We start from the raw sequence: 57671 nt of genomic DNA, 5'->3' as shown, positions 1-57671 counted from the left end.
ACCTATTCCCTGGATAGTGAAGGAAACAAAGTTCCCTTTAGCGATGGTGAGAAGGATGCTGCTTACAGAAGATGCAGAGAGGTTTTCAAGAACCTGTTAAACGGCGGAAGCTTTGAGGAACTAATGGCCCAGTACAACGAAGCGGATGAAGGCACGATCTCTTTTGGCAAAGGCGAAAAAGATACTGAATTTGAGACAGCGGCCTTTAATCTCGGAACCGATCAGACGAGCGAAATTATAGAGACAGCAGACGGCTATGTGATACTTAAGTGTATCAGCACCTTTAACCGCGAGGAGACCGAAGCAAACAAGGTCAAGATTGTGGCCGAGAGAAAACGTGAGGTTTTCGGAGCCTAGTATGATGCCTTTGTGGCGACTCTTACCAAGCAGCTCAATGAAAAGCTCTGGGACAGCGTTGAACTCATCGAGGATGAAAACGTTACTGCCACCGGATTCATGGAAGTCTACGAGAAATATTTCAACTCATAAGCATATTTTTTACTTTTATCCGTCATAATTTACAATGGTTTAGCACTTGTGTAAAAACAAGTGCTTTTCTTTTTGTCTAAAATGCATAAAATTTGCAAACAAAGAATTAACTTTCTGTTAAAGAAGTAAAAAATGTGCTTGTTGAGGTAAAAGAAATCCATTCTATCAGATAACTTGATTGGATATAGTTAAGTTGTAGTAAGTTTTACTGAAACGGGGAATAAGAGTATGAAAAAATTAAGAGTATATAGTTTAGCAATTACAATGCTGTTTGTTCTTACCGTACTTGGAGGATGTGGAAGTAAAACTGAAAAATGGGCTTATGATTATGAGCCCACGGAAGCTGTGATTGCTCTCTCAGAAGATGGTAAGGCTACTTATAAGGGGAATGAGTACACTTACACCAAGGACGATACCTACATAACTCTCAAGGATGAGAACGGAGAGCAGCAGAAGATCCGTTATGAGATGAACGGAGATAAGATGACCCTGTATGAAGAGTCGACCTACACCAGAAGTGGTGAGGGAGAGGGTGTTGTTGGGAACTGGCTCCAGGGAAATGGTTGGTCCTATGTTTTTACAGACAGTGGGGAATTCAGTGAGGAGAACATTTTCTTTGGACATTACACAGTGGATGAGGAGAAATCCAGGATCAAGCTTATGTACGACGAACCGATGGAGGATGCATATCTTTATTACACTTTAAACGGTGACAAACTTACGGTTGCTTACCCATGGCCAATGGTCAGGGTTCAATAAAATAATACTTTCAACAAAGGAGAGGTGTGTTATGAAAATGAAGCGAATTGTTTCAACCTTGTTGGCGGGAGTTATGGCTATGTCTCTCGTCGCATGTGGCGGATCTTCTGCACCTGCAGAAACCGCACCTGCAGAGCCTGCAGCAACAACCGCAGAGCCCGCAGCTGAGCCGGCAGCAGAGCCTGCTGCAGTAGAGAATACCGACTCTTCAGAGCCTATTTCTCTTACAATGTGGTGTATCGCAACTGAGAGTGATTCAAACCGTCACGCTTATGAAGCAGCTATAGCTGATATGCAGGCTAAGTATCCCAATGTTAACTTCACATGGGAAGCTTTTGAGAACCAGTCTTACAAGACAAAGATCAAAGCTGCTGTATCTGCTAACGAGATGCCTGATATCTTCTTCACATGGTCATGCGCATTCCTTGGTGACTTCGTTGATGCAGGTAAGGTTTACTGCCTCGATGATGCTTATCAGAACTGGAAGAGCGAACTTCCTGAGAACATGCTTGGCAACACAACTTATGATGGCAAGCACTACGGCGTTCCTACAACAATGAACATTGTTGGTCTGTTTGCTAACATGGAGCTCCTTGAGAAGGTTGGCTACACAGAGATTCCCGGAACATATGATGAGTTTATCGCATGCTGCGACAAGCTTAAAGAAGCAGGAATCATTCCTTTCGGATGTGCAGGAAAAGAGACATGGTGTGTAACTGAGTATCTTGAGTCTGTTATCGAGAAGAGCGCAGGCGCTGACACTCTTAATGACATCTTCCTTGGAAGAGCAACATGGGATAATCAGGACGTTACAGACGCTGTTGATACATTCCAGAAGCTTGTAACAGATGGTTACTTCGATCCTTCAGGAATCGGCCTTACAAACGACGAAGTTAAGAACAACTTCATGGCTGGCAAGTATGCATTCTACATGAACGGAACATGGAACTGTGCAGACTTCGCAGCAAACGAAGAGTTCTTCCCTAAGGTAAAGGTTGGTGAGTTCCCTGTAATCAACGCTGACAAGGCTAAACTTGGACAGCTCATCGGTGGACCTTCAGATACACTTGCAGTAGCAGCTTCTTCACCTAACGCTGCAGCAGCTGCTGACTATGCTTTCGAGCTTGGTAAGCTTATCTGCCACTATGGCTACCTTGATGGATGTGGACTTCCTGCATGGACACCTTACGGTGACACAAGCAGCGTAAACGGACTTACACAGACTGTATCTGAGATCTGCAGCAAGGCTGACAGCTTCGTACTCTTCGGTGATACAGCTATGTCTGCTGACGATGCAAATACATATCTTTCATATGTTGATCAGGTTTATGGATGCCAGGTTGACGGAAAAGCATTTACTGACGGTCTTGCAAAAGACATTAGGTAATATTTAACATTACATCGGTCCTTCCTGCGTTTCTTTGGGAATACAGAAAGGACCGATTTTTTTGGAAGGTTGCTTGTATGAATAAAAAAACTGCGGATATACAAAAAGGGATTACCATATTTTTGTTTCTTCTCCCTGCATTACTGCTATTTGTGAGCATTCTGATCGCGCCTATCGCTGTATCTGTTTACAGAAGTATGTATGACTGGAATGGCTTCTCGGAAGGAACTTTTATCGGGTTTAACAACTATATCGAATTATTTACAAACGGATCTATCAAGTTCATGACAGGTCTTAAGAACTCACTTATACTGGCTTTCTTTTCAGTGTTTGTTCAGCTGCCGTTTTCTCTTTTCCTGGCACTTCTTCTTGGAAGACGCCCAAAGAAAGAGAGATTCTTTCTGTCAGTATTCTTTATGCCTGTACTGATTTCAACTGTGGTAATTGGCCAACTTTGGCTTAAGATATATAACCCTGATTACGGTCTTTTAAACAGATTCCTCGATGCTGTTAATCTTGGAAGCTGGAAGCACGTATGGGTTGGTGAAGTAAAAACTGCTCTTGGAGCGATCATAGTTCCTACTGTATGGCAGTATATCGGATACCATATGCTCCTTATGTACGCCGGAGTAAAAGGCGTATCCACCGACCTCAGGGAAGCAGCAATGCTTGACGGCGCAACACCTACGCAGGTTGACAGGTACATTGTTATACCTATCATCAAGCCTATCATCAGAGTAAGCGTTATCTTTGCGGTTACCGGTTCACTTAAGACCTACGACCTTGTAAGGATCCTGACAGAGGGCGGACCATTCCAGACCACTGAAGTTCCGAGTACTCTTCTTGAGAACATGCTGTTCCTTAGGAATAGATACGGAATGGGAAGTACCATTTCTGTAATGCTTATTTTACTCTGCTTTGCATTTGCGCTGGCGATAACAGCAATATTTAGGGAGAGGGACTAAACAATGGGGAACACTAATTCAGATATAATCAAAAAAACTAATCCGGCCGCCAAAGTCCTGATGTACATTTTCCTTGGGATCTGGGCGCTGATAAATCTCTTCCCTATTTACTTCATGTTCACTTTCTCACTTAAGTCAAACGAAGAGATTTTCGGAGCAAACATTGTCGGACTTCCGAGGGAATGGCTCTGGACCAACTACACCAGAGCACTTGGCACCGGCAACATGCTGCTTTACTTCTTTAACAGCTTACTTGTAACAACACTTGCCATCGCGATTTCTCTTTTCGCAGCCATGATGGCAACCTATGCGATAACAAGAATCAGCTGGAAGCTCAATAAGCTCACCAATGCATTCTTTATGCTGGGTCTTACCATTCCGATCCAGGCTTCGATCGTTCCTGTTTATGTAGTGCTTTCAAAGCTTCACTGGCTCAATAAGTATTCAACACTTATTGTTCCTTACTCTGCATTTGCTCTGTCAATGTCAATCCTTATCTGTACTGGATTCATGGTAGAGATACCCTATGCTTTGGACGAAGCTGCAAGGATAGACGGATGTTCTCTTACGGGAACGTTCTTCAGGATCATTCTTCCTCTTATGAAGCCTGCAGTATCAACGGTTGGTGTCTACTCATACCTTCAGTGCTGGAACGAGTTCATGTTTGCGAATGTATTCATTTCGGATTCTCAGCACAGAACACTTCCTGTTGGTATCAAAGCTCTTTCCGGAGCCTACACCACAGACTGGGGCCCAATTGGTGCGGCGCTTTGTATAGCTACATTCCCTACACTGATCTTTTACTTATTCTTAAGTGGCAAGATTCAGGAGAGTTTCATTGCCGGAGCGGTAAAGGGATAAAGGATAAGATTATTAGCAGACCTGTCACCCGGGCTCGTGGGCCCGGACGGCAGGTTTCTTTAATGTTGAAAACATGGTATCTTATATTTTATGAAGGAAAAAAATCAGGAAAAAATGAATACTTCCTTATCTAACAAGCTAAAACAGCTGATCCTCGGGATCGGTCTGGTTGTGACGGTTGTCTTTTTGGTGTCCATCTATTTCATCACTGAAAGTGAAAAAAAGAATTACGGAATGAGAGAGTCCGAGAAAGTCCTGCGTACTCTGTCAAGCAATATATCCAGTGATATAGCAAGGTATTCTGAACTCTCGAGACTTATTATGACTGAGGACAGGGTGGTTAAGTTCCTCAGGGCGGATTCGGATATAGTGGATATCAGTATGATAAATGATGCCAGATACGGCGTCATGGATATCCTCAATGTCACTGAAGGTGTGGACACGGTCATGGTCTTCAGGGAAGATATGATCATGTTTGCCACCAACAGATTTACCTACGAATATGACTACGAGCGTATGACTTCAGATACGTGGAGAAAAGACATATATGAGGGCAAAGGAAAGGCTGTTGTTTCCCTTAATTCAAACAATGTTGCCAAAAAGCTTGGAAACAAGCCGATGGTAACCATCGCCAGAGCTATTTATGACCTGGATTCCCAGCAAAGAACAGGTCTTATGATGATGAATATTTCTTCGGCTATCTTTAACAGGATGCTGGTAGATCTTAGGTATACCGATATTTGTATCATGGGAAGTGATGGCTCATTTCTTGCAGGCAACAGAAATCTTGCGCCTTATTTCGACAGCTCTTTTATCTCAAAAGACATTGTCCATAAGGATATAACAATAGAAGGCGAAAAGGGACTTGCTTCCGGCTGCAGAGTTGGAAATATGCCCATAGTTTTGCTTAAGGTCTCTACTTACGGCAACGAGGTAGTGCCTTTTACCGCGATAAACGTCCTGATATTTATGCTTGCCATATTTGTTGTACTGGCGCTCTTTACAGGCTCTTTTATCAGCAGAAACATAACCGATCCGGTGTTCAAGCTCTCCTCTGCCATGGAGAAAAACAGAGCTTCGGGCGAACTTAAGAAGATCGATGTTGAGGTCAGCAGCAGTGAGTTTGACATGCTTGAGGGCGACTACAACAACATGATCGACCACGTTAACGAGCTGATCGACAGACTCATGGAGAAGGAAAAGACCCTTCAGAGGGCCGAGATGCGTGTGCTCCAGGAGCAGATAAAACCGCACTTCCTCTATAACTCCATCGAGACCATAGGCTACATGGCGCTGGATGCGGGAGCTGACAAGGTTCATGACGCGCTGGAGACCATGGGAAGCTTCTACCGCAACTTCCTTAGCAAGGGCGGCAGAGATATACCGTTCTCAAGGGAGATTAAGATTGTACAGGACTATCTGTCCCTGCAAAAACTCAGATATGGGGATATAATAGAAGATGAATATGATATACCCGAAGAGACAGAGAACTTTATCATCCCTAAACTTATCCTTCAGCCGCTGGTTGAAAACAGTATCTACCACGGCATCAGATTAAAAGGTGAGAAGGGTCTTATCAGTATTTCGGCCTACATCGATGAAATCGAGGGCGAGGAGTATCCCGAGAGGGAGCTTCACATCATAGTCAAAGATACCGGTGTTGGAATGGATCAGGATAAGATCGACAAGATCCTCTCTGCTGATGAGAAGGACAGGCCGGAGGAGGCGGATGAGAGCTTCGGACTTTGGGGAACAATTCAGAGAATCAGAATGTACACGGGCAAAAAAGACTGCGTTAAAATAGAAAGTGAACCCGGTGAGTACACCAGAATTGAAATAACCATTGGAGCAAAATGATGAACAGAGCACTGAGAGTAATGATAATAGATGATGAGGAATCCGCAAGAAAACTGATGCGAGCAGCCATTGACTGGGACAGCCTCGGAATGGAGGTTGTTGGAGAAGCAGCCAGCGGAATTGAGGCCATCAATATCATTGACGACCTTCGCCCGGATATTGCCTTTGTTGACATCTCCATGCCCTTTATGGATGGAATCGAGTTCACGGAAGTTGCCACTGCACGTTACCCCAAGCTCATTATCATCATCATGACTGCCATCGATAAGTTTGAGTATGCCAGAAAGTGCGTAAGCCTCCCGGTATTCGACTATATGCTAAAGCCCATGGTAAGGGCTGAGATCACGCCGGTTTTGGAGAGAGCGGCGGACAAGCTCAAGAAGGAAAAAGACTACTGGGAAGAGCAGAAGTCAGATGAAGAGGGCGGAGCTTCCGAAGAGAGCTCCACGGATATGATAACCAGGTATCTTGAGGAGAACTTCACGGACAAGGAATTAAACCTTGCGTTTATAGCCCAGCACTTCGGCTTCTCAGCAAGTTATTTATCAAGAAAATTCAAGGCAGATACGGGGAAAAAGTTTGTTGAATATCTTACGGACCTTCGAATGAAAAAGGCCATGGAGATAGCAAAAGGAAATGTAAAGATGTATCAGGCTGCTGCAGAAGTGGGAATTCCCGATCCCAACTATTTCAGCCGCTGCTTTAAGAAATATACCGGAATGAGCTATTCCGACTATGTTGCAGAACACGTAAAATGATAAGAAATGCATTTGTTAGCACTCACCCTTGGTGAGTGCTAAATTTTTGTTGACTTTTGGTTGTGGGGGTCTTAAACTATTTTCTGTACGATGATAGATGTACATTTTTTGCCCGATGGGCGAATGCAATATATAGAAAAAGGGAGTGAGAATTATGGCTTCAAAAAAAGGTAATTTATCAATCAACAGCGAGAATATGTTTCCGATCATCAAGAAATGGCTCTATTCAGACCACGATATCTTTTACAGAGAAGTGATCTCTAACGCCTGCGATGCCATCACCAAGATCAAGAAGATGGATATGATGGGCGAGTACCAGCTTCCCGATGATTTCAAGCCTCGCGTGGACATTATATTAAACGACAAGGACAAGACCATCAAGATCGTGGATAACGGTATCGGTATGACAGCTGAGGAGGTTGAGGAGTACATCAACCAGGTGGCATTTTCAGGTGCTACAGATTTCCTTAACAAGTACAAGGACAAGGCCAATGCCGATCAGATCATCGGTCACTTCGGACTTGGTTTTTACTCAACCTTCATGGTTTCTGATTCTGTAGATATCGATACTCTTTCATACAAGGGTGGCACACCTGTACACTGGACCTGCGATGGCGGTTCAGACTTTGAGATGGAAGACGGTACCAAGGCAGAAGTCGGTACAACAGTAACACTTCACCTCTCAGAGGACTGTCTTGAGTTCTGCAACGAGTATAAGGCAAGAGAAGTTATCCAGAAATACTGCTCATTCATGCCTTACGAGATCTATCTGTCAAAAGAGAATGAAGAGGGAACAGAGACTATCAAGGCTTCAGAGAAGCTTGAGTCAGATACAGTGATCGAAGAGGTTCATCCTGAGAAGAAGGAAGGCGAGACAGAGGAGCCTGAGCTTCAGTACAAGATAAAGAGAAGACCTGAGCTTCTTAATGATATCCATCCTCTTTGGGCTAAGACCCCCAAGGACTGTACAGACGAGGAGTACAAGGAGTTTTACAGAAAGGTCTTCAGAGACTACAAGGAGCCACTTTTCTGGATCCACCTCAACATGGATTATCCTTTCAATTTAAAGGGTATCCTGTACTTCCCTAAGATCAACATGGAGTTTGAATCCATCGAGGGAACAATCAAGCTCTACAACAACCAGGTATTTATCGCAGATAACATCAAGGAAGTAATTCCTGAGTATCTGATGCTCCTTAAGGGTGTTATCGATTGTCCTGACCTTCCTCTTAACGTATCAAGATCAGCTCTTCAGAACGATGGTTTTGTCAAGAAGATCTCTGAGTACATTTCAAAGAAGGTTGCTGAGAAGCTTGCAGGTCTTTGCAAGACTGATAAAGAGAACTATGACAAGTACTGGGACGACATCAGCCCATTCATCAAGTATGGTTGCCTTCGCGATGACAAGTTCTGCGAGAAGATGACAGACTACATCCTCTTTAAGAACCTGGATGGCAAGTACCTTACAACTCCTGAGGCTCTTCAGATCAACAAAGAGGCTGAGGAAGAAGCTAAGAAGGCTGAGGCTGTTGATGAGAATGGCGAGAAGGTTGAGGCTGAAGTGGTTGACGAGGGCAAGAAAGCCGAGACTGCTGAGGATGCTGCCAAGGCAGATGATGCCAAGGAAGAGGACAAGGAGCCTCGCACCATCTACTACGTAACAGACGAGCAGCAGCAGAGCCAGTACATCAACATGTTCAAGGCTCAGAAGATGGAAGCATTCGTTATGAAGCACAACATCGACGTTCCTTTCATGGAGCAGCTTGAGCGCAAGAACGAGGGCATCCGCTTTAAGAGAATCGACGCTGACCTTACAGATACCTTTAAGTCCAGAACTTCCAAGAAAGCAGCAGCTGAGCTTGAAGAGAAGGAGAAAGAGCTCTCAGAGAAGATCAAGAAAGCTCTTAAGAACGACAAGCTCACTGTTAAGCTTGAGAAGCTTAAGGATAAGAAAGTTTCATCAATGCTTACTGTATCCGAGGAGTCCCGTCGTATGGCAGAGATGATGAAGATGTATGCCATGAACGGAATGGGAATGGGCGACTTCGGAGCAGAGGGACAGACCCTTATCTTAAATGCTAATCATCCTCTTGTTCAGTATGTGATGGAGCATGAAGATGGCGAGAACACCAAGACCATCTGCGAACAGCTCTATGATCTTGCACGCATCCAGAATGCACCTCTTGAGGGCGAAGCAATGACCAAGTTTGTACAGAGAAGCAACGAGATCATGATGATCCTTGCTAAATAAGATGTAGATATTTAGGGAAACGCTCTCTAAAGCGTTTCCCTTATTTGTTGGATTGGATTTTTTATGTGGAATTATATTAAAGGTCTTTTAACCATTTTGTTATCCTTTAGAATTAAATCGCCGGTTCCTTACTGGGGAAAGCTCTTTGGCCTGGATGCGATTTTTAAGCTTCTTGCTGAGGATAAGTTTTCGCCTTATATAACGAAAGACGGCTATAAGTGCAATGATGTTCTGGTAAGTGAAAGCGGAAGATGGGTCATGATCGTAGGAGAAATTTATCCGATACCCCTTATTAAGGGACTTTCCGGACTTGAAAATGAGTTTGAAATGATAGACGGCGAATCGGTTATGATAAATGTCAAGACGCACAGGCCGGGACTTGTCAAAATGGCTCTCAGAGAGCTCTTTCCACCACTGGCACTTAGAATTGATGATACTACCTATGATGATCTTCCGAGTAATCGCGCCAAAGCTTTTAAGAAAGTATGGTCCGGAGATTACAAAGAACTGGCCTATGCTGACTGGTTTGAAGTAAGATACCTTTGGGAGAGGGAGTATTCAAAGCTTCTTAGTGGAAAGGCCACTGATGAGGAAATAGAAGAATCTCTTAAAGAGATTACCGAGGAACACATCGTCTACAAGCAGATGTTTCGAAGAGTCCTTCTTGATGATGAGCTCAAGACCATTGCAAAGGCTATTAAAAATGGTGAGATAGAAAGGCCGTATGCTCTTTTTGACATAACAAACTATTCCGATGAGTACTGTGTATGTAATGGAATAAATGTCCTCAAAAGGATCGGATATCCTGCAAATAAAGAATGGATGGGCTTTCTTTTTGATTGCCTTAAGGATATTAAGAAGTCATACTTTAATGATGCGATTGCTGTTCTTAAGAATATGTTTCCTAAGGATGAACTTATCGCTCGTATTGATGCGGATATAGTAAAGGCCCATGATGCCGACGATCTTGTCTGGGCAGCAGGACTCATAAGCTTGTCAAAAGAGATCAAGTATGAGATAACTCTTAAAGAAACAGATAAAGAAAAGGAAAAAGCAGTAAGCACATGTGGAACTATTTAAAAGGGTATTTCAGGAGCGGAGAATTATTCAAAAAGATTTACTGGGTATTTATAACCCTTCTTTGTTCCTTTATTGCATTGGCATCAATGCCGATTGGACTTCTGGTATTCGGCGCTCCGGCAGTTCTTTTAATAAAACATACAGCAGAGAGATTTGCTCACGACCAGGTCGTACCTTACTGGGGAGATAAGTTCCTTAAGAGTGAGATATACAGACTTCTCGCGGGAGAGAAATTCCGCCCCTACGTGACAAGTAAAGGCAAGAAAGTTAAGGATGTACAAGTAAGCAGCAGCGGAAGGTGGGTATACATCAAAGGAAAGTACTATCCACTTGCACTGGTCAAGAGATTTGATTTTAGAAGCCATGACGACAAATGTTTTGTTTACATGATTGATGGAGTATATGGCGGTGAGCAGGAGTGGTCCGGAAACAAGAAGATAACAGAAGCGCTGAAGGAACTTATGGGCACTGTATCAGACTATCCGGAAGAAATATGCAAAGAGGCTTTTGACGCGGTCAAGGCAGACATGCACCTTTCGACTTCCAGATTTGCTACCGCGGACTGGAATGAATTCAGATATCAGTGGGAACAGAAGTGCCGTGCGAAATTTAATGGCATTGAAAAAGGTAACCTTGGGAAGAAACGAATAAAAACGCTGATATCCCCGGATAATATCAAACCGGTCTTTTTTAAGAAGACTCTGACCGATCTTGAAATTGCATCAATATGTGAAGGAATAAAAAACGGCAGTGTCAAAAATGGTGATGCTTTTGCAGATTTAGGCAGGTATACGAAGGATATCTATGTCCTCAACGGAGTAAAGCTCTATGAAAAACTAGGGTTTCCTGACAACTTAAAGGCGGAAGATTTCCTCTTTGACTGCATTAGGGACATTGAGAAGCCCTACTTTGATGATGCTATCAGGGTGCTTTCGGAATTTCCGAGAGAACACCTTATTGCAAGTATAGAAAGATATGTGAAAAAAGCCCATGATGACGGGGACTACGTTTTCGGCGCAGGACTTATCGCCCTCGCCAGAACAATAAACTATGAGATCAGCCTGGAAAAAGAGGCTGCAGAAGGATTTTCGGCAGAAGACGTAAAAGAGTTTGAGACTACTGCGCAAGGCGAGCAGCAACAAGGCGCCGTGGCCGTGAAATTTCAGGCGTGAGTCAGTGGGGAGTCAGTGGGGACGGTTCTCTGGGGGAGTCAGTGGGGACGGTTCTCTTTGACTCCCTTTTGCTTAGGTATTCTATACCTTTTGATCATCAAAAAAGGGAGTCAAAGAGAACCGTCCCCACTGACTCCCCCAGAGAACCGTCCCCACTGACTCCCCATTGATTTTATTTAAATTGGTTTACCTCTTCGTCATATTTATACCCAACACCTTCAAGTTTTCCCACCATCTCTTTTACCTCTTCCTCACTCATATCAAGGCCCTCAGCGAGCTTATCAAGGCTTGAGTAGTTGTCCCTTAGCTGCGTATTTACATAGCTTAAAAGTATAATCGGATCCTGCGGAAGCATATAATTTTTCTCCTTTTTCTAACATGGTTTTGATGATATTTAAATCATACCATATCTTGATAAAATTTCTATAAATCACCACAGAATGTTGAAACCACGCGTTTTGCTGTAGTATAATTATTATGATATATTGTATTATTTTATATCAATTTATGGTGAGGAATTTCTTTTCATCAATTTATGAGTAAACTTGAGCCGACTATTGATATACATTGTCACATCCTGCCGGGGGTCGATGACGGGTCACCCGACATGGCTACGAGCCTGGAAATGCTGAGGATTGCTGACAAAAACGGGATCACACATCTGATACTGACTCCGCATCACAAGCCCATGCATCACAATGTGAGCCCTGAGCATAACGTGGTCTACAGGAAAAAGCTCCAGGAGGCTGCCAAGGAAGCAGGTATAAAGGCAAAGCTCTTTTCCGGAAACGAGATCTACTACAGCGATGAGACCATGGAGGAGCTTATAGAGGGCAAGATATGTTCTCTTGCCGGGAGCGACTATGTGCTTGTGGAGTTTCATCCGACAAACCCTTACAAGGCGATACAAAATGCCGTGAGCAGGGTCCAGGCAGCGGGCTTTATTCCCATAATTGCTCATGTGGAGAGGTACAGTGACATCGTATCGCATCCGGCAAGGGTAAAAGACCTTATAGAAATGGGAAGCTTTATTCAGGTTAACGCCTCAAGCATCATGGGTAAGTATGGATTTGGCATAAGCCATTTTACAAAGAAGCTCCTAAAGGAAGAGCTGGTGCACTTTATTGCATCCGACGCTCACGATACCGGGCGCAGAGCACCCAATCTTCTTGATTGCAGGAACTATATAGAGAGAAAATATGGCGAAGATTACGGGAAGAAGCTCTTTTTCACCAATCCCGCCAATGTGATAAGAAATGAACTAATCTAAGAGGAGTGTCCATGGGGAATAGGGACGACATAATTGAAATCAATCTGGGGGAACTATTTTCGGTACTTCTGGGCAGGGCCTTTCTGATAATCAGCGCAGGTATCTTTTTTGGTCTTGCGGGGCTTTTTGTCAGTAAGTTTGTACTGCACCCTGTCTACGATTCTACCACCAAGATCTACATCCTTAACAAAGAAGAAAACCAGACCGTGACATATTCCGACGTGCAGATATCCACACAGCTCACCCAGGACTATGCGGAGCTGATAAAGAGCAGATATGTTATCGAGGAGGTCATCCAGAGGCTCAACCTTGTGGATGTGGACTACGAGGATCTTTCAAAGGTTCTCAAGGTCGATACACCTTCCGATACCCGAATAGTTGCGATAACTGCCAGGGACGAGGATCCTTTGATGGCTATGCAGATAGCCAACTGCATCAGAGAAGTGGCCAGTGAGCACATCACCAACGTTATGGATATCGACGCCATCAACGTTGCTGAGACAGCCAATGTTCCGACTCAGAAGTCCGGACCAAGCGTCATGAGATGGGGCATAATTGCAGGATTTTTGGGAGCTGTAATAATTGCTTTCTTCGCAATCCTTGAATACCTTTTGGATGACACCATTAAGAGCAACGACGATGTTGAGAGATACCTTGGGCTCAGCACCCTTGCTCTTGTTCCGCTGACAACAGAAGAGACGGATAAAAAGAAATCCAAGAAGTCCGACAAGAAAAAGAAGAAGTAGGGGGAGGGTGTATGCAGAGCGCGAAGCTTCATTTTAGTCAGTCAGAAAACAACTATCAGATAAAAGAAGCATATAAGACCCTCCGAAGCAACGTGGAATTCAGCGGACAGAACGTCAGAGTTATCTCTGTCACCAGCTGTACTCCGGGAGAGGGCAAGACCACCGTGGCTATGGCACTGGCAAGAGCCTTTGCGGAAGCAGGTAAAAAGACTGTTCTGGTGGATGCCGACATGCGTAAGTCAGTGCTGGTGGGCAGATACCGTACAGGTTCGGTAAGACTCGGCCTTACCCACTGCCTGGTTGGAAGAGAGAGGCTCTCGAGTGTTATCTGTGAGACCGATACTCCAAATCTCTACGTTGTCTTTGCAGGACCTGTTCCGCCAAACCCCAGTGAGCTTCTGGGTGGAAGGATTTTTGGAAAAGTCCTTGAGAACATGAAGCAGGTATTTGATTACGTTATCATAGATACTCCGCCGCTGGGAAGCGTTATCGACGCGGCGGTTGTAGCCAAGCAGTGCGATGGAACCATCATGGTGATTGAGAGTAATTCCATCAGCTACAGATTTGCTCAGAGAGTTAAGGACCAGCTTGATAAGGCCGGTGCCAAGATGCTGGGCGTTGTACTCAATAAGGTTGATATCTCCGGCAAGGGATATTACGGACATTACGGCAGCTACTATGGCAAGTACTACGGCAAGTATTACGGCAAGTACTATGGAAAGTACGGAGAGGATAATCCCGAGACTTCGGGAAGACCAAGACCCGCTCCGGTAGCGGATATCGAGCCTGATGACGATGATCTTAATGAGCTTAATTATTTATCGGGAGTAACGAGGAAAGATTGAGGGGATTGTAAGTGAGAGGAAATATTCTTGGAATATTCTTTTCCATATTGAGTGGGGTACTGATTTTTCTCATTGTGGTGGCCTACACAAGGAGCGATCGCACAGCTCCGGAGTTTCGGTTTTCTGCGACTGACATCATCTATGATTCGCAGACCACGGACAACAACCTAAAGGTCGGAATAAACGCCTACGATTCCAAGGACGGAGACCTTACCAGCAGGATTGTTGTAGAGAAGGTAGTACTTAACAGGGAAAAAGAGACTGCGGTTGTATATTATGCAGTCGCAGATTACAGCGGAAACGTCACCAAGCAGTCCAGAGTTTTTCCTGCAGACATTGCAGACATAGACAGCTTCGGAGATTCCTCAGAGACCATGGAGGATCCGATGTTTCCAAACATAGCTGCGTCTGATACAGACATCTTATCAGGCGAAGAAGAGACATCTACAGGAGAACAGGAAGCCGGCGAAGAGGCATCATCTGCTGAGAATTCTGCCGGCAATCAGGAGCCGTAAACATGCGAGGAAAAGGCAGAGTCTTTCTCATTATCTGGGCCAGTGTCATGACACTTATCGTGCTTGTCATGGCAGGGTTTGAGGCAGTGAGATTCTTTGGAAAATCAAATCTTAGTTCCAAATCTGCAACCAGCACACCTATGCTTGTGCAGGGAGAAGAACCTGTGAGCGAAAGTGCGGGCGTAGCATGGCAGTCGGACTGGGTAAGATATGACGGCTCTGTTTATGATTACAACGAGAACATTACAACTTTCCTGATCATGGGAATAGATAAAAAAGACGAGGTCGTAACGCCGGTTGCCGAGGGAATGGACGGAGGACAGGCCGATGCGCTGTTCCTGCTGGTCTTAAATCCCGACGAGGAGACCATAAAGATAATCGGCATTAACCGTAACTCCATGACCAACGTTGATATCTATGACGAGTACGGAAGATATCAGAATACAATAGTGGCTCAGATCGCGATCCAGCACGGCTTTGGCGACGGAATGGAAAAGAGCTGTGAATACCAGGTGAAGGCTGTTTCAAGCATGTTTTATCAGCTTCCGATCCACGGCTATGCGGCCATCAACATGAGTGCAATCCCTGAGATCAATGATCAGATCGGCGGAGTTGATGTAGATGTAATAGAGGATCTCACCAAGTGGGATAAAGAGCTTTATGAAGGTGCGCAGGTTCATCTGACGGGGGAACAGGCCTTTACATATCTTAAGTGCAGAGATATGTCTGAGTCCGGCGGAAGTGATAAAAGGCTTGAAAGGCAGCGTCAGTATCTTAATGCCTTTATTGACGTGGCAAGAGAAAAGAGCCTTCAGGACCCGAATGCTGCTGTAGAGCTTTTTACAGCAATAAAAGATAAGATGGTTACGGATATAACGGTGGATGAGATCAGCTATCTTGCACCGGATCTGACCAAATACAAATTTGATGACACTGATTTTAAGATGATAAAAGGAAAAACACAGATAAACGACATCTATGATGAGTTTATTGTAGATGACGATGACCTGTATAAGACTATCATCGAGACTTTTTATAAAAAAATTGACTACCTGGACTAAACTAATGTCGAAAATATGCCGATACAAACATATAGATAGGTATGCCTTCGGGAAAGTGCTTGCTGTGCTCATGGCTATAGCTCTCCTGTCAGGATGTGCTAAAGACGGGACAACGCAAGCTGTGGCTGAGAGTACTGAAAGTAGTGAGGAAAGCCACGTTGATATCGCAAAGCTTAGGGAAACCAATGAAGATATCTTTGCGTGGATAAACGTTCCGAACACCTCAATCGATTATCCTGTGCTGCAGAGTTCCGATGGAGATGACTCTTTTTACATAAATCACAATGTGAATAAAGAGACAGATCCTAAGGGTGCCATATATACCGAATGCGCAAACTTAAAGGACATGTGTGATTTCAATGAAGTTCTGCACGGCTCATCGCCTGAGGACGGAACCATGTTTGCGGATGTCCAGAAGTTTCTGGACAGAAAGTATTTTGAAGAACATCCTTACATATATGTGTATATGGAAGGAAATGCACTTATATATTATGCCTTTGCAGCTTACAGCCGCAGTAATACGAGGCTGCTTGAGGAGTACGACTTTACCTGTGCATCAGGCTGCCAGGCTTTTCTTGACGAGATTTACAACTCCAGGTCCATGACCAAGAACATCCGAAGCGGATGGGAAGGAGCCGTGGCACCTGAGAATTTTATCATAACTCTGACTACTACTGACAATACTGATCCTTCAAAGCAGATTATCGTTGTTGGATGTCTTGTAGGTGATGTAATGGGAAAGATAGACAGGGAAATAGATTATTCTGAGCCTGAATGATATTACTTATCATGGGAATATAGATTCTAGAAAGAAAGTATGGAGGCGCGAAAATGAAAAAAATCATAGCACTTGCACTTGCATCGGTTCTGTTTGTCACATCATCTATCTGCGTATTTGCTGCGGATGAAGTAAGTAGTGTACAGAGTCCAACGCCAAAAGAGATCATGGAAAAGCTCGAGGAGCTCGAAAAAGAGAATGCAGAGCTCAGAAAGAGCATCTCTGATCTTACAAAGGCTGTACAGGCAAGCAACAGAGGCGGCGGTGGCGGCGGATCATCAAAACCATCTGCTCCTACAAGCGGCGGAAACTATGTTAATTTCGGCGGAACCATGACATATCAGGGCGGCAAGATTGAGATAAACGGCGGCAGAAGTAATGTTACCTTTACCATTAAGGCACCTGCAGGCGGAACAATCACCTCTGCAAACAGTCTGGCAGGAAAGGTTGGCGGAAGCCTTGTAAGCTGCATAGAGACAAGTTCTCCCGGTGTTGCATTCTCAACAGCTAAGGTTAACTTCTTCTTGGCAGGCGTTCAGCCCGGCGACAATATTGCTGTATATCAGGCACAGGGCGGCAGCTGGGTACAGCTTCCTGTTGTTGAGATTCGTAAGGATCATGTAGTTGTTAATATGACACGCCACGGAAGTCTTGCATTTATCAGAGTTCCTGTAATGGCTTCAATTACACAGTAAAAGAAAGTTCAGAAAGAGGGCGCACCCAATGTGCCCTCTTTTTTTGTACTATCTTGACAGGTTATATTCAATCCCGTAATATTAATTTTGAAATCGGTTTCAGAAAGCTTATGACGGAGTGATTATGGATAAAGACAAAGCGGGCAATGGCAAGACGATTACGATTTACGATATAGCAGAGGAGGCAGGGGTTTCTGCGTCCACTGTTTCGCGCGTACTCAACGGAAGTGCTTCTGTACGCAAGGAAAAGAAAGAAAGAATACAGAAGCTCATTGAGAAATATAACTTTAAACCCAATGCCCTGGCCAAGGGACTATCTGATACTGCCACAAAGAACATCGGTATTATAGCTGCGGATGTCAGAAACCCTTATTATTCCGCACTTTTTGTGGCCTGTGAACTGGCTGCCGAGAAGGCCGGTTACAGCGTTGTGCTCTCCAACAGCTTTGGTGAAATTGAAAGAGAAAAGGCTCAGCTGGATATCATGCTGCAGCAGAAGGTTGACGCCATCATACAGATGGGTGGAAGAGTTGACGACCTTATTACAGATGAGGACTATGCTCTTAAGGTCAGAGGGATCTGTGAGAAGACCCCCGTCATTGTTACCGGTAAGCTCGATAAGACTTCAGTACACAGCGTTGTCATAGATGAATCCGGAGCTATGGATACTGTAATGGAACATCTCATAGGTCTGGGGCATCAGAAGATTGCTCTGGTAGGCGGAGAGATGAGGGTTACTTCCACTTACAACAAGTACCTCAAATACCAGGAAGTTTTAAGAAAACATGGAATCAAGGAAAAAGGTGAATATGTAATCAACGGTACATACGATCCTGAATCAGGATATGAGTGTACCAATAAGATCCTTGAACTTGAAGACAGACCGACTGCCATTATAGCGATCAACGACTTTGCTGCCAGTGGTGCAGTAAGAAGTATCCGTGAACATGGCCTTAGAATTCCGGAAGATATATCGCTGGTCAGCTTTGATAATACTTATATTGCAGATCTTACCATTCCAAAACTCACCAGTATTGACTACGATTATGAGAACTACGGAAGAGTCCTGATTGATACAGCGATTGCAGCTGCCAGGGGAGAAGAGGTAGAAGCTGTTCAGATCATCACTCCGAAGCTTGTCATAAGAGAGAGTTCGGGAGAGGCAGGCAAATAATATAAACAAACGTTTTTTGATATTGTAAATAATTACGGCGAAGTCAACAAAATGACTTCGCTTTTTTGTTGCATATCGCCAAAATTGCAATCGGTTTCAGAAATACTGTTGACTTTTATAGTGCAAACATGATTAAATTAAATTATGAAATCGGTTGCAAAAGGTAATAATGCACAATATATACAGCAATTTGTGCCGGCGGCCGGAAACATGGCAGTGGGAGGAAGATATGAGTAACAAGAGTAAGAAGGCTTCTACGGGAGTTAAAAAGCGTGGAGTTTTAGAGACACTCTGGAGATACAGAGTCCTTGAACTTATGTGTCTGCCTGCAATTGTCTTTTTCTTTATGTTCAGCTATATGCCAATGCCCGGTATCTGGGTTGCTTTTGTTAAGTACAACTACCGCAAGGGCATATTCGGAAGTAAGTTCGTCGGACTTCAGAATTTCGAATTCCTGGCAGAGTCGGGAAAGCTCTTTTCCCTGACCAGAAATACCGTCCTTTATAATCTGGCGTTTATCATTCTTGGTAACCTTGTAGCGGTTATCATAGCAATACTGCTTAACGAGATCAGAGCCAAGATGTTCAAGAAGGTGTCACAGACACTGATGTTCCTGCCTTATTTCATTTCACAGGTTCTTGTAGGCCTTTTGGTTTACTCACTTCTGAACTATGATACGGGCTTTGTTAATGAGATACTTGTAGCTCTGGGCAAGGCTAAATGGCAGCCGTATTCAGATCCGTCGGTATGGCCGTGGCTGATAGTGCTGATCCATTTGTGGCAGCAGACCGGCTACAACTCAGTTGTTTACTTTGCTGCTATCTGCGGTATTGATGCCGAGATAATCGAAGCTGCCAAGGTTGACGGAGCCAATGCTTTTCAGCGTATCAGATACATCATTCTGCCATCGCTTCGTCCTACAATTGTAATCCTTATCCTGTTTGCTCTTGGCGGAATCGTAAGAGGTAACTTCGGATTGTTCTGGAACATCATCGGATCCAACTCAGTTCTCTATGAGACAACGGATATTATTGAGACCTTCGTTTACAGAGCTACCATGTCAGACTTCAATTTCTCAACCGCATCAGCAGTTGGCTTCTATCAGTCACTGGTTGGTTTTGCAATCGTAATGCTTGCTAACTTTGCAGTCAAGAAGATAGATCCTGACTACTCGCTATTCTGATGATAAGGAGCAATCAAAATAATGGCTAAGAATAAAGAAATTGAGTTTGAGGCTTCAAACTCCAAGATAAAACTGGGAACTTCGGATTACATAGTAAGAGGCATTGGATACGTTCTTGTAACACTCTATGCCGTAGCCTGTGTTTTTCCTTTCCTTATAATAATCGGAACTTCATTTACAAGTGAGTCGTATATAAGAACCCATGGTGTTCAGCTCTTTCCAAGGGAATTTACACTCAAGGCTTACGAGATGGTAATCGGAAGCGGAAATATCTGGAAGTCCTATCTTCTTACAATAGCACTGACTCTGATCGGTACTGTATGCGGACTTCTGATCATAGCCATGACAGGTTATGCGCTTCAGAGAAAAGACTTCCCGTTCAGAAATGCAATTTCTTTCTATATTTACTTTACGAGCCTGTTTAGTGCGGGACTTGCTCCCTACTATTTGCTCATGACACAGACCTACAAGCTTCTTGACAGCTATCTGGCGGTTTTGCTGCCGCTTATGATGTCGCCCTGGCTGATAATTCTTATGAAGAATTTCATCAAGCAGATTCCTCATGAGATTACCGAGTCCGGCAAGATTGACGGCGCGGGAGATATGACAATCTTTGTCTATCTGATCCTCCCTATGATCAAACCCGCGCTTGCAACAATAGGTCTTTTCCTGGCTCTTGGTTATTGGAATGAGTGGTATCAGTCTTCACTGTTCCTTACAGCCAAGGTTACGGTTAAGCCTCTTCAGTACACTCTTTATGAAATTGTAAATAAGCTTGATGCTCTGCGTAACTCAGTTGCCGGACAGTACGTAACTCTTACGGATATTCCTGAGCAGAGTGTTAAGATGGCTAACGCGGTTCTTGCAACCGGCCCGATCGTACTTCTTTATCCTTTCGTTCAGAAGTACTTCATCGGTGGTATTACTGTTGGAGCGGTTAAAGGTTAAGAGCACTTCCTTGGCTGAGAACACTTCCTTGTTCGGCCAAGGTTGATAAATAAAAGAAAAGTTTTAAAGGAGGAAAGAAATGAAGAAGAAGTTATTGGCAACATTACTTAGCGTAAGCATGGTAATGGGAATCGCTGCCTGCGGTTCATCAACGGCTGACAACACAACAACAGGTGCTGACACAACAGGAGCTCAAACTCAGTCAGCAGACACAGCAAAGACAGATACATCTGCAGGGGCAGATGCAGCTGCAATCGATACATCAGAGCATGTGGTTATCTCTTATATGACCACAGGAGATCCGCCGGAGTCAGGAAGCGAGAAGGAAGCTAACCTTAACGCTATGCTTGATGAGCTCAATGCTATCCTTACTGAGAAAGTTAATGCAGAGCTTGAGATCTACTATATTCCTTGGACAGATTATCTTTCAAACTACAACCTTACACTTGCTCGTATGGACGGCAGTGTAGACCTTGTCGGAACAGCTTCTGACTGGCTTGATGCATGGCCAAATGCTAAGAATGGTGCTTTCCTTGAGCTTTCAGAGGAGATGCTTCAGACCTATGCACCTCAGACATGGGCAAGCGTTCCTGCAGATCACTGGGAACTTTGCAAATATGACGGTGATATTTATCTGATGCCTGAGGACAACTATGCACAGTGGACTAACCACGGCTGGATCTATCGTCTTGACTGGGCTAAAGAGGCAGGACTTGCAAATGGTGTTCATAGCTGGGAAGATATGACAACATATGTAAAGTGGTGCAAAGAGAACAAGACAGATCTTAAATATGTATGGGATTCAGACGGAACACAGTACGCACAGATGGCTAACGGTTGGATCGCTTCACATACAGACTTCGTGCCTATCGATGGTATCTGCTCAGGTGCTCTTTGGGGCGGTTCCAAGGACGACCTTTACACAATCACAACTCCTGCTCTTACAGAGACAGAGTCACTTGTTGAGTATGCTAAGCTCATGAAGGAATGGGCTGAGGCAGGTGTATGGCCTACAGACGTACTTAACAACACATCAGGAAGTAACCGTGATGAGTTCCGTGTAGGCGATGTTGCTGTTGAGCAGCACCACACACAGACATGGACAGATCTTTGCTCAGCAACACCTGCAAACACAATTTTCCAGGATGATCCTGATGCAGAAGTTGGAATGTTCTACTTTGGCGAAGAGACAGGAAACGTAATTGCACTTTCAATCACACACGGTGCAATGGCTGTTTCTGCAGGAAGTGATAACCCTGAGCGCGCACTTATGGTTTATGACCTTATCAGAAACGATCCTGAGTGCTACAAGCTCTTTAACTATGGTATCCAGGGAGTTTCATGGGATCTTGATGCCAACGGACTTCGTATTACACCTGAAGGATACAATTCAGAGACTCAGAATATCAACGGTATGACCAACTACTGGTGGGGCAGAAACGATGATATCGAGATCAAAGATGCTACCAGAAACTGGGATGCAATCGACAAGCTCTATGCTGAATATGACAAGATCAAGATTGACTATCCTTATGGACAGTTCGTTCCTGATGTAGACAGTATTCAGGGCAAGATCGACAACTGCAACGAGCAGTATACAAACTACATGAAGCAGATTTCTTATGGTCTTTACAACGGAAGCGCTGAGGATATCGTAGCTGAGATGCAGGCAGCACTTAAGACTGCAGGTATTGAGGATGTAACAGCAGAACTTCAGACTCAGTTTGATGCTCTTTACAAGTAATTAACTGCCGAAAAAAACTATAGCAAAAATAAAAAAGGAATACTGTTTCATTATTGGAGCAGTATTCCTTTTGATTAGAGTAGAGAAATTATGGGAAAATTTGAAATCAGGGATACTTTCTATCTTAATGATAAACCTTTTAAAGTAATAGCAGGCTCTTTTCACTATTTCAGAACTGTGCCTGAATACTGGGAAGACAGATTATTGAAACTTAAGGCTCTTGGCTGCAACACAGTTGAAACCTACATTCCATGGAACCTGACAGAGCCAAAGAAGGGCGAGTTTAATTTTGAAGGACTCTGTGACGTTGAAAGCTTTATCAAGCTGGCAACTGAATTGGGACTTTACATTATACTCAGGCCATCACCATACATCTGCGCAGAGTGGGAATTTGGCGGACTACCGGCATGGCTTTTAAAGGACAGAAACATGCGCCTTAGAGTCAGCTATAAACCCTTTATGGATGCAGTGGAAGACTACTACAAAGTTCTGATGCCCAGGATAACCAAGTACCAGATTGATAATGGCGGCAATGTTATACTCATGCAGGTTGAGAATGAGTATGGGTACTATGCCAACGACCATGAGTACATGAAATTCATGGTGGACCTTATGAGAAAGCTTGGCGTTACTGTACCGCTTATCACCTCCGACGGACCATACCATGAGAGCTATCGCGGCGGCTATGCTGAGGGTGCACATCCTACCGGCAATTTTGGATCAAGAACAAAAGAGAGATTTGACGTATTGAAGGAATACACAGCTGATGGTCCTTTGATGTGCGCAGAATTCTGGGTTGGCTGGTTTGACCACTGGGGCAACGGCGGACATATGAAAGGTAACCTCGTTCAGAGCTGCGAGGACCTTGAGAAGATGCTTGAGCTTGGGAATGTTAGCATCTATATGTTCCAGGGTGGCACCAATTTCGGATTCACAAACGGATCGAATTATTACGACGAGCTTACCCCGGATGTTACGAGCTATGACTATGACGGAATCCTTACAGAGGATGGCAGGATTACCGAGAAATATACAAAGTACAAAGAGATCATTTCAAAATATGCAGAGATTCCGCAGGTTCAGCTTCCTGCAGAGGTAAAGAGAAAGAACTACGGCAAGCTGACATGCAAGGAAAAGGTAAGTCTGTTTAGCGTAGTGGATGATATCAGCAAAGCAGTGCACCTCCCATATACGGTAAATATGGAGGAGCTTGATCAGAACTACGGATATATCCTGTACAGGACGACTCTCCATTCCGAGGCGGGAATTGCCAAGCTAAGGCTCTGGGAGACAGCTGACAGAGCAAATGTATTTGTTGAGGAAAATCCTCTCATTACTCTTTACGACCATGAACTTGATGTCGAGCATGACATCCCTCTTGAGAAATATCTTGCTTGCAGCAGACCTGCTCAGTTCCTTGCCGGCAAGTTTATGATGGAGAGAGGACTGACTCCCGAACAGGCTCCTGCTGCAATTGGCGAGGCCGGACTTTCCACAGGATCTCTTGCGGGTCTTAACGAGAAATTTGATGTGCTCGTTGAAAACATGGGCAGAGTCAATTTCGGACCTCGCATGGAACTTCAGAGAAAAGGTATTGGAAGATGTGTTCAGATCAACGGCCATATTCACAGTGGCTGGGACATTCACACACTGCCCCTTGATAATGTAGATAAGATCGACTTTAGTAAGGAATACAAAGAGGGAACTCCTGCGTTCTACCGCTTTACATTTGATGTGGATGAAAAGGGCGACACATTCATTGACTTTGATGGATGGGGAAAGGGCGTCATTTTCATAAATGGATTTAACCTCGGAAGGTTCTGGGAAATCGGACCGCAAAAGAGACTGTATCTTCCCGCACCACTTCTTAAAGATGGAGAAAACGAGATCATTGTCTTTGAAACAGACGGTAAACACACGGACAGCATAGAGCTGAAGGACGAGCCAGACTTAGGCTGAAACTATGGATACTGAGAGAATAATTCTTACGGATAATTGGAAATTTCATTATGGTGAATGCGAAGAGGCCTGGTACAAGGGCTATGATGACAGCGCCTGGGAAGAAGTTACAATTCCTCATGATTTTTCTGTGGAAGCTCCTTTTTCAAAAGAGCTTTCCAGCGGAACAGGGTATCTTCGCGGCGGAATCGCATGGTATAGGACCGACATAAGTATTCCGGAAGAATACCGTGGCAAGAGGATCACCCTGATCTTTGATGGAATCTACAAGAACAGCTATGTATGGGTTAACAGCTATTTCCTTGGTAAAAGACCCAGTGGCTATGCCCAGATCAGTTATGACATCTCTGATCAGGCGAGCTTTGGAGATGAAAAGCTTCAGATCAGCGTTAAGGTGGTTCACACCGATATAGCAGATTCCAGGTGGTTTACAGGCAGTGGAATAACACGTAAAGTCAGCATTTTGGTTTCCGAGAAAACAGCTCCCGCTGTGGATGGAATATTCTTTAAGTGCGATAGCGTTGAAACTGATGGAGATGGGACACTGGCCAAAGTGTCTGTCAGAAACGAGCTTCTGACTGCCGGGGCGGATAGCATAGTAATATCCAATGCGCTGCTTGATGAAGACGGGATGACTGTTCTTACTATGGAAAGTGAGCCTGTAGTGCCGGAAGGTGATACGTTAGTAATAGACCTTTCGGGAAACATAAAAGCTCCCAAGCTATGGAGCCCGGATTCTCCATATCTGTACACCCTGGAAACCAGGATAACTGCAGGAGATACGAGCTATGTGGCGGACAGGAAAAAGGTTGGCATAAGGACATTTTCTTTTGACCCGGATGAAGGCTTTTTCTTAAACGGAGAGAGCATGAAGTTCAAAGGTGTGTGCGTTCATCACGACGGCGGATGCCTTGGTGCAGCCATGAAAAAGGAAGTGTGGAGAAGACGTCTTGAGCTTCTAAAGAAATCCGGTTGCAACGCAATAAGGTGCAGCCACAATCCTCACATGCCAGAGCTCTATGACCTGTGTGATGAACTTGGCTTTATGATGATGGATGAGGCCTTTGACGAATGGGAGAATCCGAAGAACAAGTGGTCAACAGGTCACAACGTTTATCCTCCAAAGCACCAGGGATATTACGAGGACTTTCCTGCGTGGCATGAGACTGACCTTCGGACGATGGTCAGGAGAGACAGAAACCATCCATCAGTTATTCTTTACAGCATAGGCAATGAGATAGATTATCCCAATGATCCTTATTGTCATCCCATGTTTTCTGAGATGACAGGCAACAATGACAAGAACAAACCTGCAGCTGAGAGGCAGTACGATGCTAACAAGCCAAACATGGAGAGACTTGCTGTTTTGGCAAAAGAGCTTGTGGCTATAGTCAGGGATGAGGATGATTCAAGGCCTGTGACTGTGGCAGCAGCATTTCCCGAGCTGTCAACCAGGATCGGCTTTATAGATGAAATGGATGTAGTGGGTTATAACTACAAGGAACATCTATATGCCGAGGATCACAAGCGCTTCCCCAATAAGACATTTCTTGGAAGTGAAAATGGCCACAGCACTGAAGCCTGGAAGATTGTAGAAGATAACAGCTTCGTGTGCGGACAGTTTATCTGGACCGGAATCGATTATCTGGGAGAAGCACACGGATGGCCCATCAGAGGTTCGTCAGCAGGGTTTATTACCACAGCAGGCTTTGCCAAGGAAGAGTTTAATGTAAGAAGCAAGCTCTGGGGAGGCGAAGGGCTTTTCGAAAAAGAAACTGATGAAGTAACTGTAGAACTTTGGAAGCCTGAACTGATGCATTGCGCCGATGTAGGAACAGAGTTTGTAGAAGATCAGAATGAAACCGGCTATTTATATCAGATTCTTGTGAAGCTTCCAAAGGGTCTTTTGGAAAAAGATATTATGGCAGAGGTCACCGGAGCAGGAGAACTTGCAGGAATTGACAACGGCAATCTATCTGATCTTACTCCTTATACTTCAGATTACAGGGAAACATTTGAGGGAAAACTTGTACTATATATAAGAAGATTATCAATTGGAGACATAAGTGTCTCTGTATTTGAAAGAACACATGATAAAACAAAACATATAAGAGACATGTGCATTTAATGATGCCAGGGCCAAAAGTCTCTGTCAGGCTCAGGGGCCGTACATGTTGTACAAGCCGATGAGTGGGCGTGAGTGCTCGTCGGCACTAATGCCCTGTCCTTTAGGGCATTAGTACCGCTACGAAGCACACTCGAGCGAGAGCGTACCCGAATCGACTGTACAACATGTACGGCCCCTGAGCCTGGCAGAGACTTTTGGCCCGACATCAAAAATCCCGACATTCATCTGAATGTCGGGATTTTCTTTATGTATATATGAAGTTATTGGTAATAAGGAAGTTAGCCCTTTACAGCACCCTCTATCATACCTTCCATGATCTGTTTCTGTGCGATAAGGAAGATGATGATCATAGGAATGATAGCAAGCAGTGCAGCGGGAAGAATTCTATCCCAACGCTTTACATAAGATCCAACGAACTTCTGGATGGCGATCGGGATTGTCATTACCTTACCGTTCTGTCCAAGCATCATTGAAGGAAGAAGGTAGTCGTTCCAGATCCACATACCATTAAGGATTGTAACTGTTGTGATAACAGGTGTGAGCAGAGGGAAGATGATCTGGAAGAATGTCTGCTCAGGTGTACATCCGTCGATGGAAGCTGCTTCCTCAAGGTCGAAGGGAACGCCCTTGATAAAGCCGTTTAAGATAAACACTGTCATCGCTCCGCCGAATCCCAGATAAGCAAATACAATACCGGGAACTGACTGAAGCATTGGAATTCCGATAAACTTTCCTACATCACGGAAGGTAGAAATAAGAGGAAGCATTACTACCTGGAAAGGAATGATCATTGATGCGATGAAGGTAAAGTAAATGATTGTTGACCAAACTGTCTTGTTTCTGCAGATAACCCAGGCTGCCATTGCTCCGAATAATGAGAGCAGAACCAGGGATACAACCGTGATCAGTGCTGAATATCCAAAGGATTTCCAGAACAGGAAGTTAGGGTCATTGATAACTTCGTGAATGTTGAATCTGAACTGTCCAAGGCTTGATCCTGCAAGGCTGACAGGATTAGCAGTGATATCGGAAGTCTCTTTTCCTGAGTTAATAACAAGCAGGAGGAATGGGAACAATACATAAGCTGCGATAATTATAGCAATTACTAATCTTATAGCTACGGTAACGGGCTTTTCTTTTGTATGCATTATAATTCCACCTCCTTCTTATTAGATATACGTACCTGCATGATAGATACAGCTGCCAGGATGATGAAGAAAAGAACCGCTTTGGCCTGGCCCAGAGCATAGTCGTTATTGATTACTGCAGTGGAGTAGATGTTCAGTGCAAGCATCTCTGTACCGTTTGCGATATACTCTCCAAGGAACTGAACTGATCCTTTACCGTTTGTGAGAGCAAGGTTTACATCGAACTGTTTGAAGGCTGATGTAAGAGTAAGGAATGTACATATTGTAATAGTAGGAGCAATCATAGGAATCTTTATATTGAAAAGAGTCTGCAGAGGACTTGCTCCGTCGATGGCTGATGCCTCAAGTACATCTCCGGGGATTGTGTTAAGTCCTGTGATGTAGATGAGCATGATGTAACCTGCATACTGCCATATGTATACGATGATGATAGCGATGAAAGCTGTCTTTGTGTCCGAAAGCATTGAGTAAGTACCGGTAAACTTAGTGACAACGTTACTGAAAATGAACTGCCAAATGTAACCAAGTACGATTCCTCCGATAAGGTTGGGGAGGAAGTAAGCTGCTCTGAAGAACCCAAGGCCTTTGATCCTTGATGTGCAAAGAAGAGCAAGTAAAAATGCAACCAGGTTAACCAGGATCATGTTGAATACAACGAACAGGAATGTAAGAAGTATTGACCAAAGGAAAGCGGTCTGTTTGAACATTCTTGCATAGTTGCCAAAACCTACGAACTGGTGCATCAGGATTCCGTTCCAGTCGGTGAAGGAATATCCGATACCGAGGAAGAGTGGAATGATTACTGTTACGCCAAAGGCGAAGAGCAGTGGGAACAGGAAAATGATGTTTACGATTGCGCGATGATGTTTGAATGTAGGGAACAGATATAGGCCTACGAAGAACAGGACTATACCAATTACGAACATAGCACCTCTTCCGAATATAATAGGTGTTGGTGTTCCGTTAATGGGCAACGTACCTAAGATAAGGTCGCCTGCTCCGGTCATGGAAAGTCCAAGTCCGGCAATCGTAAGCACAAGTCCCAGGATAAGGCTACCAAAAGAAGCAACCTTTCTGCCGGTAGAAAATGTACCCATTAGAAAATCCCCCTTTCTTTAATAGAAGAAAAAAATATTGTGATGTTTATTTTAAAAACGGGCAGGGTAGAAATGATCCCTGCCCGTAAATAAAACCTTAATTAGAAATACCTTTTAGCTTCCCCTAATTACTGAGCGTAGTAGCTTGAGATTACCTGAGCCATTGTTGAAACAAATCCGTCAGCATCAAGCTTGCCCTTTGCATAATCTGCAAATACGTTACATGTCTGGTTCTGAAGACCGTCCTTCTTGAGCATTGTGTGCCATCCTGAGTAGTTACCAGCTGTGATGTAGCTGTTCATGCTCTTGTAGAATGGGTTAACTGCCTCATACTGGCAATCATCGAAAGGAGATACAAGACCAGCATCGTTTACAAGGATGTTCTGAGCTGAATCGCCTGCGCACCAGTTGAAGAATGCCTTAGCACCGTCTACGTTACCGTTTGAATATGCTACCCAGTATGAAGGTGGTCCTGCGATGATTGTGTTGATTCCATCCTCAAATGCATAAGGAGCAAATCCACACTCGAAGCTTACATCGTCAGGAGATGTTACACACCAGTTACCCTGTGTAATGAATGCATACTTGCCTTCCTTAAATCCTGCAACCTGTGTGTCATATGTTCCGTCGATAAGAAGAGCAGGATCTGAGTACTGGTTCATCATTCCGATGAACTCTGCGAAGTCCTTCATTCTTGCTTCGTCAATCTTTCCACCGTCGTTAAGAAGATCGATGTATGTTGTGTCGTCGGCCTTAAGACCTGCATCAAGATACTGACCAAATACGTGTGTACCTGAAGACCATCCAAGGTTTGTAGGCTCTGCACACCATCCGAATACAGCTGTGAGACCAAGCTCGTCCTTCTTGGCATCAAGTGTCTCGCAAGCTGTCTTCCAAGCATCAGGGCTTGTAAGAGAAGCAGGATCAACACCAGCAGCCTTAAGAACATCAGCGTTGTAACCAAGAGCTGTTGCCTCAACTGTGTAAGGGAATCCGATTGTTCCCATTGTGTCGTTTGTAAGTTCAAAACCTGTCTTGTTTGTCCAGTCTTCACCAGCGAGATCAGCAAGCATGCCGTCCCAGTTAGCTGCCTGGTTAGCTTCGATTACGAAGATGTCAGGCATGTTGTCAGCCTGATACATTTTCTTGAGCTCGTCAGATGCGTTTGTGTCGCCACCGATTGTCTCAACGATAAGAGTGTTACCTGTCTCCTCGTTGTACTTAGCTGCAAGAGCCTGCATCTGATCGTTGATCTCAGGCTTACCGTTAAGAAGACGAACCTCTCCGAGATCACCTGTAGCTTCTGTGGCAGCGGGAGCCTCAGTAGCTGCTGTATCTGCAGGAGCTGCTTCCTGTGTTGTAGCCTCTGCGTTGTCAGCAGGGGCAGCTGTTGTGTCGGTACCGGTAGTACCTGTAGTTCCACAAGCTGCAAGTGAAAGAACCATTGCGCTTGCAAGAACTGCTGAGATGAGTTTCTTTTTCATTTTGTTTCCTCCTTTTGTGCATTCTGCCATAACATGCAAAAGTTTTGGCGGTTACTTTTGCGCATAAGTTGTACGCTAAATTCAAAATATCACACTTCTGCACAAAATTCAATAGAACTGATCTAAAAAGTCTCAGCTCTTTGCATACTTATGCGCAAAAGTTGGCGTGCCTAGCGGGCTTAAACGATTACGTCAAAAACTAAAAAAATAATAAAACGTTTATAAAATTTATGAAAAAACATAAAAAAGACCAGCTTATGCGTTTAAGCTTAAGTTGGTCAAGTTTAACAATGGGTTATGAATCTTTTAGTTAATCTTTCTGACAGTATCACGAATAACCAGGTGAGTCGGAAGCTTTATCTGGTTTGGTGTCTTTTGTCCTGCGAGCTGTTTAAGAAGAGTGTCTGCAGCAGTAATACCTTTTACTTTTACATCCTGATGGACTGTGGTGAGCGCCGGCCTGTGGAGCTGGCCCAGCATGTTGTCATCAAATCCAACAATGGATATTTCTTCGGGAACATTAACGCCTCTGTCTGTCAGCGCGCTTATAAGAGTTACTGCATAAAGGTCTGATACGCAGAAGATTGCGGTAAACTCTTTTGATCTGTCACAGATCTCCGCGAGGGATTCGTCAATCTCATCACTCTTTGGATGGATCTGTAAAAAGTTTGAACTCTTGTACTTGATACCTGCATCCTTAAGGGCTTTCTTGTAACCGTTAAGTCTTGCCAGATCGACGCCGCTCTGGTTATCGGAGAGGAATGCGATCTTTTTGTGCCCCTGGGATATAAGATACTTGATCATGTCGTAGGTGCCCTGTTCATCGTCAAGGCCGACATTTGTGAAATGCTTAAGACCTTCAAGCGAGTAGGTGTCTATGCAGACGATGGGCTTTTTGTATTTCTCGCTGACTCTTATACCGTCATCGTTGAGCATACCAAAGAGGATCAGTCCGTCCACGTTCCAGGTGGACACATGTCTCATAATCTCATCTGTATCACTTGAGATATAGAGCATCATGAAGTAACCGGCGTTTCTGATGGTCTCCTCAACACCTCCGATAAGTACCGAGACGAAGGGATCCATGATCAGGTTCTCGTATTTATCAGCACGGGCCTTGAGGGCCAGTCCGATGATCTTAGACTCATTCTGTGCAAGGTTCCTGGCATTTATGTTTGGAACGTAGTCGACTTTTTTTAAAAATTCCTCGACCTTTCTTTTGGTATCGTCAGAGACTTCTCCGGCTTTTCCGTGAATAACATTTGAGACCGTCGTAGTGCTCATATTTAGTTGTTTGGCGATTTCTTTGATCGTGATCATTTTTTCAATTGGCTCTTTACAAACAAAAAAAGTTAGTGTATTTTGTCTTCAACACGAGGAGAAATTTTTCACCCCGTCTTTTTTTTCAACATAACATGCAATAATACAAGTTGTCAAAAACTAAATTTCAAAGAGGAGAAATCGAAAAACATGAACACTAAATATAACAAAGTGACTGTTTTTAAAGACACTGATGAAAAGCTTTCAAAAGCTGCAACAACTGTTTCTAATATAAGTATTCCCGATGACATTCCCCACGGTGATATGCCCGGTGATAAGATCGAGATCGGAGAGAGTCACATTGCCAAGGCCAGAACAATCTTTCCTTTATTGGTAAAAGAGCTTTCGGAGAAGATGGCAACTAATCCTTATAAAAGAGCTGTTGTTGCTGTATGCGGAGGATCCGGAGTCGGAAAATCCGAAATTGCATCACTTCTGTCATATTTGCTTGAAAGCGCAGGAATAGGAAGCTACACAATGTCCGGTGATAACTATCCACACAGAATTCCAATGTACAACGATGCTGAAAGGCTTCATACATTTAGAAAAGAAGGCATCAGAGGAATGGTTGACGCAGGTGTCATGAATCCTGATACAGTAGCTAAGATCAGAGAGTGGCAGGCAGCTGATGATGACGCAAACAAGGCACATTTAGAGACTGACACATGGTTCAAGAGCTATCTCGAGGCTGGTTCTAAGGGACTTGATGAATACCTCGGTACACCCAATGAAACAGACTTTGCAGAAGTAGACCAGATAATGAAGGCATTTAAGGACGGAGCAGACAAACTCTGGCTTAAGAGAATGGGACGTGATGAAGCATCCCTCTGGTACGACGAAGTGGATATGTCAGAGAAGCAGGTTTTAATAGTAGAGTGGACTCACGGCAATAGTGACTACATGAGTCAAGTTGATATTCCGATTCTTTTAAACAGCACTCCTGCTGAGACTTTGGAGCACAGAAGATCAAGAAACCGCGACGGTAAGCTGGACAGCCCATTCACAATGCTGGTTCTCGAGCTTGAACAGGCCAAACTTGTTAAGCAGGCTCACAAGGCAAAGATCATCATTTCAAAAGCCGGAGATATAATCAGTTTTGATCAGTTCCAGGAACTTATGAAATAACATTTTGACAGGTTTGGTAATGGGTAAAATCACACATATCAACAACCTCTTTTAAATAATGGAGTGAATAATTATGAAAAAAAATTTCGTAGACAATGGTCCGATGCTAAATGCTTACCCCGATAGTATGGGTGGAACAATGGCAGATATCGTTTCTGTCCTTTCAAAAGAAGAGTTTAAAGATGTATTTCAGTCTTTTTACATTCTCCCAAGTATTTTTAACACAGATCTGGACAGAGGATTTTCTGTAATTGATTACAGCATCAATGAAGAGATGGCAAGTGCTTCTGATATTGATAAGCTCGGCGAGCTCGGAATTGACCTTAAGCTGGATTTTATCTTAAATCATGCTTCAGTTCTTTCTCCTCAGTTCCAGGATCTTTTAAAGAATGGTGAGAATTCTAAGTACAAGGACTTCTTCATCAACTGGAATAAGTTCTGGGAAGGCTACGGAGAGATGACTCCTGAGGGTTACATCCAGCCTGAAGAGAAATATATCAAGGATATGTTCTTCAGAAAGCCCGGACTTCCGATCCTTATGGTGAGAATGCCCGATGGAAAAGACGTTCCTTACTGGAACACCTTCTATCAGGAAGTTCAGTATAAGCGCCCTGATGCTCAGGACCTCATGGAGAAGATGGATATTCAGTACCTGGCAGCAGACAGACTCTCAAAGAGAATCTGCTCCGGCCTTGATGAAGGCAAGAAGCCTTCAGAGATTGATTTTACAGGCTATGAGAAATATAAGGATGCAGTAGTAGAACTCCTTGAGTCCGGAAGACGTTATCTTGGTCAGATGGATCTCAACATCAAATCAGACCTTGTTTGGGAGCACTACAGAAATACATTAAAGAGCCTTTCAGGCTACGGCGCAAGGATTGTAAGACTTGATGCCTTCGCCTATGCACCCAAGGAGCCCGGCAAGAAGAATTTCTTAAACGAGCCTGATACCTGGGATGTTCTTGAGAGGGTAAAAGAGCTTGCTGACGAGTTTGGAGTTTCTCTCCTACCCGAGATCCATGCAAGCTACAGCGAGAAGATTTATGAGACTGTTGCAAACAAGGGCTACATGACCTACGACTTCTTCCTTCCCGGACTTCTCATCTATGCAATTGAGAACAGGGACGGTTCTGTCCTTGAAAAGTGGGCAAACGAGATCCAGGAAAAGAAAATCCGCGTAGTCAACATGCTTGGCTGCCACGACGGTATTCCGCTTCTTGACCTTAAGGGAATCCTTGCAGAGGAAGATATTCAGAAGATGATAGACACAATCGTCGGCAGAGGAGGCTTTGTAAAAGACCTTCACGGTGCCAAGAACATGTACTATCAGGTAAATGCTACATATTACAGTGCTCTTGGAGATGATGACAAGAAGATGCTCTTTGCAAGAGCAATCCAGATGTTCATGCCAGGTAAACCTCAGATTTGGTACCTCGACCTCTTTGCAGGTAAGAATGACCACGAGGCAGTTAAGAGAGCTGGAGCAGGTGGACATAAAGAGATCAACAGAACAAACCTTACTATGGATCAGATATCTGATGCCATGAGCAAGGATGTTGTTAAGAAGCAGCTTGAACTGCTCAGATTCAGAAACACAAATCCTGCATTTGGATTTGATGCTAAGCTGGATATAAAGACTGACGGAAGCGTTATGACCTTCACCTGGACAAACGGTGAAAATAAGGCCAGCCTTAAGGCAGATTTCTCAGACTATAGCTTTACGATTGAGTAAAGAATAAGAAGGGAGTCAGTGGGGACGGTTCTCTTTGACTCGTTTTGCGAAGCAAAATGAGTCAAAGAGAACCGTCCCCACTGACTCCCTTCTTATTCAGAACTTACCCTGGCTCATCACCATAGGTTCAGCTTCAGCCTCTTCTTTTGCCAGAGAAATTTCATAACCGATTCTTTTTGACAGATATATAAGGCCTGCGCCCCAGAGGACATCTCCTGTGGCGTGGGCTGTTTCTACGCTGCTCTCTATTCTTGCAACGAGTTCATCATGAGGGTATTTTTCAAGGACCGCAACTGCTTCTTCAAAGTAAGGCTTTTGGATATCTTTCAGGCAGTCAAAGAGGAACTGTGCTCCCACTTTGTTTGCCGGGTATCCGAGATTTTTAAGGAGCTTAACACCGTTGCAGATGCACATATCATCTTTGAAAGCTTCCATCCTGAACCATTCCGAGAAGTCTTTTATCATATTCTGATTGATCGCATAAGCAATCTCATGTATCTCCTCGTCCATCAGAACTCTGCTGTGGAGAGCTTCATCCGCAATACGCTTGTTGCGCAATGCTTTGGCGTGGTCCTTTGAATTTTGTGCATTCATGTTTCTTACTTCAATTTCCGAGAGCTCTTTTTCCCATCTGTATCTGAACTCATCCCAGTCAGCTGTTGCGAGGTTCTGGTAATTTCCCTGATAGATTCTTTTAAAAGCACGTGCACAGTCACCGGTGGAGATCATTGTGTGGTGTGCGTTATCCAGGCGAAGTGTCCTATCAGCATTCAGGTATTCCATGAGACCACCGATGAGTATGGAGTCGAACCTCCAGTCGCCGGCTCTGACCTGCGTTCCGTCAATCATGGTAATATCGCCGGTTGCTCCGTTGTAGTCATAAACCAGGTAAGTGGGGTAATACTGGCCCTTTATGCAAAACCATCTGCCGCTTTCGCTTACCTCTAATCCGCGAACTTTCCTGCCTTTTTTATTTACATAAGGCTTAAACTTGTCCTCTGACAGGAGTCTGATACAAAGATCGAGGCCGAATTTGTTGCCCCAGTAGGGAACGGTCTCGATATTTTTAAAGTAATTTGCTACACGATTTTTGTACTTCTTAAAAAATGAAAAGCCGCCTATTGCCAAAAATGGCAGAGAGTCCTTCCCGGCAGTGCCAAAGATAGCTAAAAGAGTCATGACTGCAACAAAGACAAATGAGCCAAAAAGAAATTTCGTTAAGAGGCTTCCGTTCCTGATAAGTCCTTTTATATAATTCCACATTTCTAAACAATCAATCCTTTAAATAAATCAAATAATACATTGCTCCCACGCAGAGAGCGCCACCTATTATATTCCCAAGTGTAACGGGAATCAAGTTGGTGACAAAGTAGCCAAAGAGCGTTAGACCATCTGCTGCAATCCCGTAAACGGATGTTGCGATCATACCTGCGGGAATGAAATACATATTTGCAACGCAGTGCTCAAAGCCTCCGATAATGAATAGCATAACAGGGAGCCAGAGTGCAAGAACTTTTCCTGCCAGCTCGTCCGCTGCAAAGGAGCACCATACAGCCATGCAGACCAATATGTTACAGAGAATTCCCTTAAGCACTCCGTCGGCAAAAGAGATACCGGACTTAGCAACAGCTGTGCTGACAACAGCTTTGGCAAGAGCACCGTCTGCAAAGGAATAGGTGTGTGAGAAATTTGCAAGGAGGGCAATGAGAAGTCCGCCCACCATATTTCCGAAATAAACGATAAGCCAGTTCCTCAGCATTCCCGAGAGCTTAGCTTTTTTACTAAGTACAGGAATGATGATAAGGCAGTTACCTGTAAAGAGCTCAGCGCCACCCACAAGTACCATGAAAAGACCTATCGGGAAAACCACGCTGCTGACAAGCCTGCCGGTTGACGGATCCGGAGCACATACCGATGCAATCTGGCTTCCGAGACCTCCCAGAGCAATGAAAGCTCCCGCCAGTATTCCCAAAAGGAACGTCTTTTGGAAGTTCATGTTGGTTTTAGCGGTTCCGACAGTTTCATAAGTGGTTGCGATAGCAGCAGGTGATTTCATGATGAGCTCCTTTCAGACGTGTGGTGGTGAGTCAGTGGGGAGTCAGTGGGGACGGTTCTCTTTGACTCATTTTGCTTTGCAAAGCGAGTCAAAGAGAACCGTCCCCACTGACTCCCCACTGACTCACCAAACTGAACCACTGACTTCTACATCATATAGTAGCTCAAAATAATACGAAATACAAGATATAGTTATGCGGCCTTTTCGCGCAGCTGTTTCATTACAAAGGCATAAAGAATAATGGAGAACACTCCTGCTGTGACCCAGGCAGCAGCATCACCTGCAACAGCCATATTAAAGCTGTGGAGTCTCATTGACAGAAATGCAGTTCCAAATCTTGCAAGCAGTTCCACAATGCCCAGCATAAGAGCAGTCTTACCATATCCGCAGGCCTGCATTGCATTCCTGTAGATAAAGATCATAGCCAGCGGAATGTAGAAAGGAACGCTGACATATACATAAGCTCTTGCATAGGGCAGGTAAGATGCTACATTAACACCGGGATCAAAGAAGAATCCGATGATCACCGGAAGAAGAACAACGCTCAGGACACCGTTGATGATAGAGTACACAGCAGCAATCTTCATGGCATCCTTGGTGCCCTGATTTACTCTGTCAAGATCGCCGTAGCCGAAGTTCTGTCCTGCATAGGCAGCAATTGTCTGGCCGATAGACGGCATTCCTGCAGTCATAAGGTTTACAACCTTGCCTGCTGCAGTAAATCCTGTAACGGCAGTTGATCCATAGATGTTGATGGAAGACTGCATAACCATTGTTCCTGAAGCGGTAATACCAAACTGAAGCGCCATGGGAATACCGATGTTGAGCTGCTTGAGTGAATACTCTTTGTGCAGATGCCAGTCCCTGGCCTTGGGGCGAAGTACGGAAACCTTTCTTACAATATAGAACATGCAAAGGACAGCAGAAGCTGCCTGAGAAAGATCTGTCGCCAGCGCAGCGCCAAAGGTCCCAAGATGAAATACTACGATAAATACCAGATCAAGAACAATGTTCAAAAGAGCTGAGAAAATCAGAAAGTACAACGGAGTTCTGCTGTTTCCGATGGCTCTTAAGGACGCTGCAAGAAGGTTATATCCAATAAGCGCAATACTTCCTGCGCAGATTGTGGAGATATAAGCATAAGCATCATTGTAAATATCAGAAGGTGTATTCATCAGCCTAAGGAGCGGATGCATAACAGAGAGCGCAATTACAGTAACCACTGCGGTACTGATGATTCCTAATAGGATCGCATTAACAAAGGCAACTCTTGCACCTTCATAATCCTCCGCGCCGTACTTCTGGCTGATCAGCACCGTGTAACCTGTTGTCATTCCGTTTGCAAGTCCCATGATCATGAACATGATCGTTCCCGTGGATCCAACGGCCGCAAGAGCTGTGGGAGATACGTATCTTCCTACAATAACGGTGTCGACCATGTTGTAGAACTGCTGAAATATAAACCCTAAGAATATAGGGAGAACGAACTTTAGTAAAAGAGTAAGAGGCCTACCCTTTGTCATAGATGATTCCATAATTATCCTCCGAAAAGCAGTTAGTTTATCCTGTCTAAAATAGTATCAAGAGCTTTTTTGTGATAGTCTTTTTTATCAAACTTTGCCCACTTCGGCAGCTCTTTTCCCTGCTTGAGAGCCTTCTCGATATGGCCGTAGTAGTCAAGCTTTTTGAGAATATGTTCATAGGACTCGTAAGCCTCTGCGAATTCTTCCAGCATGATCTCGCTTCGTCTTTTTAAAAGACTCATCATATCATCGATACTTTTTGCTTCATCTTTTTCATATTCAAAAAAGTCTTTTATCTCATTGATGGACATCCCAGCCTTCTTAAAGCAGTTTATTGCCTCAAGTTTTCCGATATGGTCCTCTGAATAAATTCTGTGTCCGCTCTCAGCTCTTTCTACATTTCTAAGAAGCCCAAGGTCTTCATAATACCTCAGGGTGGATGCTGCAACGCCGAATTTCTCTGATATCTGCGCTATTGTATATGTCATTTTTGCCTCCTGAAAAAGTTTTCCGAAAAATGTTGTTGACTTCAAGTGTACTTTAAGTATTAAGCTTTGTAAAGAATCAAAAAAAGAAATAAAATTGTATATAGATAAGGGAGGTTTACCATGTATACAGCAAACGAAAACAGATATGAAAAGATGCAGTACAATCGCTGCGGAAACAGCGGCCTTAAGCTCCCAGCAGTGTCTCTTGGACTTTGGCACAACTTCGGTGATACAGGAAATTTCGAGAATATGAAGCAGATGTGCTTTACTGCTTTTGACAACGGTATCACACATTTTGACCTCGCCAACAACTACGGTCCTGCAGAGGGCAGTGCTGAGAGAAACTTTGGCAAGATTTTAAAAGAGGATATGGCTTCTTACAGAGATGAGATGATCATTTCAACCAAGGCAGGCTACTACATGTGGCCGGGACCTTACGGCGATTGGGGAAGCAGAAAGTATCTCATCGCCAGCCTTGATCAGTCCCTTCAGAGAATGGGCCTTGAATATGTAGATATCTTCTATCATCACAGACCAGACCCCGAGACACCTCTTGAGGAGACCATGGAGGCTCTTGCACAGATCGTCAGAAGCGGAAAGGCGCTCTACGCCGGCATCTCCAACTACGACGGCCCTACACTTGAGAAGGCAACAGCAATTCTGACTGACCTTCATGTTCCGTTTGTGATCAATCAGAACCGCTACAACATCTTCGACAGAACCATCGAGAAGAACGGTCTCAAAGAGAAGGCAAAAGAGCTGAACAAGGGAATCATCTGCTTCTCACCTCTTGCGCAGGGTCTTTTATCCGACAGATATCTTCAGGGAATTCCTAAGGACAGCAGAGTTCGCACAGACGGCAGATTCCTTCAGGAGAACAGGATCAATGAGGACGTCCTTGCCAAGGTAAGAGCCCTCAACGATATCGCTGCAAAGCGCGGACAGACTCTTGCTGAGATGGCACTTGCATGGATTCTGAAGGACGGCTATGTTACATCAGTTCTTGTCGGAGCATCCAAGCCTTCACAGATCCTTGACAACATCAAGGCAATTGAGAACATCACATTCTCAGAGGAAGAGTTAAAAGAGATCGATGCAATCTCCCAGGGCTAACTCAAAATGAAGTAAAGCAAAAATCAAGAGGTCTCCTGAATAAAATCAGGTGGCCTCTTTTAACTTGTTCCATTCATCTATAACTTTACCCATGTATTTGTATATCTTGGCGGTTACTACGCTCTGGTCATCTTCAAACATGGATTCAATACCTGACACGGCTCCGGCGCCGGTGGAGTCGAAGGAGTAAGCTTTATCTTCAGAAAAATAAAATCTCACACTGCCGGAGAGTTCGTTACTTGTTGCTGATTTGTCATAAAGATTTGCCAAATCCCACATCTCTTTTACACAGGCTTTCATAGCTGTGTCGTCGCCAAGAGCGGAGAGCCACCAGGACTTAAGGAGCAGCATGATGGTCTGCAGTTTGTGAAAATATGTGACCTGCCCGGGTTTACTGTAGAGCTTGGTGAGAGCTATGTTCATATCAGCCAGTTCTATGGCTTTTTCAAGATCTTTTTTACGGCCGCTTGCTGCAAGTGTCATGGCCATGTTGGTGATCACCCCGTATTGATCGGCACATATCCTGATTATGGCCATAGTCCCGTACTTTAGCGACTCCTCAAATTTGCCGGAGTTCATAAGGACGGAGGCGATGGAACTGTCGTTACAGCCGTCGTAATTGATCTGCTTTAGCTCATCAAGAGCTTTCTCAGGATCCTTTTTGGTATAGAGCTTTGCAATCCTTCGACGTATGGAGTACTCGCTAATATGCGGATCTGTATTCTGCGAAAGGTGTTCCATGCTGCGTTGGTAAAGGCTTATGGCTGTATCGCGATCTTTATCGTCGTCGCCTTCTGTATATTTAAGGAAAAAGAGCTCTGCGCAGCAGTACAGTATCTTGAAGGTGTGCGGATAGCGTACCAGCGCATTGTTTGCTTCGCTCACTGCCTCGTCAAATCTGTAGGCATGATAAAGGTCTTCTATGGAATCAACCATGTCATCGATATTCTTGGAGGACAGATCAAAGCCCAGTAGTTCATCGACTGAGACATTGAAGAAGTTTGCAAGCTCCATAAGAGTCATGATATCCGGAACGTTGTTGCCGTTCTCCCACTTGGAAACTGCGCCTATGGTCACTCCAAAGGCTTCAGAGAGTCCTTCCTGGGTCAGACCCATTTCTTTTCTGTGCTTTTTGATGTTTTCTGATAGCTTTAATTGCATCGCAACCTCTTTTACATTATTGTTCTTGATCTCATTGAGTAGTTGAAACCGCCGTTCATGAGATTTCTGTAGCTTTCCTGGTCGTAGCTCTTAATAGCTGAAAATCCGTTTGTGAAATTGCTGATCATAGTCTTGAAATTTACCATCTTTGTCATAACTTTCTCCTTCTTTCTCTGTGCTCTCGTGAGCAGTTCTTTGTTATGACTTAATGATACAGGGCTATATAAGGAATATTAACACACTATTTGTACAATTAGTATATAAAAAACTTTCCAATACGGAAAGCGAATTTCATAAAAATTTCATAAGTTTGTAAACGTTTACGCTTTCATTTATCATAGTAATGAAGTACAATAATGAGTTGTACACAATCTATATTATTGAGGAGAATTATGAAGAAACTTGTAGAGATAAAGGATGTATGCAAGATATACAATCCCGGTGAGAACGAAGTCAGGGCGCTGAACCACGTGTCTCTGACCATAGGCGAGGGCGAGTTCGTTGCCATAATCGGACAGTCCGGTTCCGGTAAGTCTACTCTTATGAATATGCTCGGATGCCTTGATACTCCCACCAGTGGGAAGTATTTCCTGCATGGTCAGGATGTATCGCACATGACAGATGACGAGCAGTCCGATGTAAGGAACAGAGAGATTGGATTTATATTCCAGGGCTTTAACCTGATTCCTTCACTTACTGCTCTTGAAAATGTTGAGCTTCCTCTTATATATAGAGGAGTAAGTAAGAAGGAGAGAGTAAGACTTGCAAGCGCAGCGCTGAACAGCGTAGGTCTTGCAAAGCGTATGACTCACAAGCCAAACGAGATGTCCGGTGGACAGCAGCAGAGAGTTGCCATAGCAAGAGCCATAGCCCAGGCACCGCCGATTCTTCTTGCGGATGAGCCCACAGGTAACCTTGATACCGGCTCGACAAAAGAGATCATCACGATAATAAAAAGGCTCTACCATGAGGGAAGAACCGTTATCATAATCACTCATGACCCCGGCATAGCTAAGCAGGCCAAGAGGATCATAACCATATCCGACGGAATGATCCAGAGTGATATTGCAAATCCTGATTACAAAGATGAAATCTGAATATAGAAAAAGTTTTGTTAATGAAAGTTTATGGAGGAATTTTGATGTCTGAGAAGGAAAACAAGAATAAGGAGATTCAGGAGAGCGTTACTGCGATCCCTGAAGCAAATAATGAAATCAAAGAGACCACCGGTGCGGATATGGAGGTCTACGACGATTACGATGTGACAGATCTTGCTGATACTGCCAAGAAGAAAAAGAGATTTAAGAAGAGATATGCTGTGATCGGAATAGCAGCTCTTTTGATCGCAGCCTTTGTCATCTATCGCATAAATGCAGCCAAGAATGCGGTTGTCATGGTTGAAACTCAGGATGTAGCTCTTGGAAGTATTGAGAACGTTCTTTCAATCTCAGGTACCGTGCAGAGTGGTGAGACCAAAAACTACTACTCGGATGTTACAGCACCTATTGAGAAGCTTAATGTTAAGGTCGGAGATAAGGTTTCAAAGGGGTATGAGCTCTTAACCTATGATACAGAAGCACTTGATCTTGCACAGCAGAACGCTGAGCTTGCGATCAAGCAGGCTAAGGGCACATACAGTGCAACAGCTGCAGGAGCTACAATAGCTGATTCAGCTGAGAACTATGCACAGAATATGACTCTGGATCAGATCAACAACAGGATCGATCAGATAACTAATGAAAAAGAAGCTATTCAGAAGCAGATAACTGAAAAGAAGAACAGGATCAGCCAGACAATAGACGAGCTTACCAAGGTTCAGATGGATTACAACCAGAACAGAGTAAGCGATGGTGCAGAAGGCTACAATCACTACGACAGAAAAGACAGCGACGGAAATGAGATGTATCTTCAGACACAGGAAGCGCTCACTGATGCACAGGCAGCTCTCACAAGAGATCCTGAGATCATTGCATGGCAAGATCAGATCACGGCACTTACCGATGAAGCAAGCCGTCTTACTTCCGCACGCAGCTTAAAGGTCAGCGGAGGTACCTTATCCGCTCAGAAGGCAGCCCTTGATACAACACAGCTCAATCAGGGAGATACACTTTCTAAGATTGAAACGGCCAAGGAAGGTATAAAGGCCGAATTTGACGGTGTTGTTACAGCAATCCCCGCAAATGTTGCAGAGGGTGCGACTCTGGCAGCCGGAGCGCAGATCCTTTCCATAGCAAATCTTGAGGATGTGCAGGTTACCATCCAGGTTTCAAAGAGTGATCTTCCAAAAATCTCACTCGGACAGAAGGTTGATGTAACAATAAACGGAAAGCCATATAACGGCGAAGTCACAAAGATTTCCGGAAATGCCACCAAGAACGCCAACGGTGTAGCGGTGGTTGATACCGTTATCAAGGTGACAAACCCCGATTCGGATATTATTTTCGGAGTTGAAGCAAATAATAAGATCCATGCTCAGAAGGCAGACAACACCATCGTTCTTCCTTATGAGTATGTTCAGACAGATTCAACAGGCGATTATGTATATGTGCTTGCAGCAGACAACACAGTACAGAGAAAAGACGTTGTGATCGGAATTTCAACATCTACAGATGCTCAGATCACAGAAGGACTTGAAGTTGGTGATAAGGTTATTACATCGGATGTAAGCCTGCTCACAGAAGGAATGACTGTAGTAGCACAGTAAGATAATGGGAAAATTTTCAGAGTATTTAAAAAGTGCAATTAAACAGATAATAGGTAATGGCTACAGAACCCTTATGACCATGCTTGGTATTGTTATCGGTATTGCAGCGGTTATTGCGGTAGTTGCCCTTGGAAACGGCATGAGCAGCTTTGTTAAGAGCTCTCTTAACGATCTTGCCGGCAACTACGGCATTTTGTCCATAAATACCACCAAGACCTCGGAGAGACTTACCAGAGATGACATGTATGCAATTGAGGAGGCGCTTCCGAATGCAAAGGGAGTCTCCCCGAATCTAACCGGCTATGGCAAGATTAAAGGCAGAAAAGGGACTTTTTCAGCTGTAGTTAGCGGCGGTTCCGAGGCATATCAGTACTCCTTAAGTAATGAAATAGTTAAGGGGCAGTACTTTACCAGGCAGCAGGTGGAATCGGGACAGAGAGTCTGTGTAATGCTTCTTGATGACGCCAAGACACTCTTTGGAACCGAAGATGTAATAGGATTTGAGGTGGAGCTTACCATCTATGGAAAGACAGCCACTTACACTATTGTTGGCCTTCGTGATCACATGAATGAAATGTATCAGTTCATCATGGAAGGCCAGGATTACTATGCGCAGCTGGAAGTGCCCTACACAGCACTGGGTGCGGATTTTGATTATGATACCGAGAATTTCACTCAGCTGATGCTCTTTGACGCACAGGAAACTTTGTCTGAATCGGTTCAGACGGCAAAAGACATCCTGGTCAATGCCCACGGCTTAAGAGGTTCTTCAGCCCTTTCCGCTCAGAGTATGGCTGACTTTTCGGAGCAGCTCAATCAGATCCTTGGCTATGCCCAGAGTTTCCTTCTTCTGGTATCGGTCATCTCCCTGATTGTAGGTGGAATCGGTGTTATGAATATCATGCTGGTGTCAGTTACAGAGAGGACCAGAGAAATTGGAATAAGAAAGTCAATTGGAGCCAGTACCGGAGCCATAATGACGCAGTTCCTCGCAGAAGCTGCGATCCTAACGCTCCTTGGAGGAATAGTGGGTATCATACTTGGAATAATAGTTGCCCATGTGATCTGCACAGCCATTGGTTTTGACGTTATCATTACGCCGACATCGGTTCTTGGAGCAGCATTTTTCTCGGTGATGATAGGTCTTTTCTTCGGAATCTATCCCGCCAGGAAGGCAGCCAAGATGAAACCTATCGACGCACTTCGCTTATGATCAAGACGCAGCAAAGGAAAGTTTAATGGGAACATTTGGAGAGTATATAAAAAGTGCTCTGTCAAGCATACGCACCAACAAGGGAAGATCATTTCTTACCATGCTTGGCATCATCATAGGTATTTCAGCGGTACTTATCGTGCTCATCATAGGCGATGGCATGAAGGCTACTGTCAACAGTGAGATTGATTCCCTGGGAGCTGCTACAATAACAGTTTCTTTGGATGACACCAAGACAGATAAGACCTTTACCAGACAGCAGTTTGAGAACATAGAAGAAAACATTGATAACATCTACGGAGTATCGCCCTCTCTTTCTGTATGGGGAAATACCAAAGGAAAAAAGCAGGAAATTTATGACGTGAGTATAGATGGCGGAGATACTGCCTCACAGTATGCTTCGGGTATGGAAATACTTCACGGTAGATACTACAATGAAGCAGATGTGGAAGACGGCAAGAAAGTCCTTGTAGTAAGCCAGATGTTTGCAAATCTTGTATTCGGCTATGAAGAGGTAGTCGGACAGACTCTGGAGATTACGGCATATGATATCACACAGGAGTTTACCATAGTCGGAGTAAGAGAAGATACTCCTTTGGATGTTGCATATGCAAGCTTTGGCGAGGATACGATCATTGGCGCAAACGCTCCTTATACAAGTCTATGCGAAGCCTATAAATTTGATGTGGATAAACAGTTCAGTTCATTCAAGATATACCTGGACAGCGACTATAAGGATGCAGTTCTGGGTCAGACCAGAGCAGTTGTTGAAAATATCATGGAGCTCAGGGGAGAGAACTGTGTAAAGATCTCATCCGGCGCAGGCTTTGATCAGACCACCAACAGTATTCTTAACATCATCACATCAGTAGTTGCCATAATTGCAGCGATATCTCTTTTGGTAGGCGGAATCGGGGTTATGAATATCATGACGGTTTCCGTTACTGAGAGAACAAGAGAGATCGGAATCAGGAAGTCCCTCGGAGCAAGGACATCTTCAATTCTTACCCAGTTCCTTGCGGAGGCATCAATCCTGACTTTTACCGGCGGAATCATAGGAATTATCTTTGGAATAAGTGTATCTTTCCTTATTTGTAAGATAATCGGCTTCTCGTTCTCGGTAAATCCGCTTCTGGTACTTGCAGTCGTTGCCATTTCAACCGCCATTGGTCTGTTCTTCGGCATTTATCCCGCCAAGAGAGCAGCAAATCTTGATCCTATAGAAGCACTCCGTACTGAGTAAATTTATGGTATACTTAACACTATAAATTGTTTTTTTGGGGTGAGTCGTGAGAGAAATTATTGATCAGCTTTTACAGGGGAAATATATGTATGCCCAGAGAAGCCTGGACTTCTCAACGGGCCGTGTTGAGCTGAATTTAGAGCCCGGAGAGATTATCGAGGGCTCTTTTACCATATTTGGACCTGAGAATACGCCGATTTACGGCAAGGTTTCATCAACAGAGATCAGAATGGAAGTCCTCACAGGAGATTTTTCGGGATCTCCTTACGAGGTTTCTTATAGATTCAGTGCCAAGGGAATGTCCCAGGGGGATGTTCTTAAGGGGCAGTTTAAGATCATATCCAATCAGGGAGAATTTGTTCTTCCTTTCGTAGCTACTGTGCGTCTGGACCACATTGCATCCAGCCTCGGTGACATCAAGAATCTGTTTCATTTTGCAAATTTAGCCAAGACAAATTGGGATGAGGCGGTAAGCCTCTTTTATTCCCGTGACTTCATTTCTGTCTTCAAGGGAAACGATGCCCAGTATGAGAGCCTCTACAGAGGCCTTTGCATGGGCAGCGACAACGTTCAGAACGTTGAGGAGTTCCTGATTTCCATTAACAAGAAACAGCCTGTCCAGTTCATGCCGGATCAGGAGGAGCTTCAGATAGACTTCACTGGTCTTTCCCATGAGCACGGCATTATCCTTACAAGAAACGGCTGGGGATACACACATCTCTTCGTGGATGTAGATGGTGACTTCATTACCCTGGATAAATACGAGATCGGAGAGGACGACTTTACCGGTTCTACCTGCAGACTCAAGGTAAGGCTGCGCACAGACAAGCTCCATGAGGGCAACAACTTCGGCAGAATCACTTTCCACAATAACTTTGTGAAGGTAGTGCTTCCCGTGACCGTATCTGTTGAGCTGGAGCAGAGGCACCTTAAAGCCGACTATCAGGAGATGAAGAAACTCACGGTAGAGCTGGTCAAGGTTTACGAGAACTTCAGCTGCAAGAAGATCACTTCAAGGGCATGGCTGTCTGAGACCGGCAAGATTATTGCCAAGATGAATGCCATAGACGACAAGGACTTAGAGGTCAGGCTCTACACAGCTCATTATTACATCACAGCCGGAAGGACCAACGAGGGCAAGTGGATACTTGATCAGGCGGCAAAAGAGGCACTGGAAGCTCCGGGGGATACACTCTACAGCTATTATCTCTACCTGACAACTCTCTGCAGCAGAGAGGATGCCTTCATAAATGACGTTTCCGAGAGGCTTGAGGGAATCTTTAGAAGAAATCCTGACAACTGGCGAATTGCCTGGCTCTTACAATACATTTCGGATGAGTACACTACCAGCAGCCCCAGAAAGTGGATGATGCTTGAGGAACAGTTTACTTTGGGCTGCAGAAGTCCGATCCTGTACCTGGAGGCTATGAATCTTTTAAATGATTCACCCTCCATCCTGACTCACCTCGATGAATACGAGCTATACGTCCTTGAGTACGGCGCCAAGAGGCAGATTATCAGCTTAAACCTGATCGATCAGATCGTTTATCTTGCTATCCGTGTCCGCAACTTTGACAAGAGGCTCTTCAGGATCCTTAAGACCTGCTACGAGATCAAGGAAAACGACGAGGTCCTTGAGTCCATCGTCTCACTCCTTATCAAGGGTGGTAAGACCGATAACTTCGCCTTTGAGTGGTACAGAAAGGGCGTTGAGAGAGAACTTCGAATAACAAGGCTCTACGAGTACTACATGATGTCCATCTACACTGATAAAGATGGGCTTCTTCCATGCGAGATAAATAAGATGGTACTGATGTATTTCTCGTACCAGAGCGACCTTGAATACGACAAGAACGCAATACTTTACAGATATATCCACGAGCACAGGGAGGATTATCCTGAGCTCTACGAGTCATACGTGCCTCAGATCGAGAAGTACCTCATGGCACAGCTGGACAAGGGCAGAGTTTCCAAGGACCTTGGCTATCTTTACAAGAACCTTCTCACAAGACAGATGGTTGACGCTGCCAATGCTTCCAAGGTGCTATCAGTTCTTTATACCTCACAGATCATTGTCCCGGACAAAAGAGTAAGCGGCGTGATCGTAGTCTACGACAAGTGCGAAAGAGAGATGCGCTACCCGGTAGTAGACGGAGAAGCCTTCGTTCCGCTTTATGGCAGCGACTATGCAGTTCTTTTGACTGATCACGAGGACAACAGATATGCCTCCAGCATTCCATACACGAACATAAGGCTCATGCTTCCCGGTAAGCTTGCTTCTTATGCGATTCCGTATATCCAGAAGGGAAAAGAGAATCTGGATCTGTTTTTGTGCGACCTTGGCAAGAACGCTTACACCATCGATATGGACAACGTCGGCAGATACCGAGATCTTGCCGGCTCAGAACTGGTGCGCAAGAGCTGCAGGAACGAGATTAGAGGGAACCTGGTTCACTTCTACTATGACAATGATTTTACAAGGCAGCTCACTGAGTATCTGCTTGATATAAGTCCTGAAGACCTCACAACTACTGAGCGCGGAGAGATCCTGGAACTCATGGTAATGGCAGGGCTTTATGAGAGAGCACTTGAATGGGTCAAGGAATATGGCACCTACGGCATAGATGCCAAGGTAATACTGCGCCTGTGTGTAAGGTTACTTGACAGGGGCATGCTTGATTTTGGGGCAAAAGAGCTTGAGATTGCCCACTACTCCTTTGTAAACGGCAAGTACGACGAACAGCTCCTTAGCTACCTGATTTCCGGATATAACGGAACCATCAAGGAGATGAGGGACATCTGGAAGGCATCCGAGTCCTTTGGTCTTGATACCTACAACCTTGCTGAGAGAATGCTTGTTCAGATGCTCTTTAGCGGCTCCTACATCGGCGAGAAGATCGATGTGTTCAGAAACTATGTAAGCAGCGGAGCCAATACAGACATCGAGATGGCTTTCATAACTCAGAGTGCTTATGACTACTTCGTTCACGGCACAGTCATCGACAGATATATATTCGACCGTACAGAAAAGCTTACTCTTGAAAACATGAGATTGGCTGAGGTGTGCAAGCTGGCATATCTTCGCTATTACGCTACGGACAAACGGTCTGATGAGGAGATCAACGAGAAGGTTGCTGCCTCTTATATGAGGGAGCTTCTTTCAAAAGAGATATTCTTCCCATTTTATTCGGAGTACGAGGAACTGCTTCCTGATATGGTGCAGTTTATTGATAAGACCATGATAGAGTACAGGTCTGTTCCCGGAAGACACTGTATCGTTCATTACAGACTCGATGATGATGCGGTTGGTGAGTACAAAGCAGCCGAGATGAAAGAGATGTTTGAAGGCATCTATGTCACAGAGTTCATTCTCTTCTTCGGAGAGCAGATGCAGTACTACATCACCGAGGATGGCCGGGAAGAGGGAGCTTTAACCGAGAGCGGAACCATCCAGAAGAGTGACATCACAGGAGGACGTACAGCATCAAGATACAGCCTGATCAACGACATCATGATAGGTGAGACCCTTCAGGATTATGATACCGTGGATGCTTTGATCGGTGAGTACTACAAGAAGAAATACATTTGCGAGAAACTGTTCACCCCGCTTGATCAGCAGCTGAGTGAGGAAGGATAAGATTTTATGTTGTTTGGAAATTCTGATACAAGGCGTTTTGTGCTGGGATATGATCTGGGAGAGAAGGTCTCTCAGATAAGCTATCTGGCATCTGATGCAGATATGCCTGAGACTCTCTCGGTACTGGCCGGCTCAGAACTTTATAATATTCCCACGATCCTTTGCAAGAGAAAGGACGTAAATCAGTGGTTCTACGGCAAAGAAGCCGTAAGGCACATCGATGACGGTGACGGATACGAGGTGAGCGGACTTATCGCCGCAGCCAAGGAAGGAAAGCCTGTTGCTGTGGGAAACACCGAGTATGATCCGATAGCTCTTTTGACCCTGTTTGTGAAAAGAAGCTTATCTCTTCTGTCCATGGAAGTTTCTCTTGATAACGTGGATGCGATCATGTTTACCGTAAGAAGCCTCGACCACAGAATGGTACAGGTATTAAATGCTGTGACAACAGCGCTGGAGCTCAAGACTCCAAATGTCTTTTACCAGAGCCACGAAGAGAGCTTCTACAACTATATGCTCTATCAGCCCGAGGACCTTACTCATCACACGGTCCTTGCTTGCGACTATGACCATGAGGAACTCTCTGTATATGAGATGGACCTTAATTATAAGACGAAGCCCGTTGTTGCAACTATAGATGTCAAGACCTTTGATGATCTGTGGCTTGATGAAGGCTTTCCAAAGGAGGCAGCTCTTTTCCACAAGACCTGTGAGAGGCTCGATGACGAGTTCCTTACTATTATGCAGAAGGTCTGCGGCGAGAAGATCATTTCAACGATTTTTCTTCTGGGGGACGGCTTTAAGGAGAAGTGGCCAAAGAGATCCCTTGAATTCCTCTGCAGGACCAGAAGAGTCTTTCAGGGCAACAACCTCTTTAGCAAGGGAGCCAGCATCGCAGCAAGGGAGAGAATACGCCCCAGTGGCAATGCAAACAGGTTTGTGTTCCTTGGTGAGGACAAGCTCAAGGCAAACCTTGGAATGAAGCTTTTAAAGTGCGGAACGGAAGTTTATCACGCGCTTCTTGACGCCGGTGTTAACTGGTATGAGGCCGGTACAAGCTTTGATATAATCATGGACCCCAGCGGGATTTTGAATATTGAGGTAACGCCCCTTACAGGCAAGACTCCGAGGATTGTCCAGCTCTATTTGGACGGCCTTGAAAAGAGACCTCCGAGGGCTACAAGACTTCGCATTGCGCTCAGCATGGGAAGCGTGAATGAAGTAAATGTCAAGGTCACGGACCTTGGCTTTGGTGAGCTGTTCCCGGCCACCGGAAAAGTATGGGAGCAGACAATAGAGGTGTGATAGTTTATGAGTAAACCAATTCTTTGCATAGGACGATATGCAGAAAATCCATATCACATAGAGAAGATTGGCAGAAATGTGTACTGCATCGAAGAGCTGTGCTACTGCATAGTTCAGAATGCGTTCCTTTTGGATGAAGATAGCTTTGACGAAGAGCTCTTTGACTGGATCGAATCAGAGTGCTGCCTTCAGAAGCTTGCCGATGAACTTCGCAGCATGGCGGCCAAGAGGTGCTCCATGGCTTCCCTTGCGGGAACCATCCTTGATTACGTTGGGTATAATACCAGGAAAGAGGTGGACAAGACCGAGGAGATCCTTAGAGGCAACGCCGGAATGGACGTCTACAAAAAGAAACTCCAGCGTGCGGATTTCCTTATGAAGAATGACAGGTTCACACAGGCGTTCAAGGAGTATGAATTTCTTTTGCACAATACTCCCGACATCGACCTGAAGCTTCGGGCCTATATCAAGCACAACGAGGGCGTTATGTATGCAAGGCTGTTTTTGTTCGACAAGGCAGCAGCCGTGTTTAAATCGGCATATGAGGACAGTGGAAACAGGGAATCCTATATGCAGTATCTGGCAGCGATCAGGATGAGCCTGTCGAATAAGGAATATGTGTCTTTTATCGCAGATTCAGACGAAGCCTATGAGGCATCAATGGAGCTTGAGAGCAGGATGAAGGAAGCTGAGGAGCTCTATGCGTCAAGTAAGGATAACCTGATGCTCAGGACCCTGGCTGTTTACAAGGCTGAGAGCAAGATGCACGAGTATTATGATCAGGTGGGCGAGATCACCGATGAGATGAAACTTACATACAAAGAACTGGTAAAAGATAAGGTGAAGTGATGGGCTTATTTGATATTTTAAAAAGCAGCGATAAACGCGACGACTGGGCAAAAGAGACCAAGCTCCAGGACTGGAACGACATTGTCTATACCAGAAAGGATGTGGATATAGATGATCCGGTCCAGAGAAGAGAGTATATAGGGAGCTGTCTGCAGCAGATGCAGGAAGCTTCAAAAGAACTCGAAGCCCTGGAAATGGAGTACAACGATGTGACTTCGCACCTTCGTGACATGGAGGAGATTGATGCTCTTCCACCGGAGCAGAGGGCGGAGATCAATGAGTGCGCCAAAAAGATCTTAGAGTCCCAGGAGCAGCAGGATAAGTTTGACAGACGAAAGAGCCGCATGACAGATGCGGAGTTTGAGCATATGGAGCGCCTTCAGTCAGGTGCCAAGGAAGGTGCCAAGAAGCTTGCTGAAGCTGAAGATTACCAGAAAAAGATAAGGAACGACTTAAAGCGCCTGGACAGTGAGCGTGAAGCATATATTTACCAGGAGGACGATATCCTTACCGCAGTGGAGAATGACAGGAAGCTTATCATCGCAATCTCTATTGCACTGGTGGTTATCATGATCTTCCTTCTGTTCCTGCAGTTCGGACTGGGACTTAATGTGGTTTACGGCTACATGGTGACATTCCTTCTTGCGGCAGTTGCAGTGACATATCTGTATATCCATCAGAGCAATGCTGCATCTGAGCTCAAGGTGGTGACCAAGTCCATTTCAAGGCTCATCATGCTGCAGAATCAGGTCAAGATAAGATACGTCAACAATACGAACCTTATAGATTATCTTTGCCTTAAGTACGGAGTGAATACGTCAAAAGAGCTAACAGACATGTACGGCAAATATCTCCAGGAGAGAAATGAGCGCGCCAAGGTTGAGGATGCGAGAAGACTTCTTGATTCCAACCAAAAGGACCTTGTCTATATGCTTAGGCACTTCAGAGTCAAGGATCCTGATATCTGGATCCATCAGGTGGAGGCACTTCTTGATCACAACGAAGAAGTTGAAATAAGACACAGCCTCAACGTACAGCGCCAGTCCCTTAGAAAGCGCATGGAGTACAACCGAGATATTGTAGCCGGCAACGCCAAGGCTGAGATCGAGGATATGGCAAGACAGTATCCCAAGTATACGCAGGAGATACTGGATATGGTTTCAAGATATGAAGATTGAGTTTACCGGAGCCTTCGGGCTCCGGTTTTTGTTTGTGGAGTTAGTGGGGAGTCAGTGGGGACGGTTCTCTTGGGGAGTCAGTGGGGACGGTTCTCTTTGACTCGTTTTGCAAAGCAAAATGAGTCAAAGAGAACCGTCCCCACTGACTCCCCACTAACTCCACAAACTTGTGTGACAGTTGTGTGATATTGGCGGTGATAAGATTACATCAAGATAAAACAAAACAAACCAAGCAACACAAACCACAGAGGAAAAGGAGAAAAAGTTATGAAGAAGATTATCGCATTGGCAGCAGCAATTGTTACATCATTAGTTATCGTATTACCTATCGTTCCACCGACAGAAGCACTTGCAGCAACACCTGAAGCAGTTAAGACAGTAGCTCCCATGAAGGTTGCAGGAGTAGCATCCGGAGTTACAAAGAGCCAGGCTCTTGAGATTGCATTAAAGGATGCCGGATACGAGATGGCAGACACTCTTTATACAAAAGTTAAAAAAGACCGTGATGACGGCATGGAAGTTTACGAAGTAGAATTCAGAGTTGGATTCGTAGAGTATGAATATGAGATAGAAGTAGCTTCCGGTCAGATCATCAGCTTTGATATAGATGACTGAGTTTTAACTCAGCAGAGAAATTGATTACGATTTCCCGAACACTTCTTAATCATAATTTTCTCTCTCTCTTAGGAAACAGGGAACGCCATCATGGCGCTCCCTGTTTCCATGTTAAGACGACTTAAATAAGTTTATTACATAATTTTTGTCACCCGTTTACCGTTTGTGATAAAATGTAATATAGATAATGATGTGCATCTAAATGTCGGAGGGGTTTTAGTGAAAAAGTATCAGTACGACAACACGACATTCAAAATATTGGAGAGCACCAGCGTACCTTTTGCTGTATATCAGTATATAAACAAGCGTCTGGTGACCATTCTATTATCTAAGGGATTCCTGGACTTTTACGGATATGAAAACAAACAGGACACCTATGATCTGATGGATAACGACATGTTCAGGGATATTCATCCCGACGATGTGGCGTTTATTGCTGATGCTTCTCATAGGTTTTTGGAAGATGATGACCCCTTCGATGTAATCTATAGATCCAAGATTCATGGTGAGTACAGGATAATTCACTCCTATGGAAGACATATCTACAAAGAAGACGGCACAAGGCTTGAGATGTGCTGGTACACGGACCACGGCCCATTTGTTGAAAGTTCGGAATTTAAAGAAGATGGAAGTATAGCATCAGCACTTAGCATTGCCATCATGGATAGGAGTGCAAACAGAACCTTAAGCTATGACTATCTGACGGGCTTCCCTTCAATGACAAACTACTTTGAGCTTGCGAATGAAGGCTGCAGGGTCATGAGAGAAAGTGGCAGAACACCTGTTATCCTGTTCCTTGATTTTAATGGCATGAAGAGCTACAACCAGAAATACGGCATGGAAGAGGGAGACCGTTTTCTGGTAGCTTTTTCAAGAATCCTTATAGATCATTTCAGCAGCAATAACTGCAGTAGGTTCAGCGCGGATCACTTCTGCGTCTACACGGATTCTGAGGGAGTAGAGGATGTCTGCCAGACTATCATCGAACAGTCCAAGAATATCAACGGCGGCAAAACAATGCCTCTTAGAGTCGGTGTCTATTACTATGACAGCGATGATGTCACCATAAGTGCAGCCTGTGACAGGGCCAAGCTTGCCTGTGATTCTGACAAGAAGACTTATGATGCCCATATTTATTACTTCGATAAGGCCATGATCGCAGCCCTTGATAAGCAGCGCTATATCGTGGAGAACCTGGACAGGGCTCTGGAAGAAGAATGGATACAGGTTTACCATCAGCCTATTTTCAGAGCAGCCAACGATCATATCTGTAATGAAGAGGCTCTTGCAAGATGGATCGATCCCGAGAAAGGCATGATAAGCCCGCAGGACTTTATCCCTGTGCTTGAGGAAGCTAACAGTGTATATAAGCTTGACCTTTACATGGTTGATAAAGTTCTTGAAAAAATGACGGGGCAGATGGCACACGGAGTTTACGTGGTGCCTGAGTCTGTCAATTTCTCCAGATCCGATTTCTATACCTGCGATCTTGTGGAGGAAATAAGAAGCCGTGTCGATAAATCAGGTCTTGGCAGGGATAAGCTGATCATTGAGATTACTGAAAGTGCCCTGGCAGACGACATTGATTACATGACCGTTCAGATAAAAAGGTTTAAAGAGCTTGGATTTACTGTGTGGATGGATGACTACGGCAGTGGATATTCATCACCTGTAATTTTGCTGAAGATCCCATTTGACCTTATTAAGCTGGATATGCTCTTTGTGAGCCAGATTGATGAGAGCAGGAGTGGAAGGATCATAGTCACAGAGATTGTAAGAATGGCTATGGCTCTTGGACTTGAGACTATCGCCGAGGGTGTGGAGACTGAGAAACAGGCGGAGTTCCTTAAGGAAATCGGCTGTACGAAGCTACAGGGCTTCTTATTTGCAAAACCGCTCTCACTGGATGAGATATTCGAAAAGAGAGTGACAATAAGTGCAGAGATGTTCGAAAATCCTGCAGAGACGGATTACTATGCTCAGATTGGTAATGTCAATCTCTACGATCTGTCAATCTCCAAGTCGGATGACGATAAGCTGTCCAATTACTTTGATACCATGCCAATGGTACTGGTAGAGGTTGGGGAAAAGACCTTATCAATTTGCAGATGTAATGAATCCTTCAAGAAGTTCTTTGAAAATTCCTTCCCGGGACGTCTTGATAGAAGAACATTTAATGTCGGAAAATATGAGAACATTCCGGGAAATTATACTCTTAATGCGATCGTTCAGTGTGCTATAGAGGGAAAAAGAACCTTTATTGATGATATAACAGAAGATGGCAGAAGTATTCAGCTGTTCATGAGAAGAGTTGCCGTCAATCCTATTACAGGTGACAGTGCAGTTGCAATTGTTATACTGTCTGTTTCTGATGGCTCTAAAGCTGATACAGGCCTTACCTACAATTACGTTGCCCGTGCTCTTTCTGAGGACTATGTAAATATGTACTTTGTAAAGATGGATACAGGCGACTTCATAGAGTATGCACCTGATGGTTATAACAGTGAAATAACTGTGGAAAGACACGGCAATAACTTCTTTGAAGAATGCAGGAAGGATGCCCAGAAACAGCTCTATAAGGATGATATCGATGAGTTCTTCAATGTTTTCAACAAGGAGTACATCGAAAAGAGCCTTAAGGAGAACGGCACTTTTACACATACCTACAGGCTTATGAGAGATGGTGAACCTGTTTATGTTAACATGAAGATTGTTGCGATAAGAAACAGGAAGAATGAGATCATTATTGGTGTTAACAATGTTGATGCCCAGATGAAACAGAAGGAAGCCATCGAAAAGCTCAGGGAGGAGAGTCTTATATATTCAAGAATCAGTGCTCTTTCCGGAGATTATATGGCTATCTACATCATTGATCCTGCGACAGATGAATACGCGTTGTACAGCTCCAAGGAATTCTACACAACTTTAGGTACTCCTGAACAGGGACCTGACTTTTTCAATAAGGCCGTAAAGGCTGGTGAAAGGGTCATCTTCGAGGATGATTATGCGCTCTTTAGAAGCAGGCTCAATAAGGAGAATGTACTAAAGCACATAGAGGAAGACGGTATCTTTACACTTAATTACAGGCTGATGATAAATAAAAAGCCTGTATACGTCCAGATAAGAGCAAACCTTATCCATGAGAATTCCGAAGACCGCATCATTATGGGAATTTTGAATGTTGATAAGGAGACCAGGAAGGAACAGGAATATAACTTCAATCTGATGGCTGCAAGGGAAGAAGCCAACATCGATGAGCTTACAGGAGTAAAGAATAAGCATGCCTACCTGGATATGGAAGAGGCCATCAATAATCAGATAGATGAAGGGTCATGTCCTGAATTTGCCATTGCAGTCTTTGATCTCAATAACCTTAAGATCATAAATGATACCAAAGGACATCAGGCCGGTGACAGATATATCAAGGACGGATGCAAGATCATCTGCAAGACCTTTACCCACAGCCCGGTATTCAGGCTTGGAGGAGACGAGTTCGCTGTTGTAGTAGACGGAGAAGACTATGACAATCTGGAAGCAAATATGGAAAAGATCGCTAAGATCAATCAAAAGAACATGACCACAGGTAAGGTCGTGATCGCAGCCGGAGCCTCCAGATTTGCCAGAGACAAAAATGTGGCAGCCGTCTTTAAGAGAGCGGACAAGAGCATGTATGAAAATAAGGCAGAGCTTAAGAGCTAAATAAGAAAAGCAGTCGATCTGAGGTGACCCCCAAAAGTTAGACTTTTAAGCGTAGCAGTTTTATGGCTGCTACGCTGTTTTTATGCAGCCAAGAGGTTGAGTCTATACTGGACAGGACTCATCCATCCTAGTTTCTCTTTAATTCTTTGTTCGTTGTAATACTTTATATATCGCTCTATTTCAGCTTTCAATTCTTCGTAACTATAATAAACTACTCCATAATAGATTTCTTGCTTTAGCAGTCCGAAGAAGTTTTCCATTATTGAATTATCAAGGCAATTACCTTTTCTAGACATGCTCTGGAAGATACGTTCTTGTTTTAACCGCTGTGAATAAGCCTTCATCTGATAAGCCCA

General features: G+C 44.3%; 48 protein-coding genes (1 of these 48 running past the window's edge). 36 read left to right on the top strand and 12 right to left on the bottom strand.

The genetic code is table 11. The features are described from left to right. The 10 genes from G589_RS19095 to G589_RS0106365 all read left to right on the top strand — a co-directional run. Nucleotides 1-357: the 3' portion of a peptidylprolyl isomerase gene (locus G589_RS19095; protein ID WP_242826426.1), read on the top strand. 558 nt of this gene lie to the left of the window's left edge; the window shows 357 of its 915 coding nt (coding positions 559-915); its start codon lies beyond the left edge, outside the window; its stop codon occupies nt 355-357. A 360-nt stretch (nt 358-717) separates the two neighbouring features. Continuing rightward, the gene (locus tag G589_RS0106405) at nt 718-1248 is read left to right on the top strand and encodes a hypothetical protein (protein WP_026521504.1); all 531 of its coding nucleotides are present in this window, start codon (nt 718-720) and stop codon (nt 1246-1248) included. Between the two features lie 31 nt (nt 1249-1279). Further along, nucleotides 1280-2635, top strand: coding sequence for an ABC transporter substrate-binding protein (locus tag G589_RS0106400; protein ID WP_026521503.1), 1356 nt, complete (start codon nt 1280-1282; stop codon nt 2633-2635). 77 nt (nt 2636-2712) lie between these two features. Beyond that, nucleotides 2713-3600, top strand: a complete 888-nt coding sequence (locus tag G589_RS0106395; protein WP_026520537.1) for a carbohydrate ABC transporter permease — start codon at nt 2713-2715, stop codon at nt 3598-3600. Between the two features lie 3 nt (nt 3601-3603). Beyond that, nucleotides 3604-4461, top strand: coding sequence for a carbohydrate ABC transporter permease (locus G589_RS0106390; protein WP_035771683.1), 858 nt, complete (start codon nt 3604-3606; stop codon nt 4459-4461). Between the two features lie 114 nt (nt 4462-4575). Next, nucleotides 4576-6318, top strand: coding sequence for a sensor histidine kinase (locus G589_RS0106385; RefSeq protein ID WP_026521502.1), 1743 nt, complete (start codon nt 4576-4578; stop codon nt 6316-6318). Next, the gene (locus tag G589_RS0106380; protein WP_026521501.1) at nt 6318-7076 is read left to right on the top strand and encodes a response regulator transcription factor; all 759 of its coding nucleotides are present in this window, start codon (nt 6318-6320) and stop codon (nt 7074-7076) included. Before G589_RS0106385 ends, G589_RS0106380 begins: the two co-directional genes overlap by 1 nt. A gap of 154 nt (nt 7077-7230) precedes the next feature. Next, a complete protein-coding gene (htpG, locus tag G589_RS0106375) occupies nt 7231-9327 on the top strand; it encodes a molecular chaperone HtpG (protein WP_026521500.1) in 2097 nt (698 codons plus the stop codon). Between the two features lie 63 nt (nt 9328-9390). After that, nucleotides 9391-10407, top strand: coding sequence for a hypothetical protein (locus G589_RS0106370; protein ID WP_026521499.1), 1017 nt, complete (start codon nt 9391-9393; stop codon nt 10405-10407). Beyond that, on the top strand, nt 10392-11579 hold the full coding sequence (locus tag G589_RS0106365) for a hypothetical protein (RefSeq protein WP_026521498.1): 1188 nt from the start codon (nt 10392-10394) through the stop codon (nt 11577-11579). The genes G589_RS0106370 and G589_RS0106365 overlap by 16 nt, the downstream gene beginning before the upstream one ends. A gap of 172 nt (nt 11580-11751) precedes the next feature. Here the strand turns inward: G589_RS0106365 and G589_RS0106360 are convergent, their stop codons facing one another. Continuing rightward, nucleotides 11752-11934, bottom strand: a complete 183-nt coding sequence (locus G589_RS0106360; protein ID WP_022768570.1) for a DUF4250 domain-containing protein — start codon at nt 11932-11934, stop codon at nt 11752-11754. A gap of 180 nt (nt 11935-12114) precedes the next feature. Between G589_RS0106360 and G589_RS0106355 the strand changes: the two genes are divergently transcribed. The 13 genes from G589_RS0106355 (at nt 12115) to G589_RS19080 (ending at nt 26625) form a co-directional block, all read left to right on the top strand. Continuing rightward, nucleotides 12115-12849 (top strand): CpsB/CapC family capsule biosynthesis tyrosine phosphatase, encoded by a 735-nt coding sequence (locus G589_RS0106355; protein ID WP_035775534.1) that lies wholly within the window; start codon nt 12115-12117, stop codon nt 12847-12849. Between the two features lie 11 nt (nt 12850-12860). After that, a complete protein-coding gene (locus G589_RS0106350; RefSeq protein WP_026521496.1) occupies nt 12861-13595 on the top strand; it encodes a YveK family protein in 735 nt (244 codons plus the stop codon). An 11-nt stretch (nt 13596-13606) separates the two neighbouring features. Then, nucleotides 13607-14440 carry a polysaccharide biosynthesis tyrosine autokinase gene (locus G589_RS0106345; protein WP_022768567.1) on the top strand — a complete coding sequence of 278 codons (834 nt, stop codon included), beginning with the start codon at nt 13607-13609 and terminating at the stop codon, nt 14438-14440. Between the two features lie 11 nt (nt 14441-14451). Next, nucleotides 14452-14955 carry a hypothetical protein gene (locus tag G589_RS19090; protein WP_035775533.1) on the top strand — a complete coding sequence of 168 codons (504 nt, stop codon included), beginning with the start codon at nt 14452-14454 and terminating at the stop codon, nt 14953-14955. A gap of 2 nt (nt 14956-14957) precedes the next feature. Then, entirely contained in the window at nt 14958-16016 is a 1059-nt protein-coding gene (locus tag G589_RS0106335) for an LCP family protein (protein ID WP_026521495.1), read from the top strand. Between the two features lie 121 nt (nt 16017-16137). After that, the gene (locus G589_RS19085) at nt 16138-16794 is read left to right on the top strand and encodes a class B sortase (protein WP_196811851.1); all 657 of its coding nucleotides are present in this window, start codon (nt 16138-16140) and stop codon (nt 16792-16794) included. Nucleotides 16795-16847: 53 nt separating this feature from the next. Continuing rightward, entirely contained in the window at nt 16848-17489 is a 642-nt protein-coding gene (locus G589_RS0106325) for a hypothetical protein (protein ID WP_026521494.1), read from the top strand. A gap of 124 nt (nt 17490-17613) precedes the next feature. Next, a complete protein-coding gene (locus G589_RS0106320; protein ID WP_026521493.1) occupies nt 17614-18663 on the top strand; it encodes a LacI family DNA-binding transcriptional regulator in 1050 nt (349 codons plus the stop codon). 229 nt (nt 18664-18892) lie between these two features. Continuing rightward, on the top strand, nt 18893-19846 hold the full coding sequence (locus G589_RS0106315) for an ABC transporter permease (protein WP_022768561.1): 954 nt from the start codon (nt 18893-18895) through the stop codon (nt 19844-19846). Nucleotides 19847-19867: 21 nt separating this feature from the next. After that, entirely contained in the window at nt 19868-20794 is a 927-nt protein-coding gene (locus tag G589_RS0106310; protein ID WP_026520529.1) for a carbohydrate ABC transporter permease, read from the top strand. Nucleotides 20795-20873: 79 nt separating this feature from the next. Then, nucleotides 20874-22538, top strand: a complete 1665-nt coding sequence (locus G589_RS0106305; protein ID WP_026521492.1) for an ABC transporter substrate-binding protein — start codon at nt 20874-20876, stop codon at nt 22536-22538. A gap of 90 nt (nt 22539-22628) precedes the next feature. Then, nucleotides 22629-24497, top strand: coding sequence for a glycoside hydrolase family 35 protein (locus G589_RS0106300; protein ID WP_026521491.1), 1869 nt, complete (start codon nt 22629-22631; stop codon nt 24495-24497). A 4-nt stretch (nt 24498-24501) separates the two neighbouring features. Beyond that, nucleotides 24502-26625: a glycoside hydrolase family 2 TIM barrel-domain containing protein gene (locus G589_RS19080; protein ID WP_051192218.1), complete on the top strand. Its 2124-nt coding sequence runs from the start codon at nt 24502-24504 to the stop codon at nt 26623-26625. Between the two features lie 278 nt (nt 26626-26903). On the opposite strand, the gene G589_RS0106290 is transcribed toward G589_RS19080, so the two are convergent. The 4 genes from G589_RS0106290 to G589_RS0106275 form a co-directional block, all read right to left on the bottom strand. After that, nucleotides 26904-27773, bottom strand: coding sequence for a carbohydrate ABC transporter permease (locus tag G589_RS0106290; RefSeq protein WP_026521490.1), 870 nt, complete (start codon nt 27771-27773; stop codon nt 26904-26906). Next, nucleotides 27773-28870 carry a carbohydrate ABC transporter permease gene (locus G589_RS0106285; RefSeq protein WP_026521489.1) on the bottom strand — a complete coding sequence of 366 codons (1098 nt, stop codon included), beginning with the start codon at nt 28868-28870 and terminating at the stop codon, nt 27773-27775. Before G589_RS0106285 ends, G589_RS0106290 begins: the two co-directional genes overlap by 1 nt. Nucleotides 28871-28998: 128 nt before the next feature. Next, entirely contained in the window at nt 28999-30354 is a 1356-nt protein-coding gene (locus tag G589_RS0106280; protein ID WP_022768554.1) for an ABC transporter substrate-binding protein, read from the bottom strand. Nucleotides 30355-30660: 306 nt separating this feature from the next. After that, a complete protein-coding gene (locus G589_RS0106275; protein WP_026521488.1) occupies nt 30661-31674 on the bottom strand; it encodes a LacI family DNA-binding transcriptional regulator in 1014 nt (337 codons plus the stop codon). A 150-nt stretch (nt 31675-31824) separates the two neighbouring features. On the opposite strand from G589_RS0106275, the gene G589_RS0106270 reads away from it, so the two are divergent. Together G589_RS0106270 and G589_RS19075 are read left to right on the top strand one after the other, a co-directional pair. Further along, a complete protein-coding gene (locus G589_RS0106270) occupies nt 31825-32799 on the top strand; it encodes an adenylylsulfate kinase (protein WP_196811850.1) in 975 nt (324 codons plus the stop codon). A gap of 73 nt (nt 32800-32872) precedes the next feature. After that, the gene (locus G589_RS19075) at nt 32873-34531 is read left to right on the top strand and encodes a glycosidase (RefSeq protein ID WP_035775532.1); all 1659 of its coding nucleotides are present in this window, start codon (nt 32873-32875) and stop codon (nt 34529-34531) included. A 96-nt stretch (nt 34532-34627) separates the two neighbouring features. On the opposite strand, the gene G589_RS0106260 is transcribed toward G589_RS19075, so the two are convergent. The 4 genes from G589_RS0106260 to G589_RS0106245 form a co-directional block, all read right to left on the bottom strand. Next, nucleotides 34628-35794, bottom strand: a complete 1167-nt coding sequence (locus G589_RS0106260) for a hypothetical protein (RefSeq protein WP_026521486.1) — start codon at nt 35792-35794, stop codon at nt 34628-34630. 10 nt (nt 35795-35804) lie between these two features. Further along, on the bottom strand, nt 35805-36587 hold the full coding sequence (locus G589_RS0106255; protein WP_026521485.1) for a formate/nitrite transporter family protein: 783 nt from the start codon (nt 36585-36587) through the stop codon (nt 35805-35807). 191 nt (nt 36588-36778) lie between these two features. Next, on the bottom strand, nt 36779-38122 hold the full coding sequence (locus G589_RS0106250; RefSeq protein WP_026521484.1) for an MATE family efflux transporter: 1344 nt from the start codon (nt 38120-38122) through the stop codon (nt 36779-36781). A gap of 20 nt (nt 38123-38142) precedes the next feature. After that, nucleotides 38143-38598 carry a MerR family transcriptional regulator gene (locus G589_RS0106245; protein ID WP_026521483.1) on the bottom strand — a complete coding sequence of 152 codons (456 nt, stop codon included), beginning with the start codon at nt 38596-38598 and terminating at the stop codon, nt 38143-38145. A 120-nt stretch (nt 38599-38718) separates the two neighbouring features. Between G589_RS0106245 and G589_RS0106240 the strand changes: the two genes are divergently transcribed. After that, on the top strand, nt 38719-39711 hold the full coding sequence (locus tag G589_RS0106240; protein ID WP_026521482.1) for an aldo/keto reductase: 993 nt from the start codon (nt 38719-38721) through the stop codon (nt 39709-39711). A 45-nt stretch (nt 39712-39756) separates the two neighbouring features. Here G589_RS0106240 and G589_RS21000 read toward each other — a convergent pair whose 3' ends face one another. Continuing rightward, on the bottom strand, nt 39757-40872 hold the full coding sequence (locus G589_RS21000; protein ID WP_026521481.1) for a helix-turn-helix domain-containing protein: 1116 nt from the start codon (nt 40870-40872) through the stop codon (nt 39757-39759). 11 nt (nt 40873-40883) lie between these two features. Next, nucleotides 40884-41027, bottom strand: coding sequence for a hypothetical protein (locus tag G589_RS21850; protein WP_155832506.1), 144 nt, complete (start codon nt 41025-41027; stop codon nt 40884-40886). Nucleotides 41028-41264: 237 nt separating this feature from the next. Here G589_RS21850 and G589_RS0106225 point away from each other — a divergent pair, with 237 nt between their 5' ends. The 10 genes from G589_RS0106225 to G589_RS20995 all read left to right on the top strand — a co-directional run bounded on the left by G589_RS0106225 (nt 41265) and on the right by G589_RS20995 (nt 57315). Continuing rightward, nucleotides 41265-41969, top strand: a complete 705-nt coding sequence (locus tag G589_RS0106225) for an ABC transporter ATP-binding protein (RefSeq protein ID WP_026521480.1) — start codon at nt 41265-41267, stop codon at nt 41967-41969. A gap of 44 nt (nt 41970-42013) precedes the next feature. After that, on the top strand, nt 42014-43576 hold the full coding sequence (locus G589_RS0106220; RefSeq protein ID WP_026521479.1) for an efflux RND transporter periplasmic adaptor subunit: 1563 nt from the start codon (nt 42014-42016) through the stop codon (nt 43574-43576). Nucleotides 43577-43580: 4 nt separating this feature from the next. Further along, nucleotides 43581-44789, top strand: a complete 1209-nt coding sequence (locus tag G589_RS0106215) for an ABC transporter permease (protein ID WP_026521478.1) — start codon at nt 43581-43583, stop codon at nt 44787-44789. Nucleotides 44790-44814: 25 nt separating this feature from the next. Further along, on the top strand, nt 44815-46032 hold the full coding sequence (locus G589_RS0106210) for an ABC transporter permease (RefSeq protein WP_026521477.1): 1218 nt from the start codon (nt 44815-44817) through the stop codon (nt 46030-46032). A gap of 46 nt (nt 46033-46078) precedes the next feature. Further along, nucleotides 46079-49669 (top strand): DUF5717 family protein, encoded by a 3591-nt coding sequence (locus tag G589_RS0106205; protein WP_155832505.1) that lies wholly within the window; start codon nt 46079-46081, stop codon nt 49667-49669. A 6-nt stretch (nt 49670-49675) separates the two neighbouring features. Beyond that, complete coding sequence (locus G589_RS0106200; RefSeq protein ID WP_026521475.1) at nt 49676-50974, top strand: DUF5716 family protein; 1299 nt, start codon at nt 49676-49678, stop codon at nt 50972-50974. Nucleotides 50975-50980: 6 nt separating this feature from the next. Further along, nucleotides 50981-51823: a hypothetical protein gene (locus G589_RS0106195; RefSeq protein WP_026521474.1), complete on the top strand. Its 843-nt coding sequence runs from the start codon at nt 50981-50983 to the stop codon at nt 51821-51823. Continuing rightward, on the top strand, nt 51823-53001 hold the full coding sequence (locus tag G589_RS0106190) for a hypothetical protein (protein ID WP_022768536.1): 1179 nt from the start codon (nt 51823-51825) through the stop codon (nt 52999-53001). Before G589_RS0106195 ends, G589_RS0106190 begins: the two co-directional genes overlap by 1 nt. Before the next feature lie 267 nt (nt 53002-53268). Continuing rightward, the gene (locus G589_RS0106180) at nt 53269-53616 is read left to right on the top strand and encodes a PepSY domain-containing protein (protein WP_026521473.1); all 348 of its coding nucleotides are present in this window, start codon (nt 53269-53271) and stop codon (nt 53614-53616) included. A gap of 219 nt (nt 53617-53835) precedes the next feature. Continuing rightward, complete coding sequence (locus G589_RS20995; RefSeq protein ID WP_051192217.1) at nt 53836-57315, top strand: EAL domain-containing protein; 3480 nt, start codon at nt 53836-53838, stop codon at nt 57313-57315. An 80-nt stretch (nt 57316-57395) separates the two neighbouring features. Here the strand turns inward: G589_RS20995 and G589_RS0106170 are convergent. Continuing rightward, the coding region (locus G589_RS0106170; RefSeq protein ID WP_026521472.1) for an IS3 family transposase at nt 57396-57671 on the bottom strand (276 nt) is incomplete at its 5' end.

It is taken from the genome of Butyrivibrio sp. VCB2001, assembly GCF_000423965.1.
Classification (GTDB): Bacteria; Bacillota; Clostridia; order Lachnospirales; family Lachnospiraceae; genus Butyrivibrio.
Note: the sequence above shows the minus strand (reverse complement) of the source record. Positions and strands in the feature narration are given on the sequence as shown.

Excerpts from the sequence above, each read along its gene's own strand:
- G589_RS0106405 (WP_026521504.1), top strand. The coding sequence starts at position 718 with ATGAAAAAATTAAGAGTATATAGTTTAGCAATTACAATGCTGTTTGTT.
- G589_RS0106400 (WP_026521503.1), top strand. The coding sequence starts at position 1,280 with ATGAAAATGAAGCGAATTGTTTCAACCTTGTTGGCGGGAGTTATGGCT.
- G589_RS0106395 (WP_026520537.1), top strand. The coding sequence starts at position 2,713 with ATGAATAAAAAAACTGCGGATATACAAAAAGGGATTACCATATTTTTG.
- G589_RS0106390 (WP_035771683.1), top strand. The coding sequence starts at position 3,604 with ATGGGGAACACTAATTCAGATATAATCAAAAAAACTAATCCGGCCGCC.
- G589_RS0106385 (WP_026521502.1), top strand. The coding sequence starts at position 4,576 with ATGAATACTTCCTTATCTAACAAGCTAAAACAGCTGATCCTCGGGATC.
- G589_RS0106380 (WP_026521501.1), top strand. The coding sequence starts at position 6,318 with ATGAACAGAGCACTGAGAGTAATGATAATAGATGATGAGGAATCCGCA.
- htpG (WP_026521500.1), top strand. The coding sequence starts at position 7,231 with ATGGCTTCAAAAAAAGGTAATTTATCAATCAACAGCGAGAATATGTTT.
- G589_RS0106370 (WP_026521499.1), top strand. The coding sequence starts at position 9,391 with ATGTGGAATTATATTAAAGGTCTTTTAACCATTTTGTTATCCTTTAGA.
- G589_RS0106365 (WP_026521498.1), top strand. The coding sequence starts at position 10,392 with ATGTGGAACTATTTAAAAGGGTATTTCAGGAGCGGAGAATTATTCAAA.
- G589_RS0106360 (WP_022768570.1), bottom strand. The coding sequence starts at position 11,934 with ATGCTTCCGCAGGATCCGATTATACTTTTAAGCTATGTAAATACGCAG.
- G589_RS0106355 (WP_035775534.1), top strand. The coding sequence starts at position 12,115 with ATGAGTAAACTTGAGCCGACTATTGATATACATTGTCACATCCTGCCG.
- G589_RS0106350 (WP_026521496.1), top strand. The coding sequence starts at position 12,861 with ATGGGGAATAGGGACGACATAATTGAAATCAATCTGGGGGAACTATTT.
- G589_RS0106345 (WP_022768567.1), top strand. The coding sequence starts at position 13,607 with ATGCAGAGCGCGAAGCTTCATTTTAGTCAGTCAGAAAACAACTATCAG.
- G589_RS0106335 (WP_026521495.1), top strand. The coding sequence starts at position 14,958 with ATGCGAGGAAAAGGCAGAGTCTTTCTCATTATCTGGGCCAGTGTCATG.
- G589_RS0106325 (WP_026521494.1), top strand. The coding sequence starts at position 16,848 with ATGAAAAAAATCATAGCACTTGCACTTGCATCGGTTCTGTTTGTCACA.
- G589_RS0106320 (WP_026521493.1), top strand. The coding sequence starts at position 17,614 with ATGGATAAAGACAAAGCGGGCAATGGCAAGACGATTACGATTTACGAT.
- G589_RS0106315 (WP_022768561.1), top strand. The coding sequence starts at position 18,893 with ATGAGTAACAAGAGTAAGAAGGCTTCTACGGGAGTTAAAAAGCGTGGA.
- G589_RS0106310 (WP_026520529.1), top strand. The coding sequence starts at position 19,868 with ATGGCTAAGAATAAAGAAATTGAGTTTGAGGCTTCAAACTCCAAGATA.
- G589_RS0106305 (WP_026521492.1), top strand. The coding sequence starts at position 20,874 with ATGAAGAAGAAGTTATTGGCAACATTACTTAGCGTAAGCATGGTAATG.
- G589_RS0106300 (WP_026521491.1), top strand. The coding sequence starts at position 22,629 with ATGGGAAAATTTGAAATCAGGGATACTTTCTATCTTAATGATAAACCT.
- G589_RS19080 (WP_051192218.1), top strand. The coding sequence starts at position 24,502 with ATGGATACTGAGAGAATAATTCTTACGGATAATTGGAAATTTCATTAT.
- G589_RS0106290 (WP_026521490.1), bottom strand. The coding sequence starts at position 27,773 with ATGCATACAAAAGAAAAGCCCGTTACCGTAGCTATAAGATTAGTAATT.
- G589_RS0106285 (WP_026521489.1), bottom strand. The coding sequence starts at position 28,870 with ATGGGTACATTTTCTACCGGCAGAAAGGTTGCTTCTTTTGGTAGCCTT.
- G589_RS0106280 (WP_022768554.1), bottom strand. The coding sequence starts at position 30,354 with ATGAAAAAGAAACTCATCTCAGCAGTTCTTGCAAGCGCAATGGTTCTT.
- G589_RS0106275 (WP_026521488.1), bottom strand. The coding sequence starts at position 31,674 with ATGATCACGATCAAAGAAATCGCCAAACAACTAAATATGAGCACTACG.
- G589_RS0106270 (WP_196811850.1), top strand. The coding sequence starts at position 31,825 with ATGAACACTAAATATAACAAAGTGACTGTTTTTAAAGACACTGATGAA.
- G589_RS19075 (WP_035775532.1), top strand. The coding sequence starts at position 32,873 with ATGAAAAAAAATTTCGTAGACAATGGTCCGATGCTAAATGCTTACCCC.
- G589_RS0106260 (WP_026521486.1), bottom strand. The coding sequence starts at position 35,794 with ATGTGGAATTATATAAAAGGACTTATCAGGAACGGAAGCCTCTTAACG.
- G589_RS0106255 (WP_026521485.1), bottom strand. The coding sequence starts at position 36,587 with ATGAAATCACCTGCTGCTATCGCAACCACTTATGAAACTGTCGGAACC.
- G589_RS0106250 (WP_026521484.1), bottom strand. The coding sequence starts at position 38,122 with ATGGAATCATCTATGACAAAGGGTAGGCCTCTTACTCTTTTACTAAAG.
- G589_RS0106245 (WP_026521483.1), bottom strand. The coding sequence starts at position 38,598 with ATGACATATACAATAGCGCAGATATCAGAGAAATTCGGCGTTGCAGCA.
- G589_RS0106240 (WP_026521482.1), top strand. The coding sequence starts at position 38,719 with ATGTATACAGCAAACGAAAACAGATATGAAAAGATGCAGTACAATCGC.
- G589_RS21000 (WP_026521481.1), bottom strand. The coding sequence starts at position 40,872 with ATGCAATTAAAGCTATCAGAAAACATCAAAAAGCACAGAAAAGAAATG.
- G589_RS21850 (WP_155832506.1), bottom strand. The coding sequence starts at position 41,027 with ATGACAAAGATGGTAAATTTCAAGACTATGATCAGCAATTTCACAAAC.
- G589_RS0106225 (WP_026521480.1), top strand. The coding sequence starts at position 41,265 with ATGAAGAAACTTGTAGAGATAAAGGATGTATGCAAGATATACAATCCC.
- G589_RS0106220 (WP_026521479.1), top strand. The coding sequence starts at position 42,014 with ATGTCTGAGAAGGAAAACAAGAATAAGGAGATTCAGGAGAGCGTTACT.
- G589_RS0106215 (WP_026521478.1), top strand. The coding sequence starts at position 43,581 with ATGGGAAAATTTTCAGAGTATTTAAAAAGTGCAATTAAACAGATAATA.
- G589_RS0106210 (WP_026521477.1), top strand. The coding sequence starts at position 44,815 with ATGGGAACATTTGGAGAGTATATAAAAAGTGCTCTGTCAAGCATACGC.
- G589_RS0106200 (WP_026521475.1), top strand. The coding sequence starts at position 49,676 with ATGTTGTTTGGAAATTCTGATACAAGGCGTTTTGTGCTGGGATATGAT.
- G589_RS0106195 (WP_026521474.1), top strand. The coding sequence starts at position 50,981 with ATGAGTAAACCAATTCTTTGCATAGGACGATATGCAGAAAATCCATAT.
- G589_RS0106190 (WP_022768536.1), top strand. The coding sequence starts at position 51,823 with ATGGGCTTATTTGATATTTTAAAAAGCAGCGATAAACGCGACGACTGG.
- G589_RS0106180 (WP_026521473.1), top strand. The coding sequence starts at position 53,269 with ATGAAGAAGATTATCGCATTGGCAGCAGCAATTGTTACATCATTAGTT.